This window comes from Micromonospora sp. HNM0581, from assembly GCF_012726175.1.
Taxonomy (GTDB): Bacteria; Actinomycetota; Actinomycetes; order Mycobacteriales; family Micromonosporaceae; genus Micromonospora.
Window position 1 is genome coordinate 1 of record NZ_JAASAD010000003.1, and the last position, 55,732, is coordinate 55,732.

Consider the following 55,732-nt stretch of genomic DNA (forward strand, 5'->3'; position numbering starts at 1 on the left):
AAGGCGACACCGGAGCCCAAGGCGCCCAAGGCGCCCAAGGCGCCCAAGGCGACACCGGAGCCCAAGGCGCCCAAGGCGCCCAAGGCGCCCAAGGCGACACCGGAGCCCAAGGCGCCCAAGGAGCCCAAGGCGCCCAAGGCGACACCGGCGCCCAAGGCGACACCGGAGCCCAAGGCGCCCAAGGAGCCCAAGGCGACACCGGAGCCCAAGGCGCCCAAGGCGCCCAAGGAGCCACCGGCCCACAAGGCTTCCAAGGATTCCAAGGAGCCACCGGAGCCCAAGGAGCCCAAGGCGCGCAAGGCGACACCGGAGCCCAGGGAGCCCAAGGAGCCCAAGGCGCCCAAGGCGACACCGGAGCCCAAGGCGCCCAAGGAGCCCAAGGCGCCACCGGCCCACAAGGCTTCCAAGGATTCCAAGGAGCCACCGGAGCCCAAGGCACACAGGGCGACACCGGAGCCCAAGGCGCCCAAGGCGCGCAAGGCGACACCGGAGCCCAGGGAGCCCAAGGAGCCCAAGGAGCCCAAGGCGCCCAAGGAGCCCAAGGCGCCCAAGGCGACACCGGAGCCCAAGGCGCCCAAGGAGCCCAAGGCGCCACCGGCCCACAAGGCTTCCAAGGATTCCAAGGAGCCACCGGAGCCCAAGGCACCCAAGGAGCCCAAGGCGCGCAAGGCGACACCGGAGCCCAAGGCGCCCAAGGAGCCCAAGGCGCACAGGGCGACACCGGAGCCCAAGGCGCGCAAGGCGCCCAAGGAGCCACCGGCCCACAAGGCTTCCAAGGATTCCAAGGAGCCACCGGAGCCCAAGGCGCCCAAGGCGACACCGGAGCCCAAGGCGCACAGGGAGCACAGGGAGCGCAGGGCTTCCAAGGCGATGCGGGCCCACAAGGAGCGCAGGGTCCGCAGGGAGCGCAGGGAGCGGGTGTCTCGGACCTTTATGTGCGGTCGGCTGTTGCGGGCGGCTCCGGCCTGATCGAGGTGTCGTGCGACGCGGGCGACACCGCCACGGGAGGTGGCTTCGAATCGCAGGGAAGCCCCGATGTTAGTCGCCCCATCACCACGCTCGGAGTTCCGACCGGGTGGCAGGCCGAATTCGGGGGAACTGGCGGCACCGTCTATGTCGTCTGCGCCGATGTGGCTTGACCTGACCGAAACCAAGGAGAGGCGACCGGAGTTCCGGATTGCCGACCATCGAAACACAGGGAGTAGTGGCACGGTATGAAGATGCAACAGATTTTCGGTTCACTGGCTTGTGGTGCCGTGCTGCTCGTCGGGGTCTCGGCGTGCAGCTCTGACAACAACGGCGACGACAGGGAGCCACCCAGCAGTGTCGGCGCCGCCAGTAACGGGTCCACGAGCGACCCGGCGGCTTTGATCAAACAGGGGGTCGAGGAGGGCAAGGCAGGAAAACTCGATCAGGCGAGGACCACTTTCGAGCAGATTGTCGCGGTGGACGAGAACAACAAGCTGGCATGGTTCAACCTGGGCTACATCGCTCAGTCGCGCGGTCAGACCGAGGAAGCGATCAGGAGCTACGATCGAGCGCTCAGGTCGGACCCGGAATACAAGCCAGCGCTGTTCAACAAGGCTATCGCGCTTGAGAGCACCGATCGACAGGCTGCTATCGAGCTGTACCGGAAGGTGGTGGGGATCGACGACGAGGCTTCCACCGCGTACCTTCGGCTGGGCCTACTACTCGCGGCCGGCGACGACAACAACCGTGAAGCGCAGCAGGCATTCGATCGCGCTCTGGAGATCGACGAGGCGCTGGCGAAAGAAGTCCCGAATGCCTACCGGTCTACCGGCAACCGCTGAGCGGAAGCAGACAGATGACTTTCCACACCAGGTCGCCACGAGTGACCGTATTCACCGGCAGTAACCGAACGAAGTACCTTGATGAATGCCATCAGACCCTGAGGGCGCAGACCTTCACCGACTGGGAGTGGGTCATCGTCTTCAACCAGGGCAACCGCTGGCGGCCCGAAACCCCTGACTCGCGCATTCGTTTCGTGGTGCAGGATGAGATTTCCGGGGTGGGGGCGGTCAAGAAACGCGCCTGCGCGGAAGCCACAGGCGACATTCTGGTAGAGCTCGATCACGATGATCTGCTGGCTAGTGACTGCCTTGCGAAAGTCGTCGCGGCGTTCGACGACGACCCGGCGATCGGTTTCGTCTACAGCGACACAGCGCAGATCTCGCAGGATGGTGGTCGGGACGACAGCCGCTTCGCAGCGGACCACGGTTGGCGGTATCGGGACGCCCTTGTCGACGGGCGCGAGGTGCTCGCCTGTTCGGCCCTCCCGCCGACTCCGCATAATGTCAGCTACATCTGGTACGCACCGAACCACGTGCGTGCGTTCCGGCGGGACGTATACGAGAAAGCTGGTGGGTACGACGATTCGCTGGATGTCGCCGACGACGCCGACCTGATGTGCCGGATCTACCAGCTCACCGATTTCCACCACATTCCGGAGTGTCTTTATCTTCAGCGTATGCATCCGGGGAACACCCAGCGGGTGCCGGAGGTGAATGCCCGCATCCAGCAGCGTACGGTGGAGATCTACGACCGCAACATCCAGTTCAACTCCCTGGCATGGGCCAAGCGACAGGGCCTTCTTGCACTCGACCTGGGCGCGGCCCACAACAAGCCTGAAGGCTACCAGGGTGTGGACGTCCACCCTGGGCCGGAGGTTGACCTGGTCTGCGACATCAGTCAGGGACTCGACCTGCCTGACGACAGTGTCGGAGTGATCCGGGCGAGCGATTTTCTCGAACACGTACCGGACAAGGTCGCCATCTTCAATGAGTTGTACCGGGTGCTGGCCCCTGGCGGCATGCTGCTGTCGACCACACCGAGCAGCGACGGCCGTGGCGCATTCCAGGACCCCACTCATGTGGCTTTCTACAACGAAAACTCCTTCTGGTACTTCACTGACCGGCAGTACGCGCGTTTCGTGCCGGAGATCAAGTGTCGTTTTCAGGTTTCCCGCCTGGTCACCTATTTCCCCAGTGAGTGGCATCGGACGCACAACATTCCGTACGTCGCGGCGAATCTCATCGCCATCAAGAATGATGTCCGCAACGGCGGTCGGCTGGCAATTTGAGGACATGGTCACGCCCCGGGGCGCGCCGGGGCTGGCCAACCCCGGACTCGGGCAGGGTTCCGCCGCTGCGGGGCGCGTTCCACCAGGTCCTCAAACGGGGGTGCGGGATACCGCCGGGCCGGCTGCTTCGCGGGTCTTTTCCAGACCCGCGAAGAGCAGATCGAGGGTGAACTCGAACTCGGTCTGACTGTCGCACCAGCCCAAGGTGGGGTCGGTGGCGTCGTGCAGTTCGGAGGCGACCATCGCCGCCAGGTGGGGCATCTGTGCGGCCAGTTCGGCCTGCTCCGCCTCCGTGACCTCGGTATCGGCGCCCTCACGGGCGCTGAGCTGAAAGACCTCCTGGGCGAATCCGAGCGCCAAGCTGCCGAACGCGTGCAGCGCCCGGTGGGCGATCCGGTACGAGAAGCCGCCGGCGATCAGGACGGCGAGGATGCCCTCGTAGTAGCCGTACACCCCGGCGGGAATGGTTGGTCGGGAGCTGAGCAGGGCGGGTGCCCACGGATGTCGCAGTACGACCGTGCGCGCGGCGAGGAATCGCAGCCTCAGTCGGGTACGCCAGTCTCCGCCGGCCGCATTCGCGTCGGCCTGCCCGGCGGCGGCGGCGATCTCGGCGACGACGGCATCGACGAGGCCGTCGAGTAGCCCTTCCTTGCCGGGTAGGTGGTGGTACAGCGACATCGCCTCGACGTCGAGGTCGGCGGCGAGTCGGCGCATCGTCAGTGCGGCCATTCCCTCCGTGTCCACGAGCGCGATCGCGGCGGTGAGCGCCCGGTCACGGGTCAGCGGCTCTCGGCGTCTTTTTGCTCCCATGAGGCTCCCATCTTCCCTTGACCTTACAACGTATGGTTGCCTTACGACGTAAGGCTCGCTCCGACACCGGAGCCGCCCGCACCGAAGGAGCCAGCATGCACCCACTGATGCGTACCGCCCGGACGACCGGGCTGTTCTACCTCGGGCTCGGCATCACCGCCGCACTCGGGTTCCTCACCGTCCGACCCATGATCTTCGAAGCTGGTGACGCCGACGCGACCCTCGCCAACCTGATCACCAACGAATCGTTGGCGCGCCTCGGGGTGACGCTCGAACTGCTCGTCGTACTCACCCAGACCCTGGCCGCCGTCTGGTTCTACCGGCTTTTCCGGGCGGTCGACAGCACCGCAGCCGGCAGCATCGCCGCCTTCGGCATCGTCAACGCCGTCGCGATCCTCGGCAGCGCCGCCATGCTCGGCACCGCAGTCGCAGTGGCCACCGACGAGGCCGGTGGAACAGCCGAAACCGTTCAGGTGCTGTACCTCGTCAGCGAGAACCTGTGGGCGGTGGGGGGACTCTTCTTCGGCCTCTGGCTGATGCCGATGGGCTGGTGCGTACTGCGGTCGGGTTGGCTGCCCCGGACGCTCGGCTGGTTCCTCGTCGCCGGTGGTGTGGGCTACCTGCTCATGACATTCGTCGGGTACCTCGCCCCCGACGCCGGGATCGCCGGTGACCTGCTCGTGGTCCCCGCCACCGTGGGCGAACTCTGGACTCTCGGCTACCTGATCGTCTTCGGCGTGCGAGAGCGGGCACTCACCGAGACCGCACGAGCGACGACGGAAGCGCCGCTCACCGCCGCGTCGACCGTCTGACCATCCGGCCGGCATGCCGGCCGTCAGGCGGGGCCCGTCCTCTCCACCGCAGACGTCGACAAGGCACCTCAGCGGCGGGTGGGGCGCCGGCCAGGTGGGGAGGGCGGCTCAGGGCCGGAAGCGGGTAGCGCGGGCATGGGTCGGATCGTCGGCTCACCGGCGGCGACCCGCAGACGCTCACCGTGGTGCCACAACTCGACCATGGCGTCGGCATCGGCGTCAGGTAGCTCGTAGCTCGCCTGGCCGGCGGTCAGTGTCACGTGCAGGCGGTGACCGTGCCAGAGCAGGCTGAACGCGAGACGCTCGATCCGATCCGGCAACCGTGGGTCGAACGACAGCAGTTCCCGATCGTCGCGCAGGCCGCCGAAACCCTGCACCAGAGCCAGCCAGGCCCCGCCCAGCGAGGCCAGGTGCAGCCCGTCGCCGGTCTTGTCGCCGAGATCCTCCAGATCCTGGAGCACCGACTCGGCGAACAGGTCGTACGCCAGGTCGAGATGGCCCAGTTCAGCGGCGATCACGCCCTGCGGGGCGGCGGACAACGACGAGTCCCGCACCGTCCGCGCCTCGTAGTAGGCGAAGTTGGCCGCCTTCTGCTCGGCGGTGAACTCTCCCGGGCAGCGCAGCATCGCCAACACCAGGTCGGCCTGCTTGACCACCTGGTGCCGGTACAACTCCAGGTAGGGAAAGTGCAGCAGCAGCGGATAGTCGTCGTCACCGGTGTCGGCGAAGTCCCACTCCGGCCGGTCGGTGAACCCGGCGGACTGCTGATGCACCCCCCGCTCGCGGTCGTACGGCATGATCATCGCTTCGGCGGCGGCCCGCCACCCGGCCACCTCCGCCGGGTCGACGCCCAGCCGGCCGGCCGCTTCCGGGTGCCGCTCGACGGTGTCCGCCGCGCCACGCAGGTTCCGCCGCGCCATCAGATTGGTGAACAGGTTGTCGTCGACCAGTGCCGCGTATTCGTCCGGACCGGTGACACCGGCGATGTGGAAGCTGCCGTCGTCGGTGAAGTGCCCGAAGCCGTGCCACAGCCGGGCGGTGGCCACCAGCAGGTCCAACCCGGGGCCGGTGAGGAACTGCTGGTCGCCGGTGGCCGTGGCGTAACGCAGGACCGCGTCGGCGATGTCGGCGTTGACGTGCAGCCCGGCCGTACCGGCCGGCCAGTAACCGGAGCATTCCCGGCCGCTGATGGTCCGCCAGGGGAAAGTGGCACCGGTGAGCCGCAGCTCCGCCGCACGGTCGTACGCCTGCGGCAGGTGGGCATGTCGCCAACGCAACGCCGAACGTGCCACGTCCGGCGCGATGTAGGTGAGTACCGGCAGGACGTATCCCTCCGTGTCCCAGAGCACGTGCCCGTCGTAGCCGTTGCCGGTCAGCCCCTTCGCGGCAATGGTCCGGTCGCCGTCCGCACGCCCTGCCTGGATCAGGTGGAACATGGCGAAACGGATCGCCAGTTGCAACTCCTCGTCGCCGACGAGCAGCACATCGGCGGTGCGCCAGGCGCGGTCGAGGGCGGCCCGCTGCTCGGTACGCAGCTCACCGAAGCCGGCCGCACGCGCGCTGTCCGCCTCGGTCGCCACCTGTGCGGCCAGTTCCTCAGGGGACGAGTCGTCGGCAGGCGCCCACTCGAATGCCGCGAACTTGGTCAGTCGCACCTGTTCGCCGGGGCGTAGCGGCCCGGTCAGGGTCACCCGGACCCGGTCCGGGGTGGCGTCGGCGTCGGTGCTGACGTGTTGCGGTGCCGCCGATCGGTGTGCGACCGCGACGGCGACCCGTTGTCCGCTGCGCTCGGTACGGTGCACCAGTACCGCATCGGTGTCGTGGACGCGGTGCAGCTCGGCGATGAGCGGGGCCTGGATGAGCGAGGCGGCCCGGGGGTCGTCGGCCCGTTCCGGAACGTGCTCGTTGGCCAGCAGGTCCGCGCAGATCCGCACGTCGACCGGGCCGTCCAGCGGTTCCACGGTCCAGTCGACGGCGGCGACCGGGCGGCGGGTCAGCGACACCAGCCGGGTGCTGCGGACCCGCACCGCGGCACCGGCCGGCGAGATCCAGTCGGTGCGGCGTTCGATCACCCCGGCCCGCAGGTCGAGCACCTGCTCGTGGGCGAGCACCGTGCCGGTACGCAGGTCGAGCGGCTCGTCGCCGACCCAGAGCCGTATCAGCGTGGCGTTCGGCGGGCTGATGACCGTGTCACTGACCTGCGGGAAGGCGTACCCGTTCTCGGGGTAGGTCAGCGTCCGGCGTTCGTGCAGCCCGTTGAGGTAGCTGCCCGGCATGTCGACCGGGTCGCCTTCGTCGAGGGTGCCGCGGCAGCCCAACCATCCATTGCTCAACGCGAAGACCGATTCGGTTTCGCCGAGTCGATCCAGGTCGTCCCAGGTCCGTCGGATCCGCCACTGCTCGTCGGGGTCCGGCTCGTCGGGTTGCTGGTCAGGGGTGGGGTGCACGGGGCCTCCAGGACTGTGTGACGGTCCCTGTGCTGTCGACATTTCCCCGGTGGCCGGTTCACCACACCAGCAGCAACGCGCCGATCGTGCCGAGTACCAGGTACGGCCCGAACGGCAGGTGACTCGACAGGCGTACGCGGCGGCTGACCAGCAGGCCCAGGGCGACCAGCCCGGACAGGGTCAGTGCGAGCAGCAGGCCGAGCACCGGCGCACTCCAGCCGTACCAGCCCAGCAGGGCACCGGCGCTCAGCGCGAGCTTGGCGTCGCCGATACCGAAGCCCCGCGCACCGAGCACCAGTGTGGTGGCGGCGAAGCAGACCGCCAACCCGATCCCGGCGGCGACGGCGCGTAGCCAGGGTGCAGGGCCGGCACCGGTCGACGCGCCCAGCCCGAGCAGCAGCCAGGTGCCGGCGGCGGCCGGCCAGGTCAGCCGGTTCGGTAGCCGGTGCACCGCGCTGTCGATGAAGAGCAACGGAATCGCGAAGGCCAGCCACCACGCTGCGGTGACCAGTTCGACTGCGGGTGGGCGGGTCAGTACCAGCGCGGCCACCGCAGCCAGGACGGCCAGTTCGACGGCGGCGGGTGGGGCTCCGATCCGGGCGCCGCAGCCGCCGCAGCGGGCCGTCGGACCGAGCGCCGGCCAGGGGCGGTGCGGGCCGATCGCTGCGCCGCATGCGTCGCAACGGGCACGGAGGGGACTTCCTGCGGGTACGCAGTGCCGGGCGACGGCGTATCGGAGCAGGGGGGTGACCGCCAGCAGAGCCGTGGCTCGCGGCCATGGTCGGGCAGTCGGGTGGGACGGTGGGGCATCTTGCGCAACCGCCGGCTCCGGCGGAACCGGTGTGGTCCGTTGGCGGGTCACGCCACCCACCTCATGACGGAGGGTAGCGAATTAGTCGGGTGGGAATGGTGGTGGCCGAGCCTCGCGGGCGTTGCCATCTGGTTGCCCAGGTCTCGAACAACCTGCCCGGAACGGGCAGGCGAAAATCCCACCATCCGCGATTCTCGACCATATGGCACCACTGTTGGCGGGGACGGAACAGTCCGATTGCCATTTCTCACCCCATCCTGACCGGGCACTCGGATGCCCGAATTGCTGCGGGGTCGACAGCTCCATCGACCGGGCCGAGCCGGGCCGGAAGCCTGAGTGAACAACGCCGGAAACCTTCCGGTAACCACCGATCGCCACCACCATTCGTAACTCAGAGTATTCACACGAATTGCCTCTGTCGCATCGGCCGATGTCAGCCTATGCTCGCCCCTTGGATGCGATGCAACCCATGCAAGCAGCCAGGCCAGTGCATTTACAGAAGATCCACAAGAGCGAATGCGGCTGCGCTTGCTGCCGAGCCGGAAAATTCGGTCCGGTGCAGCCCGCCGCACCCCGGAGACGCCGACGACGACGGCGCCCACCGGTCGGCACCGAGGAGGCACGAGGTGCAAGCACGGCAGCTGAGCCGCCTGACGGCCGGCCTGGTCGCGGTGGCCACGGTCGGCACGGGCACCGCATGCGGCGGCACCCAGCAGACATCCACCACCGCAACACCTGAACGGAACAGACCAGCCGGAACCGAACGGGCCGCCGAGCAGGCGGCTGCCGAGGAAGCAGCGCTGGCGGCCTACTCCGGATATCTCGCGGCCTCCCGGACGGCGAGCCGGCGCAGTGACCCGCAGGAACCGCAGTTGACCCGCTTCCTCGCCGACCCCCTGCTGACCAGGGTGCGGTTCAGCCTGCGTCAGGCCCGCCAGAACGGCGCGGTGAGCGCCGGCACGTTGCGCTCCGAAGGCCCGACCGTCACCTCGATGGACCTGGACGCCACCCCACCCACCGCCGAGATCCAGGACTGCGTCGACGCAAGCGACTACCGGCTCGTCTACCTCGCCGACGACAAGGTCGTACCGGGTTCCCGCGGCTCCCGTCACCTGGCTACCGCCACCGCCAACCAATACCCGGACGGTCGCTGGCGGATCAGCACCGGCGCAGCCCACCAGGACCAGCCGTGCTAACCAGGCGGAGCGTCCGGCGGGCGCTGCTCGGCGGTGCGCTGGCGGTACTGCTGGCCAATGCCGGAGCGACTCCGGCGACCGCCGCGGACCCCGGTGCCGAATGCCCGCCGGCCCAATCGAACTGCAACGTGTGGGACGACGACCCCGGCACCCCCGGTGGCGGCGGAAACGGCGGTGACAACGGCAGCGGGGGAAACAACGGGGGCGGTGCGGGCGTCTGCCAGTGGGAGGGACGCACCATCCCCTGCTACGACGAACTGCTCGGCTGGTTCGACAGCAGTAACGGCTGCTACTACAAACTGGCCGAGTCGCCGCCCACAGAACCGGCCGACGGCAAGCTGTGGTACACCAGAAGCTGCAACGGCGGGGCTCTGGGCCAGGGAGAGCTCGTGCAGTTGGACGCGCCCCCGCCGGGTTTCGGCGCTCCGCCGGATCCGGAGGAACTGGCCCGCCGGGCATTCGCCTCGATCACCCTGCTCGCGCCGCGGGCATCCGTCGCGCCGCGCAAGGACGTCGGCCCCGGGCTTGTCGGTCTGCCGGTGTGGATGTGGGCCGAACAGGGCCCCAACCAGTTCGGTCCGTTGCGCGCCTCCGCCTCCGACCGGGGCCTGACCGTCACCATCCAGGCCGAGGTCGACCGGGTGCTCTGGGACATGGGCAACGGCGACGTCGTCCCCTGCCTCGGCCCCGGCACCCGGTACCGCCTCGACGGTCCGCACGCCGGTGGGCGATCCCCCGACTGCGGTTACCACAACGGTTATCCCGAAGCCGGCACCTACACGGTCCGGGCGACCACGCACTGGTCGGTGAGCTGGACCAGCAGCGGCGGCGACAGCAGCAGCATCAACGGGGTCACCCGCACCACCGGGCCGGTCGTCATTCAGATCAACGAGCTGCAGGTGGTGGCCCGGTGAGCACGAAAAGTCAACCGGTCCTGGGAGCCCCGCAGGCGCCGACGAAAGGTGTGACCCGATGAGCGTGGCTACCCGCAACGGCGCCTCCCCGGTGGATGCGCCGGTCACCCCTCCCCGGGTGGTCCGCCAACGCCGGGTCCGGCCCGGCCTGCTCGGTCTCGCTGTCCTGCTGATCGCCCTCGGCGGGCTGGGCTCGGCGTTCGCGGTGACCTCCGTCCGGGCGACCGGAAGCTACCTGGCGGTCGCCCGGGCCGTGGAAGTGGGCAGTGTGGTGAGCGCCGACGACCTGGTGTCGGTACAGGTGGCCGGCGGTCAGGGACTCGACCCGGTACCCGCCGCCAAACTGACCGACGTGGTCGGCATGCGCGCCGCCGTCTCACTGGCCCCCGGGTCCCTGCTGACGATGGCCCAACTCACCGACGATCCGTTACTCGGCCCCGGGCAGCAGCAGCTCGCGTTGGGGTTACGCGCGGCCCAGGTGCCGGCACCGAAGCTACGCCCCGGCGATGAGGTGCTGCTGGTCAGCACCCCGAGCAACGACAACGGGAACGTTTCGTCGTCGGGTGTCACCCGGTTCGCCGCCACCGTCACCGACGCTGTATCGACCGACGGCCGGGACGAGGTCGTCGTCTACCTGGCGCTCGGCGTCCGGGACGTACCGGCCGTGGTGGCGCTCGCCGCCCAGGACCGGATCGCGGTCGTGCTGACCAGGGCGGCCTGAGTATGGCGATCATCGCGATGGTGTCGGCGAAGGGTTCGCCGGGGGTCACCACCACCGCGCTGGCCTGCGCGTTGAGCTGGCACCGGCGGCTCATCCTCGCCGAGTGCGACCCGGCCGGAGGCTCCGTCCTCGCCGGCTACCTCGGCGGTGCGCTCGACGGCCCGCGCGGCATCGGTGAGCTGGCCGTCGGTGAACTGCGGGACGGCAGCTTGGAAACCGCGTTCTGGTCGCAGCTGGTCGACCTGGACGCCCCCCGCCGGGAACGCCTCCTGCTGCCGGGAGTGGTCGACCCGGTCCAGGCCGGTAGTGTCACCCCGCTCTGGCAACGCTTCGCCGACTTCTTCACCGGCCTGGAACGCGGTGACCCACCGTACGACGTGCTCGTCGACTGTGGACGACTACACGTCCTCGGTCCGCCCTGGCCGTTGCTGCGCGCCGCCTCGGTGGTGCTCGTGGTGTCCCGGGCTCAGCTGCCCGACCTGTCCGGCACCCGAGCCATGCTCCAGACCATCGAACGGGACTTCACCGAACACCGGGTGCCATCGGGCACACTCCGGCTACTACTGGTCGGCGGCGGACACGGCAGGAGCCAAGTCAGTAAGGCCCTTCAGGTGCCGGTGATCACCCGACTGCCACACGACGCGCGTACCGCCGAGGTGTTGAGCCTGGGTGGGACGGTGCGGGCCAACCGGCCGCTGCTGCGGGCGGCCCGTGAGCTGGAGGTGCCGATCGGCGCGCTGCTGGAACGGCGGCGGGCGCGGCTGGCGTGGCCGGTCGCCCAGGGGGTGCCGGATGCGGTTTGAACCGGTCTCGTCCGACCCGCGCCGGCAGCCACCGGGTGCCACCTCCACCGCCCCGCCCCTGCCGCCGGTCAACGGTCGGCACCACCAGCCGGTGCAGGCGCCGGTCCCGGTCTCCGCACCGCCGTCCCCACCACCCCGGCCGAAGGTCGACTTCCAGGTGGTACGCGAGCTGCGCCGGCAGCTCAGCGAACGGCTCACCAGATGGCAGCGCGGCCGGGAGTTCAGCGTCGCCGAAGAGGACACCGAGCGGGCCCGGCTCGCGGTGGAGCTGGTCGCCGAATACGCCGACGCGGTGCGCCGCGCCGGCACCCCGATGGCCGCCGGTGCGGAGCGGCTGCTACTCGACCAGGTCACCGCAGAACTCGCCGGCCTCGGTCGACTTCAGACACTGCTCGTCGACGACACGATCGAGGAGGTGCACATCCTCGGTTGCGACCAGGTACGCATCACCCGGCACGGCGGCGGAGTCGACTGGGTCGATCCCATCGCCGACAGCGACGACGAACTGGTGGAGATCCTTCAGGCGGCGGCCCGGCGGGCCGGCGCGACGGAACGCTCCCTGTCCACCTCGAAGCCCACCCTGGACCTGCAACTGCCCGACGGCTCCCGACTGGCTGCGGTGTTCCTGGTCAGCCACCGCCCGTACGCGGTGATCCGCAAGCACAACACCCTCGACGTGACCCTCGACGACCTGGCCGGTGGCCGGGGCGACCTGGACGAAATGATCGACCCGCTGCTGCGTGACTTCCTGCGGGCGTCGATGCGGGCGGGACTCAACGTCATGGTGGCCGGGTTGGCCGGTGCCGGTAAGACCACCGTGATCCGGGCCATGATGAACGAGATCCCGCCCGACGAGCCGTACGTGCTGCTGGAGGAGAGTCGGGAGCTGCTCCCGGCCCGTCGCGGCGATCGGCACCGGGCGGTGATGAGCTTCGAAGCCCGGGAGGGGCACGGTGAACGCGGGCCGGACGGCCGCCCGGCGGGCGAGGTGAGCATCGCCGACCTGATCCCGGTCTCGCTGCGGATGGGTGTACTGCGGATCATCGTCGGTGAGGTGCGGTCCCGGGAGATCGTGCCGATGCTCCAGGCGATGACCACCAGCCGGGGGTCGATGTGCACCATCCACGCGCGTACCCCGGCCGGCGTCGGCGAACGGATCGTCGAGTTGGCGCTCTCCCATGGCCGGGAGATGACCGTCGACCAGGCCCGCCGGATGGCCGGCAACGCACTCGACCTGATCGTCTACGTCACCGTGGACGACGAGACCGGCATCGGCGGGCGGAAGCACCGCTTCGTCTCGCACGTCGAGGAGGTACTGGGCGTCGGCGAAAGTAGCCGGATCACCACCACCCAGGTGTTCGGGCCCGGCCGCGACGGCCGGGCGGTCCCCCGGCACCTGCCGGAGCGTGTCCGGGATCAGCTGCTGCGGGTCGGCTACGACGCCCGGTTGCTGAGCCGCTGGATCGAGGCCGGTCAGGGTGCCTGGCGCCGGCCCCGGCAGACCCGACTCGGGCGGCGGTAAGTCGATGCGGACGAACATCGAACTGATCGCCCTGGTCTCCGGTGCGGCCTGCGTCGCCGGTCTGGTCCTGGCGGTCGTCGCACTCGTCGGCACCCGCCGCCCGCCCGGTCGGGCCCCCGGAGCGGGTCCCGGGCTGACCCGGTTCTGGCGCGGCTCCGGCACCACAGCCCGCGAACAACGCACGCATCAGGCCCTGCTCGTCGGCGCGGTGGTCGCCGGAGCGCTGGCCTTCCTGCTGACCGGCCTGCCCGTCGTGGGACTGCTGGTCGCGGTGGCGGTGCCGGGCACGCCTTGGCTGTTCTCGGTCGGCCGCGCCGAGCAGCGGGCCATCGCCCGGATCGAGGCGGTAGGTGAGTGGACCCGCCGGCTCAAGGACGTCTCCGCCACCGGTCAGGGTCTCCAACAGGCGATCATCGGTACGGTCACCACCGCCCCGGAGGAGATCCAGGAGGAGGTACGCCTGCTCGCCGCCCGGCTCCAGGCCGGTTGGCTGGCCCGCTCGGCTCTGCTGGCCTTCGCCGACGAGATCGGTGACCCGGTCTGCGACCAGGTGGTGGCTGCGCTGATCCTGCACCTGAGCGACCGGGGTGAGCGCCTCGGTGACGTACTCGGGTCGATCGCCTCGGCCGCCGCCGCCGAGGTGACGACCCGCCGGGAGATCGAGGCCAAGCGCACCCAGCCCCGCTTCGCGGTCCGCTTCCTCACCGGGATGACCCTGGCCACCATCGCGTACGGGCTGCTCAACCGGGAGTACGTCCAGCCGTACGACACGCCCTTCGGGCAGGTGGTGATGGCGACACTCGGTACCGCCTTCGTGGCGCTGCTCGCCTGGGTGCGTTCGATGAGCCAGCCACCCCGGCCGGCACGCTTCCTGCCGGCACCCGACCCGGGCGAGGTGGTGGCGTGAACCTGCACCTCACCCTCGCGGTCGTCGCCGGCGCCACGGTCGGGTTCGGGACGTTCCTGGTGATCCGCGAGTTGGTGCCGGCGACCCCCGCACTCGGCCCGGCGCTGCGCCGGCTGCACCAGCCGCCGGGAAGCTCCCGTACGGGGCCCGCCGATCGGCGGTTGGACTGGCTCACCGAGTTGTCCCGTTGGCTGCGCCCCCCGCACCGGCAACTGGCCCTGCTGGACCGCACCCCCGAGCAGTACGCGCTGTCGTTGTTGCTGTCCGCCCTGGTCGGGCTCTCCGCTCCGGTGCTACTCAGCGTCACCCTTTTCACCGTCGGCGTCTCGTTGCCGCTGGTCGTGCCGGTGCTGGGCAGCCTCGGTCTGGCCCTGCTCTGCGCGTTCGTGGCACACCGGTCGGTGCTGACCAGGGCGGACGCTGCGCGCGACGAGTTCCGGCAGGCGGTCTGCACCTACCTGGACCTGGTCGCGTTGCAGTTGTCGGCGGCCCACGGCCCGGTGCAGTCGCTGGAGCGGGCTGCGGCGATCTGCGAGGGCTGGGTCTTCGACCGGATTTCCGAGGCGCTGCGGATGGCGCAGATGCAGATGCACTCGCCCTGGGACGAGCTACGTGACCTCGCCGACCGGATCGGCATCCCGGAGCTGGGCGACGTCGGCGCCATCATGCGCTCGTCGGGCAGTGAGGGCGCGCAGGTGCACGAGACGCTGCGCAGCCGGGCCGACTCGTTACGCGACCAGATCCGCACCGACAACCTGGCCCGCGCCGAGGGGGTGACCAGCCGCCTCGACATCCCCGGAGCGTTGCTCGTCTTCGTTCTGCTCGGTTTCGCCATCTACCCGTTTCTGGCCCGCCTCTAGGCCGCCGCCAATTTAAGGAGCCCCGATGTCCGTACTCACCCACCTGCACGTCGCGCTACGGGCGCGGCTGGCCGAGCTGCGTGGCGACCGTGGCGACAGTCCGGTGCCGACCGCCGTCATCATTTTCGGCCTGGTGGCCGTGGCGATGGCGGTGACCGCGGCCGCCCTCGGCGCGGCCAACGACTGGATGGACAACATCCCGACCCACCAGGACCCGGTGGCTGACTGACCGTGGTCCGTCGCTTCTTCGCCGGTAGGTGCCGGGTGGTCGCCGCCACCCGGCACCGCCCGCTGCCCGGCGACGGTGAGCGGGGCGGCAATCCGGTCGAGTTGGCGGTGGCGTTGCCGGCGGTCCTGGTCATGGTGTTCGCCTCGATCCAGGTCGCGGTGGTGTTCGTCGCCCGGTCGACGGCGCTCAACGCGGCGCAGAGCGGGGTCAACGCGGAACGGCTGTACGAGGCCCCGGCGGGAGCCGGAGCGGACCGGGCGGCCGAGTTCCTCGCAGCCGCCGGGGACTGGTTGGTCGACTGGGACACCCCGGGGCCGAGCTGTGCCACCACCGCCACCGATGTGACCTGCACGGTGAGCGGCAAGGCCCTGTCGGTGGTGCCGGGTGTCAGCTTCTCCGTCGAGCAGACGGCGCACGGGACGGTGGAACGGTGGACCGAGCGATGAGCCGAGGTTCCGTCTCGATCGAGGTCGCGGTGTTGGCTCCGGCCTTCGTGGCGATGATGGTGCTCGGTGGGGTCGCCGGGCGTACGGCGGTGGCCAGCGCCGCGTTGGAGGTCGCCGCGCACGACGCGGCGCGGGCGGCGTCGATCTCCCGGGACACCGCCACCGCCCGGCAGGAGGCCGAGGAGGCGGCTCGCCGTCAGCTCGACTGGCGGGGGGTGTCCTGCTCCGGTACCCCGCAGGTGACCTTCCGCGGCTCGGTCGACGGCCGCGCCGCCACGTTCGACCGCGTCTTCGCGAGCGCTGTCGGGCAGAACGCCGCGGTGACCGTCGAGGTCGCCTGCACCGTCTCCTACTCCGACATCAGGCTGCCGGCCCTGACGATGCCGGACGGCCAACGGGTCACCGCGTCGTTCACGTCACCACTCGACCGCTACCGGAGCAGAGCTCTCGGGTTCGGGATTACTGAAGCAGGTTCTGCGGCGAACCCGAGTGCAGGTGGTGTGTGATGAGTGTAGCGATTGCGTTGGGTTCTCGAACCTTGTACTGGTCGCGTTGCTGGTCGACGGTGACACCAGCTGGGGCGGCGCAGTTTGGACGTCGGCTAGTCGCGCGGGATGGTCAGGAGAAGCCGGAGGAAGTGGGTATTGGCGGGGCCGGGCCGACGGTGGCCGTCTGGCTGCCATCCGTGGCTGGCGTAGAAGGTTCGGGCTCGGTGGTTGCCGTCCCAGACTTCGAGGCGGGCGGTGTGAATGTCGTTTGCTTGCCAGAGCTGGACGCTTTGGGTGAGCAACTGGGTGCCGATGCCTTGCCGCCAGTGATGGGGCCTGACGTAGAGACCGATGAGTTGGGCCACGGTGGCTGGGTCGGCGTCGATGACGGGTTCGAATGGTGGGCCGAGGGAGGCGAAGGCGACTACCTCCTCGTTGTGTTCGGCGCAGAGCAGGGTGCGTTCGGGAGAGCTGATGGTCTTGGTGTAGGCGTGGCGGGCCTCGGCGGGCCAGTTCGGGTCATCGAGGGTCTCGTCGGGTATCGCGCCACGGTAGTAGGTGTCGCGTGCCTGTCGGTGAATGTCGACGAGGACGTCGATATCACGGTCGGTGGCGAGGCGGATGCCCGACTGGGTGATCATTCGACTAATCGTGGCAGACCAGTTCAACTTGCGTCTATGAGCCTCGGCGCTGTTGCTTGGCCATCGAGCGGACCGTTCGTGCTTTGGCCGCCGGTGCCGTTACTTCTGATCTGCATGCTTGACGAGATCACGATGGTCAACGGTGGCGGTGTAGCGGGTGCTGGCTTGCACCGAGAGGCCGAACAGGTCGACGAGGCGGCGGACGTCGCCGTCGGTGGCGTGGGCTTCGTTGAGGATGCGGTCTTCGCGTATCGCGGTGCCGGACAGGCCTTCGCCGGTGACGAGCCAGATCCAGCGTTGGCCGACTGCCGCGTCTGGCCGGCAGGCGGTGCGGTAGTGCAGGAAGAAGTGGTCGTTGAGGGTGTTGGGCCAGCGGGTGTCGCGGTAGTCGAGCCAGCGCTTGAGGCGGATCAGTACCGGTTCGGCGAGGACGATGATGCGGCCGTCGATGTGCAGGCGCCCGTCGCGCAGGTCGGTGGTCCTCATTCGGCGGATGTGTCCGGGGCGCAGGCCGTGGAAGGCGATCAGGGCGACGACGGCGGCGCGGGCGACGTTGCTGGAGTTGAGGGCCTGGCGGATGGCGTTGAGGTCGACCGGGACGGGTTGACGGGCTTCGTGTTCGCCGGTCTTGACCCGGCGGGTCGGGTCGGCGAAGAGGACCTTGTGCTCCTTGAGCACTCGGAAGATCGACTTGAGCCCTTGGCCGGCGGTCGATCGGGCGTTCCCGGATGCGGGCAGGGCGTCGAGCACGTCGTCCTTGGTGATCTCTCGGAGGGTTGTGCGTCCGTTGGCTGTCCAGGCGCAAAGGGCGGGCAGGGCCCATCGAGTGTGCAGGCGGATGGTGGTCTCCGAGCGTGGCCGCCGGCGCGGGCTGGTGGAGCGGCCGTGCCGCATAACCTCGAACCAGGTGAGCAGCTCGGTGGTCATCTGCTGGGGCAGGCCCGTGATCTGGCTGTGGAACCATGTGTCGATCGCCGACGGCCGGTCGTCGATGAGCAGGCCGACGTCGGCGAGGACTTCCAGGACCGTCCAGGTGCGCAGGCCGGCGGCGCGCAGTTGGAGGACATCGGTGGCGTTGATGGGAGCGCCGGGGGTGTCCTGCAGACCGAGCAGGATGCGCACGCCCCAGCGGGCCTCATCGGTGTGCTTCTTGCCCCAACGTCGGGCGGCGGCGTAGGCGCGGGTATGCCGGTCGAGACTGTCCGCGAGAGCCTGGTCGGGAGGGGCCGGCATCGCCGCGCGACCGCAGGCGGCCAGGTTGCGCTGCGTGGGGAACAGCAGCAGTTGCTGGTGCTGGACAGGGGGCCGCAGCGGCTGGTGGGGCTCGACCGATGGTGGCCTGGGCTGGAAGCGGCTTCCGTCGGAGAACATGTTGGCCAGGAACAGCTGCTGCCCGTTGCGGTTGGCGGCGATGACGTCGAGCTTGTCCCGGCCGGTGCGGACCAGGGTGGCCTGCTTGCGGCAGAGCCGGCAGACGCCTTCGGCGCCGAGAGCGACCTCCCGGCCGCAGGTGAGGCAGTCGCCCACCGTCTCATACTTGGCACGCCAGGTGTTGCAGCCGTGGCAGCGCCAGCTGTGCAGGCGAGTCACACCCCACGCGTAGCAGTCGCGGCAGGACTCGACCGGCGGGGTGGCGTAGGGGTGGCAGCGGGCGCACAGCCCGGCGGCGAAGTAGCCGTGGCGGGAGCCGCAGCGCAGGCATGGCGGTGGAATGACCGGACCACCCGGCCAACAGGCGAAGCAGAAGTCGACCTGCGGCATGGCCACCGGGGCGATGCGGCAGGCGGTGCACCGCCGCAGCCGCGACCTCCTCATACCGGCGGCGCCGACCGGGTCCGGCCCAGCCGCGGCGCGATCGGCGTGGCGGCCTCGCCGCTGGCGACGGCTGCCTTCACGGGACGGCGTGCGGCGACCTTGTCCGCCTCGCAGATAAGCAGGTCGGTGGGCGTGCAGTCCAGCACCGCGCAGATCAGCTCGAGGTCGTCGAGGCGGATCGTGGTCGGCGTACCGGTCCACAACGCCGACATCTTCCCGGCGCTGACATCAAGTCCGGCGTCGGCCAGCATGCGCCGCAGCTCGGTGGACTTCCAGATACCGCGCTCGGCTGCCTTCATCCGCAGGTTCCACCGCATCGGATCAACCCCCCGTCGTCTCACTCAGACGTGCCGCCACCCGTTCGTTGGCCTTGACCCAGGCATGTTCGATGTGCTGGTCGTGCACGTGGATGTAGCCGGTGGTCGTCTGCAGCCACGAATGCCCGAGCAGTTCCTGGATCGCTTTCAAGTCGACGCCTCGCGCATACATGGACGACGCGCAGTAGTGGCGCAGGACGTGCGGGGTCAGTCGGCTCTGCCATCTAGGCAGCCACCTTCCCACCGCTGCGGCCAGGCCGTTGCGCAGGGCATTGGCGCCGATGCGTTCGCATCGGCCGTTGACCGGGTCGCGACGTTCGCTGGGCAGCAGCGGCGCGTGCGGATCCTCCCAGTCGTGGCCGTACTGGTGACGCACGTCAACCAACCACCACTGCAGCAGCTCGCTGACCGCGTTGATCCCGGGCACCATGCGCGCCTTCGGCCCGCGGCGGTGGCTGCCCTTGCCGAACCGCACGTGCAGCTTGCCCAGCTCGCCCAGGTCCGGCCGCCAGTCGCGGATGTCCAGCATCGCGGTCTCGGTGATCCGCAATCCGGCGCGACGCCACAGCGACGCCGCCACGTAGTCCCGGGCGGCCGGAAGGTACTTCCTGGCATGCGGCAGAGCCTCACGCCACGCGCCGAACAACGTATCCACGTCGCCGTCGGACGGTGGCACCCGGGCGTTCGCGGTGTAGGGCTTGGGCGGCCGGTTGTACTCGTCGATCGGCTGCACCAGCACCTGACCGGTCAGGGCATGGATGTCGCCCTGGTAGCGCGTCAGCAGGAAGTCGAAGAACTGCGCGAGAACCAGTGCCTTGTCCGCCACCGTCGACGCAGCCAGCCCTCGGTCCTTGCGCAGGTGCACCAGGTACCGGTCGGCGTCACCGGGCTGGCACATCCACACCGGCTCACCGAGGAAGCGAACGAACTCGAACAGCACGTACCGCTCCTTGCGGATCTGCCCGTCGGTGATTCCCGAGGCCGCCGACGCCAGGGCGTACTGATCGACCAACTCCTGCTCGAAGTCCTCCAGCTCCGCCGCCGTACGCAGCCGACGCGGCGAGTCGATGGACCTCACTACCGCCAGGGCCATGTCCGCCTCACTTCAGGAATTACTCGCCGACGCTTACAAGACCGACAACGAGTCAGCAATCCCGAAGTTCCGTCGAAGCTTCGATCGATGCTCGGGCGACCCTTATGACCAGGGCTTTCGATAGCTCAAGACAATCCGGCAAGGAAGAAACTCGTGACAGTTCCGACACGGGGATGACGGCCGGGCGCGGCGACGAAGGGCGGGTGAGCATCTTCCTCGCCGTGGCCCTGATCGGGGTACTCGCCATCATCGGCATGGCGTTCGACGGCGCGGGTCAGCTCAGGACGCTGCAACGCGCCGAGAACCTGGCCGCCGAGGCGGCCCGCGCCGGTGGCCAGGCGATCGACCTGGCCACCGCCATCGAGGGCCTCCCCAAACGGATCGACCAGGGCGAGGCCCGCCGTGCCGTCCGGAACTACCTCGCCAGCGCCGGGGCCAGCGGCTACACCGTGACGTTCCCGGTGGTCGACGGTGAAACCCTGATCCGGGTACGCGTCCAGGTCACCTACGACCGGGCGGCGCTCGGCCTGTTCGGCTTCTCCAACACCGTCACCGTTTCCGGTGAGGCGACCGCACGGGCGCTGACCGGGGTCCCCTAGGGAAGGAAGGTAGCCATGGCCGCATCGAGTGGTACCGCGGTGAGACGGGCCGGTCGGGTGCTTACCGGCTTCGGTGCGCTGGTCGTGCTCGTCGGTCTGCTTGTCGGCGGTCCGATCGCACTGCTGGCTTTCGCCGGCAATCCGCTCCCCGACCACGTACCCACACTCACGGAGATCGGCACCACGCTCACCAGCCGCGACGACGGGCAGCTCTTCCTGCGGGCGCTGGCGATGGCCGGCTGGTTCGGCTGGGCCAGTTTCGCCCTCTCGGTGCTCGTGGAGTTGGGCGCGCAGGCGTTCGACCGGCCCGCTCCCCGGCTGCCGGGGATGGGCCGGCAACAGCGGGCCGCCGCCGCGCTGGTCGGGTCGGTCGCGCTGATCCTCGCCGCCAGTCCCGCCGCCACGGCCGCCACCACCGCGTACGCCACGGGGTACCCGGGTCCGGCAGCGCCCGCCGCGGTCACGTCGTCGCCCGGGGTGGTGGCCAGTTCGGGGACGGTGGTCGGCTCGACGGCCGGCGCGCGGGCGGACCTGGCTGGTGCCTCGGTCACGGCCCCCGTGTACCGGGTCGCGAAGGGCGACTACCTGGGCCGGGTCGCCGAGCGATACCTCGACGACTTCGACGACTATCACCGGTTGGCGGCACTCAACAAGCTACGGGACGCGGACCGTATCCGCCCCGGCCAGCTCATCAAGCTTCCCGAGAAGGCACACGACCAGGGTTCCCGACCGCACGCCACCGGCCGGCTGGTCGCACCGAAGACCCGGCCCGTTCCCGGGCCGGAGCACGATGGGCCGACCCGCCCGGCACCGGCCAGCCCCAGCATCCCGGTGGAGCAGCCCGACGCGCCGGTGGAGCAGCCCGGCGACCTGGCGGAGCGCCCGGGATCCGCCACGATGCCACCCGAAGGACCGCACCCGGGGCCGCCGCCGGGCGAGACGACCGAGGGTCACGCACCGGTGGTGACGGTGGGCGCGGCCAGGGCCGGCGAGCCCGACCGGGTGAACCGTCCCCTCGCCGTGTCCGCGGTGCTGGCCGCGGCCAGCATCGTCGGCGCACAGATCGGTGCGGTCCTCGGCCTACGTCGCCGGACGGCCACCTCCGGTCACCCCACGTCCGTCGCTGCTGCTCCTCGCGAACTGCCCGTGGGCCGGCACCGCAGAGACTGATGAACCCGGGTCGGCGTGTGGGGTTCGGTTGGTGTGGCGGTGGCGGCTGGGGTGCCGCTACCGCCACAGCAGATCGGGTCTCCGCCGCTCAGGGCAGTCGGGCTTCGAGGCGTCCGTCGACGATCCGGGTGGGCAGGACCTGCTGATCGTTCGGGGACGGGCCGCGCACCGCCTCGCCGCCGTTGAGTCGGAAGGTGCTGCCGTGCCACGGGCAGACGACGCACGCGTGCCCGTCCACCTCGCGTACCTCGCCCTCACCGAGTGGTCCGCTCTGGTGGGGGCAACGCTCGAGCATGACGGTCACGTCGTCACCGTGCCGGTAGAGGATCACCGACACGTCGTCGACCTTGCGGGTGAGGAGTTGCCGCTGCGGCAGGTTGGTCATCTCCGCCACCGGGTGCCAGCCGTCGCTGATCAGGTGCAGGTCGGAGACGCTCACGTTCACCTGGGCGCCCTGCTTGTAGGCGAGATGTCCACCGAGGTACGCCCCGGCGCCGACGGCGCTGAGACCGAGCCAGCCGAGGGTACGCCCGAGGCGGTGCCGGTCCGACAGGCGAGCCGCCAGCGAGGCACCGTACAGCGCCAGCCCGACGGAGTTCGATGCGGCGTGCACCAGGCCGACCCGACGCTGGTCGCGGGCGAGCCCCGCCCAGTCGTTGAGCCCGGCGACCGCAGCCGGGAGCGCGCTGAGCGTGCCGACTGCGGTCAGGGTGGTGGCCGCCTTCCGCTGACCGGGCATCAGGTCCAGCACGGCCGCGCTGATCCACGCGCCCACTGGCAGCTGCACCATCGCCGGGTGCAACGGATGGCCCAGCCACACCCCGTGGAGCAGGTCACGGACCCGCTGTGGACGCAGCACGTTCTGCACCGTCTGCTGTAACCGGTCACCGAACCGGTCCAGGCCGGAGGCTCGTTCGATTTTCGTCAGCAACGCTCGCACGGGGAAGGACTTCCCGTCGTACGCCGTCGTAAACGGGTCGTCGGGGACGAACAGCCCGGGTGGTCAACTCAGGTTGCGCAGCGCGTCGGAGATCGCCCGGTGGAAAGTCGGGTACGCGTAGATCATGTGTCGGAGCTGACTCAGCGGTACGGCCGCGTGCACCGCCACGACCAGGCCGGAGAGCACCTCCCCGCCGGCCGGGCCGGCGGAGGTGGCCCCGATCAGCACTCCCTGGTCGGCGTCGGCGACGAGCTTGATGAAGCCGTCCTCGTCGGTCTTGTGTATCCAGCCACGGGCCGAGGACGCCAGCCGGGTGAAGCCGACCTGCACGTTGATGCCACGTTCGCGGGCCTGCTGCTCGGTGAGGCCGACCGCGCCGATTTCCGGATCGGTGAAGGTGACCCGGGGCAACGCCCGGTAGTCGGCGCGGGGCACCGATCCCGCCGAGCCGCTCGATCCGGTGGCGGCCAGCGAGCTGGCCGCGCCGACCGCGCCACCGACGACGCTTGCGGTACCGCTCGGGTCGGCGCCGCCCTGTGACCTCCGCACGTGGTCGAGCATGTCGGCGACCACGATGGACGCCTGGTACACGGCGATGTGCGTGAAGGCGCCCTCGCCGGTCACGTCGCCGACCGCCCAGATCCCCTCGGTGACGTGCAGCCGGTCGTCCACCGGCAGGTACCGCCCGTCCGCGTCGACGCCCACCGTGTCCAGCCCCAGTTCGTCAAGGTGTGCCCGGCGGCCGGTCACCACGAGCAGCCGCTCGGCGGTGAACTCCGCACCGTCGGTGCCGCGCAGGGTGAAGCCCTCGCTGCCGTGCTCGACCCGGGCTGCCTTGACCCCGGTGTGGATCGCCACCCCGTCGGCTCGCAGCGCGGCCGCCGCCGCCTCGGACGCCTCGGGCTCCTCGACGGCGAGTACCCGGTCGAGTGCCTCGACCAGGGTGACCCGTACGCCGAAGCGGGCGAACACCTGGGCCAGTTCCAGCCCGATCGCGCCACCGCCCAGCACGAGCAGGGTCCCGGGCAGCTCCTCGACCTCGATGGCCTCGTGGTTGGTCCAGTACGGGGTTTGGGTCAGCCCTTCGACCGGCGGCACCGACGGGCGGGTGCCGGTGCCCAGCACGATGCCGTGGCGGGCTTGGAAGACCTGTTCACCGACCCGTACCCGGCCCGGACCGTCGATCCGGCCACTACCGCGGACGAATCGTCCGCCCTTGTCGGTGAACCGCTGCACCGCCACCCGGTCGTCCCACTCGTCGGTGGCCTCTTCGCGGATCCGCTTCGCCACCGGTGCCCAGTCCGGGGTGACAGTGACGGTGCCGCCGAGGCCATCGAGCCGGCGGGCCTCGGCGACCGCGTTCGCCGCCCGGATCATCATTTTGCTCGGCACGCATCCCCAGTACGGGCATTCGCCGCCGACCAGGTCACGTTCCACGCCGACCACGGTCAGCCCGGCCTCCGCGAGCCGGCCGGCGACCTCTTCCCCGCCGACTCCGAGTCCGAGCACCACCACGTCAACAGTTTCCGGCTCCGCCATGCCGTCAGCATCGCGCACCAGTCCGCCGCCGACCACCCGGCCACGCCGGACTGGGGCACCCGGACCGGGTGTGGCTGCCGGACGTCAGGGGGTCGGTCAGCGTAGCCAGACCGGGGTGTCGCCGGGTGGTTCCAGCGGCGGCGGGTAGTCGAGGGTGCGGCGCGGCCCTGCCGACAGCCGCCACGGCTGGTGCACCGCCTTGCCGGCCACCGACGCCAGCTCGGGCACCCACCGCCGCACGTACGCGCCGTCGGGGTCGTACCGTTCGGCCTGCCGGACCGGGTTGAATCCCCGGTACGGTTTGGTGTCGTTGCCGGTGCCGGCGACCCACTGCCAGTTGCCCGAGTTGTCGGCGATGTCGCCGTCGAGCAGCCACCGGAAGTAGACCGCCTGCCCGTCCCGCCAGTCCAGTCCGAGCGTCTTGGTGAGGTAACCGGCGGTGATCAGTCGGGCCCGGTTGTGCAGCCACCCCTGAGCCCGTAGTTGACGCATGCCGGCGTCCACCACGGGCAGGCCGGTGCGCCCCTGTGTCCAGGCGTCGAGGGCCTGCTCGTCGTAGCGCCACTGCTCGGTCGCCCCGCGGCGGTACGCCTCGCGGGGCAGGTCGGGAAAGGCCGCCGTCACCTGGTGGTAGAAGTCCCGCCAGCACAGTTGACGGACGAACGGCGACTGCGGATCGTCGATCGCGTTGGCCACGGTCAGCGGTGACACGCATCCGAACCGCAGGTAGGGACTGAGCCGGGAGGTGGCGTCGCCGGCCATGTCGTCGTGCCGGTCGCCGTAGCCCGGGACGTCGGGCAGCCAACGCGTCAGCCGTCCGCGTGCCTCGTCCTCTCCACCGGTGACCGCGTCCGGTGAGTCTCCCGGCGGCAGTGCCGGGAGCCGCCCGACCGGCACACCGGCCGGCAACGTCACGGTTGCCGGTGCCGACAGTTCCTCCCGCCACTGCCGCGTGCTCCACACCCGGTGGTACGGGCTGAAAACCCGGTAGTGGTCGCCACCGGCCGGGGTCAGTTCCCCGGGCTCGACCACGGTCAGGCCGGGGAAGAACTTCAAGTTCAGCCGGTGGGTGTCGCATTCGGCACGCAGGCGTCGCGCCCGGCGGGCCGCGTACCGGGAGACGTCGGCGGAGAGCGCGACGGCTTCGGCGCCCACCTCACCGGCCAACCGGATCGTTTCGTGCACCGGATCGCCGTGCCGCAGCACCAGGTCGCCGCCGAGACTCCGCAGCGCCTCGCGGAGTGCGGCGAGACTCTGGTGCAGGAATCGGGTGCGGTTCGGTGACAGTTCCGCGAGTGTGGGGTCCAGCACGTACAGCGGCACCACGCGGTCGAAGGCCACGCAGCTGGTGGCCAGTGCCGGATGGTCGTGCACCCGCAGGTCGCGGGTGAACAGCACGACGGCGGTACGTCCGCTCACCGGGCTGGTCCGGGTATGGCTACCGGGCTGCCGGCGGGGGTGAGCAGGGCCCGGCTGGCCACCCCCAGCCGGCGCCGCTGCGGCACCGTGGCCCGGCGGACGAAGACGTCGTAGTCCTGGGCGGCGACCTCGTCGAGGATCCCGCCGTAGAGCAGGTATGCGGTGCGGATGCAGGCCTGCGAGGCGCCGTCGAGCAGGGTCACCCCGGGCGCGGCGGCCTGGTAGTGCCCCTGGGCGCGGGCGACCTCGTACCGGATCAACTCGCGCACCGGCTCGCTGGCCCGCCCGGCGGCGGCACAGGCCGACAGGTCCTCCCGCGTCACACCGAAGGCGGCCAGGTCCTCGTCGGGCAGGTAGGTCCGTCCCCGGGCCAGGTCCTCGCCGACGTCGCGGATGAAGTTGGTCAGTTGGAACGCGAATCCGAGCTGCCGGGCGGGCTCGCGGGCCTGCGCCGGATCTGTGCTGCCCAGGATGGGCAGCATCATCGTGCCGATGACCGCGGCCGAGCCCTCCATGTAGTCCAGCAGGTGCTCGTAGGTGCGGTACGAGGTGACGGTGAGGTCCATCGCCATGCTCTTGAGGAACGAGGCGAAGTCCTCCCGGTCGAGGTCGAAAACGGCGATGGTGTGCAGCACCGCCGGTAGCAGCGGGTCGGTCACCGGCGCGCCGTGCAGGCCGGCGACGAATCGTCCGCTCCAGTCGTCCAGCCGGGCCGCCCGCTCGGCCGGCGGTAGCGCGTCGGTCTGGTCGACGATCTCGTCGGCGTAGCGGGTGAAACCGTATAAAGCGTGCACATGCCGCCGTTTCCATGCGGGCAGTAGCCGGGTGGCGAGATAGTAGGTGCGGCCATGACGTCTGTGCAGCTCACGGCAGCTGTCGTAGGCAGCGGCGAGATCCAGGTCCACCGGCCCTCCTCTGATTCGACGCACCAATCGACGCAACTTGCGACCTTAGGGTACGCTCAGCGACATGGCCAGCGACGGTCCAACCGGTAACCTCCTTCGCGTGGTGCCTGAGCAACCGGTCGGTGGAGATGACCCGATCGCTGCCGTCCTGGCTGCCTACACGCGCGACATCGTCACGGCCGTCGACGAGACCCTGGCCGACTTCCTCACCAGCGAGATCGACGCGCTGAACAGCATCGACCCGGCGATGGGCGACTTCGCCGCCACCGCCCGAGACTGTGTCCTGGCCGGCGGGAAACGAGTCCGCCCCACGTTCGCCCACTGGGGCTGGCGTGGCGCGGTCGGTGGCGACACACCGGTCGCCCCGGTGCTGCCCGCACTGGCCACCCTGGAGTTGCTGCACGCCTTCGCGCTGGTCCACGACGACGTGATGGACGCCTCCGCCACCCGACGCGGCCGGCCTACCGCGCACGTGGCGGTGGCCACCCAGCACGCCGCAGCCGGCCACACCGGCGACTCCGGTCGCTTCGGCGAGGCCGTCGCCGTGCTCATCGGTGACCTCTGCATGGTCTGGGCCGACCAGTTGCTGGCCCGCACCGACCTGCCGGCGGACCGACTTCTTCAGGTGCGCCGCGGCTACGACCGGATGCGGGTGGAAACCGTCGCCGGGCAGTATCTCGACGTTCTCGGTGAGACGGACCCGCAGAGCTGGTCGGTCGACAGGGCACTGCGTGTGGCCCGCTACAAGACCGCCAGCTACACGGTGCAACGTCCACTGCTCTTCGGTGCCAGCCTGGCCGGCGTCAGCGGGGACGACCCGCTCACCGCCGCGTACACCCGCTACGGCCTCGCCGTCGGCGAGGCATTTCAGCTCTGCGACGACCTGCTCGGTGTCTTCGGTGACCCGACGACCACAGGCAAGCCGGCCGGTGACGACCTGCGTACCGGGAAACCAACGGCGCTGCTCGTCCTCGCCCGGGAACTGGCCACGCCGACACAGCTGCGGGCGCTGGACGGCGCCGACCGCCGCACCGACGGGCCGGAGCTCGCCCGGCTCGCCGAGGTCGTGCTCGACACCGGCGCGGTCCGGCGGATCGAGCGGATGATCGACGAACGGGTCGAGGACGCGCTGGCCGCGCTCGACGCGATCGCCGTCGACGAGACCGCCCGGACCGCACTTGTCGGCCTCGCGACCGCCGCTACCCACCGGCGGGCATGATGGTCTCCCTGCACAGAGAGGTGGTCACCGGTGCGGACCGTTGACGGACGTACTGATCAGGTGGTCGTTGTCGGGGCCGGCCTCGGCGGGCTCGCCTGCGCGCTGCACCTGGCGGGCAGTGGACGCCAGGTGACCGTGCTGGAACGTGAGGCGGTGCCGGGCGGCCGGGCCGGTCGACTCAGCGTCGACGGCTACGAGTTCGACACCGGCCCCACGGTGCTCACCATGCCCGATCTCATCGCCGAGGCACTCGCCGCAGTCGGTGAGGAGCTGACCGACTGGCTCGACCTGGTGCCGCTCGACCCGGCCTACCGCGCCTACTACCCCGACGGTTCCACGCTGGACGTGCTCACCGACACCACCGCGATGGCGGCCGAGATATCCCGGGTCTGCGGCCCCCGGGAGGCCGACGGCTACCTGCGGTTCGTCGACTTCGCCCGGAACCTGTGGCGACTGGAACGGGCCGACTTCATCGAACGCAATCTCGACGCCCCGACCGATCTACTCACCGGCAACCTGCTCAAACTCGTCGCCACCGGCGCCTTCAGGCGGCTGCAAACCAAGATCGACCAGTTCTTCCGTGACCCGCGTACCCGACGGATCTTCTCCTTCCAGGCGATGTACGCCGGACTCGCTCCGCACGACGCACTCGCCATCTACGCGGTCATCGCGTATCTCGACTCGGTGGCCGGGGTCTTCTTCCCACGCGGCGGCATCCACGCGGTCTCCCGAGGGCTGGCCGGCGCCGCCGAGAAGCACGGCGTACGTGTCCGTTACGGCACCACAGTGTCCCGCGTCGAGACGGTGCACGGCCGGGCAACCGGGGTGGTGACCACCGACGGGGAGTTCGTGCCCGCCGACGCGGTGGTGCTCAACCCCGACCTTCCGGTGGCCTACCGAGACCTGCTGCCCCCGACCCGTCAGCGCCGGCTCACCTACTCGCCCTCGTGTGTGGTGCTGCACGTCGGATCGAGCCAGGGCTACAGCCGGATCGCTCACCACAACATCCACTTCGGACGGGCCTGGCAGAGTACCTTCGACGAGGTCATCCGACGCGGACACCTGATGTCCGACCCGTCCCTGCTCGTCACCAATCCGAGCCGGACGGATCCGGCGGTTGCACCCACCGGACGGCACACCTACTACGTGCTGGCCCCGGTACCGAACCTCGACCGGGCACCTTTCGACTGGCGCGGCGACCTCACCGCCCGTTACACCGACCAGCTCGTCAGCACGCTCGAGGAACGCGGCTACGTCGGCTTCGGGGCGGGCGTCGAGGTGCTTCGGGCCATCACCCCGGCGGAATGGGCCGAGCAGGGCATGGCGGCCGGTACGCCGTTCGCCTCCGCGCACACCCTGTTCCAGACTGGCCCGTTCCGGCCGTCGAACCTGCACCGCTCACTGTCTAATGTGGTGTTCGTCGGCTCGGGTACCCAACCTGGTGTCGGCGTGCCGATGGTGCTCATCTCCGGCAAACTCGCCGCCGCCCGGATCACCGGGAAGCTCGGGTGAGCACCCGGAGCGAGGCAGTGCCGAGCTCTGCGCTCACGAACGGAGAATGGCATTGATCCCGCAGTCCCGGGAGAGCCACCTCGTCGAGTTGGTCGACGACACCGGGCGGCCCGTCGGTGAGGCCACGGTGGCCGCCGCCCACCAGCCGCCAGGGCAGCTGCACCGGGCGTTCTCCGTGCTGCTCGTGGCACCGGACGGCCGACTGTTGCTCCAGCGGCGCGCCGCAGCGAAGACCCGCTTTCCGATGCGCTGGGCGAACTCCTGCTGCGGGCATCCCAGACCGGGTGAGACGCTGACCGAGGCCGCCAACCGGCGGCTGTCGGAGGAGCTGGGAGCCGGGCCGGTGTCGCTGCGCGAGATCGGTGTCTACGTGTACCGGGCGGAGGATCCGGCCACCGGTCGGGTCGAGGTCGAATACGACCACGTCCTGTGTGGAGAATTCCACACCGACGGACCACTACGCCCGGAGCCGACCGAGGTGGCGGAGTTGCGCTGGGTCGAGCCGGCCCAGCTCGCCGCCGCGCTGCACCGCGATCCCGACGCCTACGCACCGTGGCTCGGTGGCGTACTGGATCGACTGCTGCAACCGTCGGAGGCGCCCCGGCCGCCGGCCGCCGACGCGCCGGAGCGGTCGGGTGACCGATGAGGCGCTGAGCGCGGGCGTGGTCGCCAAGCGTCTCGGAGTCGCGGTGACCACTCTGCGTACCTGGCATCAGCGGTACGGCCTCGGGCCAAGCGAGCACGTCCCGGGTCACCATCGGCGCTACACGTCGGCCGACCTGGCCCGGCTGGAGGTGATGCGGCGGCTCACCACCGAAGGTGTCAGCCCCGCGGAGGCGGCCCGGTGGGCTCGTCAGTCACCCGGCACCCTCGTGGCACGCGGTGGGCGGCGCAGACGGGACGGCGGCGGTACGACCATCCCGCTCGGTCGGGCCGGACCGGCGGCACGAGGTCTGGCCCGTGCCGCGCTGCGGCTGGACGGGGCGGCCCTCAGCGAGACGATCTCCTGTGCCATCGCCGCCGACGGGGTGATCGCGACCTGGGACCGGCTGCTGTGCCCGCTTCTCGTCGGTATCGGCCAGCGGTACGCCGCCACCGGCGAACTGATCGAGGTCGAGCATCTCGTGTCCCGCTGCGTCTCGGCGGCGTTGGGTGCGGCGGCTTCGAGTGCGGTGGCGTCCACCGGAACCGCTCACGGGCCGTCACGTGTCCTGCTGTCCTGCGCCGACGAGGAACAGCACAGCCTGCCACTGGAAGCGCTTGCCGCAGCGTTGGCCGAGGCCGGCGTAGGCCACCGGATGCTCGGTGCCCGGGTGCCGCCGGCGGCGTTGCTCGCCGCCGTCGACCGGACCGGTCCGGTCGCCGTGGTGCTCTGGTCGCAGACTCGGGCCACCGCCGACCCGGCCCAGCTCACCGCCCTGTTGACCGCTCCGAGCCGACCGGTGCTGGTTATCGCGGCCGGGCCGGGCTGGCCGGCACGGGCCCTGCCGGTCGGGGTGGTCCGGCCAGCCGACCTGACCGAGGCGGTGTCCCTCACCGTCGCCGTGAGCGGCCCACTCGGCCGTCAGGCCGCATCCTGACGGCCGCCGCCCGCCGCCCGTCCCGGCGCCCAGGGTTCCCCTCCCGCACGGAGGGCGTTCACCCGATGACCCGGCATCGGCCAGCTCCGGCCCGGTGAATTAGCGTCGGGGCGTCCGCAGACCCCGATCCCCTCTCGGGAGCGAACGAATGCGTCACCGATCCCTGCTCACATGCCTCACCGGGCTGGCGGTCCTGCTCGCCGCCGGCTGCGGCGGGAGCGGCACCCCGGAGGCCGCCGCCCCGTCCAGCCCGCCTCCCTCAGCCGCCCTGCCGCCGGAGCCGGCCCCGTCGCCCACCCGCGCGGAGCCCCCGAAGCCGAAGCTGAGGCCACTACCGAAGAAGCTGCCGACTGGTCTGGTCCGCACCACCGGCACCGCGAAGGTTGCCCTCACGTTCGACGACGGCCCGGACCCGGCTTGGACGCCGAAGGTGCTCGACCGGTTGAAGGCGGCAAAGGTGCACGCCACTTTCTGCGTGGTGGGTTCGCAGGTACGCAAGCATCCGGCCCTGTTGCAGCGGATCGTGCGGGAGGGGCACCAACTCTGCAACCACAGTTGGAACCACGACATGGATCTGGGTCGGCGTCCGGTTCCCGAGATCCGTGCCGACCTGGTACGCACGAGCCGGGAGATCCGACGGGCCGTACCGGACGCGAAGGTGCCGTTCTACCGCCAGCCCGGGGGTCGGTGGACCACCGAGGTGGTGCAGGTCGCCAAGCAGCTCGACATGCGCTCGCTGCACTGGACCGTCGACCCGCAGGACTGGGCCAAGCCGCCTGCCGCCACCATCGAGAAACGGGTGAAGCGGTCAGCCCGCCCCGGGTCCGTGGTGCTGCTGCACGACGGGGGCGGTGACCGTGCGGCCACCCTCGCGGCGTGCGCGAATCTGATCGCCGACCTCAAGCGCGACCACGGCGTCGCCAGGCTCACCTAGACCCGCCTCGGGCTGGTGTTCCGGTGCCGCTTGTCGCTGCTGCCATACCGGTTTGGTCGACCGGTACGCCATCACGTATGCTTTCGAAGCCTCCGGCGGGGCCGGATGGGAGCAAGTCCGCTCAAGTTGCGAGTGTGCAATGATAGCGGGGCCGCCCTCATCGTCTAGCGGCCCAGGACGCCGCCCTTTCAAGGCGGTAGCACGGGTTCGAATCCCGTTGGGGGCACGGTCCGGCGCAAGCCGGATGCAACACCAGCAAGGTCCTGTGGAGCAGTTGGAGTGCTCGCCGCCCTGTCAAGGCGGAGGTCGCGGGTTCAAGTCCCGTCAGGACCGCAGCGCTGACGCCGCGCACCTTGCGCGGCGTTCTGCGTATCGGGGCATGCGACCCGTCCCAGCGGCGATCCCGCAGGTTGGGTAGCATGAGCCGAGTACCACGGCCAGGTAGCTCAGTTGGTACGAGCGTCCGACTGAAAATCGGAAGGTCGGCGGTTCGACCCCGCCCCTGGCCACATAGCCTTTCGCCGGGCTATTACAACGCCGACCAGCGGAAACGCCGGTCGGCGTTTTGCTGCGCAGGTCCCGGGATTCTCACGCTCCGCCGCCCACCGGTCTTCCACTGCTCAGGTGGCACGGGTTGCGGCATGTCGCTGTCTGTAGGGCGGCCGAGGGCACACCCCGTCGACCCGATCCGCAGTCAAGGAAAGCTGCGCACCGGGGCATGAGCCGGTATGGTCCGGGCCTATGGGACAGGGGATGGCTGATCCTACCGACATCCAGCAGGACCTAGAGCGGTTCGCAGTCCGCAGCACCCTGTCCGTCGCCGCCTCCGCCGAACGGGCGTACGAGGTCTTCACCGGTCGACTCGCCGACTGGTGGGTGATCGAGTACACCTGGTCGGGTCCCGCTCTCCTGGTCGACCTGGGCATGGAGCCCCGCCCCGGTGGGATGCTCTTCGAAGTCGGGCCCTACGGGTTCCGCAACGACTGGGGGCGGGTGCTGACCTGGGACCCGCCCCGCCGTCTGGTGTTCAGCTGGCAGATCGGTGCCGATCGGGTACCGGTACCGGACCCGGCTCAGGCCAGCGAGGTCGAGGTGCTGTTCACCCCCAGCGAATCCGGCACCCTGATCGAGGTGGCGCACCGGCACTTCGACCGGCACGGCACAGCCGCCGAGGGTTACCGGCAGGCCCTGACGGCCGGCTGGCACGAGTTGCTCTCCCGCTACGCCGCGACACTGAGAACTTCACCGCAATGAACGCCGGGCCGGCACGACGGTCGGCACGGAAGGTCAGGCGGCCCGATGCCGCAGCGTCGCCACTGTCGAGCCGGCCAGGGTGAGCAGACAGTCCGGCAGCAACCCGTCGGCGACCGCCGCGCCGAACAGCGCCCGAGCGGTGTCGAGATCGGCGTTCGCGTAAGCGCTGACGAAGCGGGCCACCCACCTGGCGTCGTACCCGGCCTGGTCGATGCCGGGGAAGTCGAGCGCACAGGCCCCCGGCGGCACCGGATCGCCGACCATCGTCGCGGCCAGACACCACGCCACGTCGTACGCGCCGGCCAGACCGGCCCGGTCGACCACCGCGTCGAAGGTCCCTACCACCGCGTCAGGGTTCCCGTCGAGGGCCGAGCTGAGAATGACGGCAGCGTCATCGAACATCTGCTGTGGCGAGTCGGTCACGGACCGCACAGTACGGGTCCCGGTCAAGGAACTGTTGACTACTCTCCGCACATAGCGGAGGCGACCTGCGGATAGACCTGCCTCCACGCTCCCACCGCCTGTCACGGCACGCTAGTCTGCGCAGGACCTTCGCCCGAGGAAGGACGATCATGCACATGTCACGCGGCTCGCGGACGGCCATTCTCGCTGTCTGCGCCACGGTCCTGCTCGCCACCAGCGCCTGTGGGGGAGACCAGCCCGAGGAGTCGACCACCCAACAGGTGCGTCTCTACGGCACGGACGGCAACATGCTCAACTCCTACCCGGAGGCGTTGGAGGATCGTGCCGGCCTGGTCGACGGGATGAAGGGCACCACCCCGCTCACCCCGCTGCCAGACAACTTCAAGAACCGACTACGGTCCGTGGACGCGAGGTTGACGGACTACCTCTACGCCGCCGAGGCGTACGACGCGGTGCTGATCAGCGCACTCGCGGCGCAGCTCGCCGGTTCGACCAACCCCGCGGACATCGCCAAGCAGATCGTGGGCGTCACGAACGGCGGAACCACCTGCACCACGGCGAGTCAGTGCCTCCGGCTGGCCCGGCAGGGCACCGACATCGAGTACCGCAGCGTCTCTATCACCCGGGCCGGTTTCACGGACGCCGGCGAGCCGGCCACCGCCAGTTACGCCACCCTGCACTTCGACGGTCAACAGCTCAACGACGCCAAGACGGAGTTCGTCGGCGCCGGTGACGAGTCGACGGCCAGCCAGAAGTCACCGCCGAGGGCGAAGCGCCAGAACGGCAACTTCGCCGACCCGGCCAGTGGTGCGCCGTTGGTCCTTGGCGGTCTGCTCCCCAAGACCGGCGACCTGGCGCTGGCGAACCCACCGTTGGCGGCGGGTTCGGCCCTGGCACTCAAGGAGATCAACGCAGCCGGCGGGGTACTCGGTGAGGACGTCGTCTGGATCGACGGCGACGACGGCACCAGCCCGACCGTTGCCAAGGCGACCGTGGCCAGCCACATCGACGAAGGCGTACACGTGATCATCGGTGCGGGCGGCTCGGGCATCTCCGCAGCCGTACTGCCCGACGTGGTGGACGCCGGCCTGATCCTCTTCTCTCCCTCGAACACGGCGGCCAGCCTGACCGAGGCCGAGGACGACGGCCTCTACTTCCGCACCGCCCCGCCGGACAGTCTCCAGGGACGGGCGCTTGCCGACGTGATCCTCCGGGACGGCCCGCAGAAGATCGCCATCGTGGCGCGCGAGGACTCCTACGGCAAGGGGCTCCAGGAAGTCGTCCGGGCTGAGCTGGAACGGGCCGGATTCGGCGGCGACAAGGTGAAGCTGCTCGGCTACGAGCCTGGCGAGGACGCCGAGGCCGCCCCGATCGACTTCGGTGCGGGTGCCGAGGAGATCAAGCAGTTCGGTGCCGACGCAGTGCTGATCATCGGCTTCAGCGAGTCTGCCGCGGTGATCCGGGCGCTCGCCGACGCCGACGTACCGCTTGCCGCGTTGCCTTCCTGACCAGCCGACGCCGACGGCCGCACCGCGCCCGGTGCGGCCGTCGCTGTTTTCTGGCGTCAGCGCCCGTGTCGCCGTTCCAGGAACTCCGTCATCCGACGGTGCTTCTCCTCGTCGGTGAAGAGCACCGCCTGACTTACCAGGTCAAGCTGTGGATGCGCGGCGGTCGGGGCGTCGACGGCGATTTTCGTCAGTCGCAGCGCCAACGTCGAACCCTTCGCCATCTCGTCGATCAGACCGTGTGCCGTCGGCAGCAGCTCGGCTGGCGGGTCCACCACCCGGTTCACCAGACCGATCCGTAGCGCCTCCGCCGCGTCCACCCGCCGGCCGGTGAACAACAGCTCCTTGGCCAACGCCTCACCCACCAGCGCCGGCAGCCGGTGGGTGGCTCCGGCACCGGCCAGGATGCCGAGCCGTACCTCCGGCTGGCCGAAGACCGCCCGCGCAGAGCAGACCCGAAGATCGCAGGCGTACGCCAGTTCGGCGCCGCCGCCAAGGGCCGGGCCGTCGATCGCCGCCACGGTCGGCATCGGCAACGCCCGGATCCGGGCGAACGCAGCCGAGTTGATGGCGGCCAGGGCGTCCAGCCGACCCCGCTCCCGCAGCTGGGCGATGTCCGCCCCGCTGGCGAAGATCCCGTCGGTGCCACCGGTCAGCAGCAGCATCCGGGGGTGTGTCTCCAACTCGGCGCAGACCTGGTGCAGGGCCGCTGTCAGGTCGGCGTCGATGGCGTTGCGCTTCTCCGGCCGATCCAGCGTGACCACCAGCCGATCCGGCCGCTCCTCGACCCGCAGTCCACTCATCGTGCCGCCTCCGCCGAGCCCACGCCGTCCGGAACCGATCCGGTGGGAGAGCGCTGGGCGGGGTCGACCGCTTCGCCGTCGTCGGAGCGGACCCCGTCGGTCCACCGGTAGAAGCCGTGCCCGGACTTCTTGCCCAACCGGCCGGCGGCAACCAGCTCCACAAGCAGCGGTGGCGGCGTGAAACGGTCCCCGTACGCGGCCTGCAACGTACGCGCGATGTCCAGGCGAACGTCCAGGCCGACCAGGTCGGTCAGCTCCAGCGGGCCGACCGGGTGCCGGTACCCGAGCACCATCGCCTTGTCGATGTCGGCAGGGCTGGCCACCCCGTCGGCGACCATCCGGATCGCCTCCAGGCCAAGGGTCACGCCGAGCCGTGACGTGGCGAATCCCGGCATGTCGCGTACCACGACGGGGTCCTTGCCCAGCCGGTCGGCGAGGGCCACGGCCGCGTCGGTGGTCTCCGCCGCGGTCGCCGGTCCCACCACGATCTCCAGCAGGGCCATCGCCCAGACCGGGTTGAAGAAGTGCAGCCCGCAGAACCGCTCCGGCCGGGTCAGCCCCGCCGCGAGATCGGCGATCGGGATGCTCGAGGTGTTACTGCCCAGCAGGGCAGGGCGCAACGCCTCCGCCTCGGCGAGCACAGCCCGCTTGAGGTCGGCCCGTTCCGGTACCGCCTCCACGATCACGTCCGGTGCCGGGGCGACCTCGGCGAGCCCAGTCCGGAGGGTGACCCGCCCCCGGTTGTCCTCGGCCTGGCCGGCGCTGAGCCTGCCCCGGCGCACGGCCCGCTGCCAGATTTCGGCGAGTCGCTGTCCGGCGGCCTCGGCGCGCTCCCGGTCCACCTCGACCAGTTCCACGGCAAGGCCACTGCCGGCTGCCACGTACGCGATGCCGAGACCCATCGTGCCGGCACCCACCACCACGAACCGATCAGTCATCGCGACACCACCGCACCGTGAGGATGGGTCACCCGCTGACACTTCCGGCGCGCGGGGTCACCGCCACGCCGGGTGTCGAGCCGTACGCTCCGCTCAGTCATGTTGCGACCCTATGCAGCGCCGGCAGTGACGCCATGCGTGGGGGCGGGCGGGATCGGGTACAGACCGCCGACAACCGAGGGAAGGACGAGCAGATGAGCCAGGCACCGGAGACCGTGGACGCCGCGGGCGCCGAGGGGACCGTCGAGACGCGCGGCGACGAGCGCGTCGAACTGCTACGTGCCGACACCAACAACGACGGTCGTACCGACGTGTGGGTGGTGGACACCGACGGCGACGGCAAGGCCGACCTGTTCCAGTTCGACACCGACGGGGACGGCAAGGTGGACATCACGATGGTCGACATCGACGAGGACGGCCAGCCCGACGAGATCGTCGACGGCGACGGTGGTCTTCCCCCAGAGCAGCTTCCGCCGACCATCCACGTCTGAGGTGCGAGGAAGGGCACCCTGTCGGGAACAGGGGCCCTTCCTGACGCCTCCGTTGCACGCCCTTGCCGCCTCAGCGGTTCAGTTGCAGGGTCGCCAGGTAGTACGGGGCGTCGCGGTTGTCGACGTCGACCAACCGCCAGGGGGAGCCGTGCACCAGCTCGGCGAGTTCCTCAGGTGTACAGACGAGGTAGTCGAACCAGGGCGTACCCAGCTCGCGGTAGCGCAGTCGCAGTCGCAGCTGCCCGCCCAGGCGGCCCCGCCGTCGGTTGTGCTCGTGGTACGTGGTGTGGACCGGGTCCCGGGTGCCGTACGGGTCGGTGCCGTGGGCGATCACCTGCGCGCCGGGGCGGGCCAGGGCTGCCAGCGCGGCGAGGAAGACCGGAGCGCGTTCCCGCCCTTCCATCAGGCCCAGGTTGTTACCGAGGAGCAGGAAGGTGTCGTAGCGCCGCCCACTGACGGCGTGCTCGTCGACGGTGGCGTGCACCAGGTCGTGTACGCCCCGGCGACGGCACACCTGCAACGCACCGGCCGAGGTGTCCAACCCGGTGACCGGTGCGCCCCGCTCCTGCAACAGCAGTGCGATGCGCCCGCCGCCGACTCCCACGTCCAGCGTCGTGCCGCGTACCCGGTCGACAGCACGATGGTCGTGCGGCTGCCATTCCTGCGGTCCGTCGAGGTAGTGGGCGGCCGGTGCGCCGTTGACCAGTCCGTCGTCCCGCTCGATGATCTCGATGACCGGTCGGGGCAGGCGCCCGCCGGCCAGCGGTCGGGGGCCGGTGCCCCTCGCCACGGCAAACGCGTCGCGCAGCAGTTCCCCGAAGACGTCACCGATCCGTGGCTCCCCCGTCACGTACTTCACGCTATCCGACCGGCCGGTCGGTCACCGGGCCCGTATCCTGGCGGCGTGACAACGTTGGACCGCCTCTCAGCCGAGAAGTACATCCTCCTGACGACGTTCCGCAAGGACGGTCGTGCGGTGCCTACCCCGGTCTGGGCGGTCCGCGACGGCGATGCCCTGGCGGTGTGGTCGGCGGCCGACGCCGGCAAGGTGAAACGAATCCGTCGTGGTGGACACGTCACGGTGGCTCCCTGCGACGTGCGTGGCCGCCCGCACGGCGAGGCAGTGCCTGCTCGGGCGAGCCTGTACGACCCCGGGGCGACCAACCGGATCCGTGGCCTGATCAAACAGAAGTACCGGGTGATCGGCCGGCTGACTCTGCTCGGCAGCCGGCTACGCCGGGGCGAGGGTGGCACCGTGGGCATCAGGGTCGAGCTGACCGACTGAACGACTTCTTCGCCGCCGCCCCGAGTTGGCGGAGCGACCGTGAACATGCCGAAGGGCGGCGGAACGGATCCGCCGCCCTTCGGGTAGCTCTGTCTATCGAATGTGTGGTCAGTCCCCTTGGCGCTGCTGCGGAATCTGCCCCTGCAGAAGCGCCCTGACCTCAGACTCGCGGTATCGGCGGTGACCGCCGAGGGTCCGGATGGCGCTCAGCTTGCCAGCCTTCGCCCAACGGGTCACCGTTTTCGGGTCGACACGGAACATCGACGCTACCTCGGCCGGTGTGAGTAGCGGCTCTGGTTCGTGCGTTCGCGATGCCATCGGTCACTCCTCCACATGTATAGACATCGGCCGGGGTCCCGCCGGCCGACGCGTCTCCCATGGTCCGGCTAGTCCCCGATGTCCGACATGGGCCGAACGGCCGAACGTCCCTAGACGGACGGATGAACCATGCCCGATTTATCAGACTTTCATACCCTAGAAAGTACCTTATTCGGACTCATGATCACGGTTCGTGATGCGTCAACTACGAGATGGTCTCGTTTCTGGCACCGAAACTGGTACATTGCCGACCTAATTGCAGCGCTCCAAAAGTTGCACTGCACGCCACCGCGCGACCAACTTGTCGTAAGCCGCCGATGCTTCGTCCGCCTCACCGCGCGACAACCCGGCGAGCCCGGCGGCCACCAGTTCCGGCGAGTCGTCCCCGGCCAACGTCTCGTCCGAGAGCAACTCGACCAATCCGCCGTAGTCGAGTTCCACGATCGAGCGCGGATGGAACTCCTCGAGCCAGCGAGCTGCCTCCTCGACCGCATCCGTGATCGGCGCGTCGCCGACCGACTTTCGCAGCACCGCGAGCGCCCGGGACGAGCGGCGGCGAGCCTTGGAGATCTCCGTCCGGTAGCGCAGCGAGCGCCGGTCGGGGACGGTCACGTGGTTGCGCTCCTGCGCCTCGAAGAGTACGAACCAACGCAGCGGCACCCCCCAGGTCGCGGTCTGCTCGTGCACCCGGGGAACGCCGTGCTCCAGCACCCGGGCCCCGCTGCGCCAGTCCTCCACCACGGCCTTGGCCTGCCCGGCCAGCACCGGCGGCACGAAGGCGTCGGCCAACACCGGCGGTACGCCCTCCCGCGCGCTCAACGCCGCCTCAGCCACCCGGATCCGCAGGTTCCACGGACACACCAGCAGCGCCTCGTCGGTTTCCAACACGTACGCCTCGTCCGGCAGATCCGGTAGCCGAGTCCAGCCGGCACCAAGCGCCTCGATGACCGCGGTCCGCTGTCGGCCGGGCCCCTCGACCGGCGCAACAGCCCGCCCCTGCTCGACATACCGACGCCAGAAGGACTGGCGATCCCGGTCGAAGGCAGTCAGCGGCTCGTACACGCGCAGGTATGAAGCGAAGAGCGACGGCACGGCGCGATCCTCCCACGAACGGCAAGCCGAGCGTTGCTCGGCGTCACCGGAGGGCACTGCGCGGGGGCGGGAAACGCCCGGGTCGGGGTCGCGCAGGCCGGTAACACCGCGCTGGTCAGGACAGCGACGACGGCCCCACCACCCGCGATGAGGGCGGACCGGCCCCGCTGGCGGCGGACCGGGCCGGACCGCCCGCAGGGCGGGACGGCGACGACTGGGTGGAGCGGCGCCGCGCACGCCGAGACTAGGCTCGCAACACCGGCAGCATCCCCGCCGGGTTGACCAGGTCCGCGCCTCACAAGGGCGCCCGCCGACACAGGAGCCAGTCATGGGCGTATTCGCCACCACGGACGACCCGGCGTCCACGGGTCACGAGCAGGTCGTGTTCTGCCAGGACAAGCAGACCGGCCTGAAGGCGATCATCGGTATCTACTCCACCGCCCTGGGCCCCGCCCTCGGCGGCACCCGGTTCTACCCGTACGACAGCGAGGAGGCCGCCCTCGCCGACGTGCTCGACCTGTCCCGCGGCATGGCGTACAAGAACGCCCTCGCCGGTCTGGATCTGGGCGGCGGCAAGGCGGTCATCTGGGGTGCCCCTGAGCAGATCAAGTCCGAGGCACTGCTGCGCGCCTACGGTCGTTTCGTGGAGTCGTTGGGCGGTCGCTACTACACCGCGTGTGACGTCGGCACCTACGTGTCGGACATGGACGTGATCGCCCGGGAGACCAGGTACGTCACCGGCCGCAGCGTCGAGCACGGCGGGGCGGGCGACTCCTCGATCCTCACCGCCTGGGGTGTGTTCCAGGGCATGCGGGCCGCGGCCGAGCACGTCTGGGGCGGACCGACGCTGCACGGTCGACGGGTCGGCGTCGCCGGGCTGGGCAAGGTCGGAAAGTATCTCGTCGGTCACCTGCTGGAGGACGGGGCCGAGGTGATCGCCACCGACGTCAACCCCCGGGCCCTGGACTGGGCGCGTACCACCCACCCCGAGATCCACCTTGTCGACGACGTCTCCGCACTGGTCGCCGCCGAGATCGACGTGTACGCCCCATGCGCCCTCGGTGGCGCCCTGGACGACGACACGGTGGCGGTTCTACGGGCGAGAGTGGTCGCCGGTGCGGCGAACAACCAACTCGCGCACTCCGGCGTGGAGAAGCTGCTCGCCGATCGGGGCATCCTCTACGCGCCCGATTACGTGGTGAACGCCGGCGGTGTGATTCAGGTCGCGGACGAAATCGAAGGCTTCGACTTCGGCCGGGCCAAGATGCGCGCGACCCGGATCTTCGACACCACGCGGGAGATCCTCCACCTCGCCGAAACCGACGGTGTGCCACCGGCCGTGGCGGCGGACCGGCTGGCCGAGCGACGAATGGCCGAGATCGGTCGCTTGCGCGCCATCCACCTGCGGTGACGGCGTACCGTCGGGGCGGGCCTCGGGTGGACCCGCCCCGCCTGGTCCGCCTTGCGAACCTGGGATTCGACGCTTTCGCGCTCAATTCACCCCAGGTCAGGACCGCTACCCGCACCACTCCTTACCCGGTACACTGGGTGACGTCCTGACAACCGCAACGCGCGGTCGTGGTCGAAGGTAACCCGAGGTGCCGAACAGCGGCATCCCCATGTACCGTAAGAGCCACGAGAGATGCCTGACGTCATCGGGGCCCGCCTTCGGGCTGCCCCGCATTCTGTGCGAGGGGGTCGAGCCATGGGGCGCGGCCGTGCTAAGGCCAAGCAGACAAAGGTGGCCCGGGAGCTGAAGTACCACTCCCCGAACACCGACCTCGCCGCCTTGCAGCGAGAACTCGGCGGCAGCGGCAAGTCGGACCGCAACTTCGACGACGACTACAAAGAGTACGTCGACGATGACGAGGACGACTCCGACGACGACCCGGACAACTGGGTCCGTCCGACCCGCTGACCCCCGGTCGCATCTGAGCACGCGGCGACGCCCGCGTGCTCACGCATGTGTCCGTTACGCAGCGGCGTGCAGCACCCGACGAGCCGGGGGCCCATCACGACCGGATGACGCTCCGGCAGCGTGACGGGCCCCTCGGCACCGACAGGATCAGCGGGGGCGGTTGTTCCAGTTGTAGAACGTCGGGATGTTCTCGAAGTGATTCCAGGCACACACCGCATCGGCTCCGTCGCCACCCGCCACCTCCGCCCGTAGTCGACGGGCAGCCTCGGCCTCGTGGAGCAAAGCGTTGAGCCCGGTGGCGACCGCCCGAACCCGGTCGGCGACCCGGTCAGGTTCCTCGCCCGTCGCGGTCTCAGGCTCACGGTGACTGGTGGTCTCGGGCATGCTCCAACACTCCCTCCAGTAGGCGGATCTTGCTGTTGCGGCAGTGCTCTGTCTCCGTACCGTCGAAACGCCCCGTCTCGAAGTAGCGGTTGGCCGCATGGCCTCCGCCGCAGAAACCGAAGTACGGGCAGGATGAACGGCACGCCTCCACGCCCTCGACGAACTCACCGACCCAGGAGGTGCGCTCCGCGTCGGCCAGAATGGTGTGCAACGGGGTGGTCAACACACTGCCGCTGGAGAAGTCGCCGTAGCGGGGATCGGTGAAGCCCGCCAACTCGGGCGAAAGCACCACGACCGAACCGTCGTACGCCACGGTCGGTATCGGGTCGAGCCGGCGGGGCAGCAGGTCGCCCGCCGTGCCGTCCAGCACCGCTGCGGCGTACCGCAACGACCACTCCACCTCCCGCAGATGAATCCGGGGGTTCCGACGCCAGGCCGAGACTAACTCGGCCCAGAATCCGGTCACGGCCAGGGCGTCGTGGACGTTGTCCCGGGTGTTGACCCCCTCAGTCTCCTCGATGTTGACACCGAGCACCTCGCAACCGAGTTCGAGGAAATAGTCGTACAGTTCGGTGGCACGGCCGGGAGACGGGTCGTTGACCACCGCGAGCGCCGAGAACGGCAGCCCGTGCCGACGCAACGCGGCTACCCCGCGGACAATCCGGTCGTACGCGGGGCGACCGGCCCGGCTGACCCGCTCGCCGTTACGTTCCCGGGGCCCGTCCACGCTCACGCTCACGCGCACCCGGTAGGCGACGAAGAACTCGCACCAGGCATCGTCGATCATGGTGGCGTTCGTCTGGACGTGGTGTTCCACCTCAGATCCGAAAGGCGCCATCAGCGCCGCCAACCGCTCACGGCCAGCGGCCAGCGGCTCCCCACCGTGCCACACCACCGAGAACCGGCCCGCCGATGCCCACCGGTTCACCGAGGCGGCCACCGCCTCAGCCACCGCCACCGACATCCGCCGGTCCGTCGCCCGGAACGGCAGATAGCAGTACGCGCAGTCGAGATTGCAGAGGGTCGTCGGCTGCATCACGACGTACGACGGGACAGTGGCCAGGCCGCGCATCCCACCCCATGACCGTCCCCGCGCAGCCATCGCCCTCCTCCGTAACGGTCTTGGGCTGCCGGACGCGACCCGGCCTGGGCGCACGCCCCTCGCAGCAGTTGAGGGTGCCCTTCAGGCTAGGCCGCGACGGCCACTCGGGTGAAGCCCCGATCAGGTGGTCGGACGATCAGCGCTCAGTGATCATCCTCGGGTGTGTTGACCGACCATCCGCACCTCACCGGTGCCCTCGATGATCTCGCCGGCCTGCCAGGCGTCGACCCCACGGCCGGTGAGCGTGGCCAGTGCACGGTCGGCGTCCTCCGCCGACACGATGGCGAACATGCCGACGCCCATGTTGAAGGTCGCCTCCATCTCCGGGTCCTCGATCCGGCCCTTCGACTGGATCAGGTCGAAGATCGGCTGTGGCTTCCACGTCGACCGGTTGACCACGGCGTCCACGTGCTCCGGCAGGATCCGCACCAGATTGCCGGGGATGCCGCCGCCGGTGACGTGGGCGAAGGACCGCACCTCGGCCTCAGCGATCAGCTTGAGGCAGTCCTGCGCGTAGATCTTGGTGGGGGTGAGCAGTTCCTCGCCGAGGGTGCGCTGGCGGCCGAAGTCGTCGATCACCACGTCCAGTCGCATCCGACCCGCGCCCAGCAGCACGTGCCGGACCAGGGAGTAGCCGTTCGAGTGCAGGCCCGACGAACGCATCGCGATCACCACATCGCCCACCTCGACCCGCTCGGAGCTGAGGATCTCGCTTTCCTCCACCACACCTACGCCGGTGGCCGAAATGTCATATTCGTCGGGACGCAGTACCCCTGGGTGCTCGGCGGTTTCCCCGCCCAGCAGCGCGCAGCCCGCGTACCGGCAGCCGTCGGCGATGCCGGCGCCGATCTCAGCGACCTTGTCCGGCACGACCTCGCCGGTGGCGATGTAGTCCAGCAGGAACAGCGGCTCCGCTCCGCAGGCGACCAGGTCGTCGACGACCATCGCGACCAGGTCGATGCCGACCGTGTCGTGGATGTCCATCTGCTGAGCGATCACCAGCTTGGTGCCGACGCCGTCGGTGGAGGAGGCGAGGATCGGATGCTTGTACTTCGTGGTGTCCAGCCGGAAGAGGCCGGCGAAACCACCGAGATCGCCCATGACCTCCGGCCTGCGGGTCTGCTTCACCTTCGACTTGAGCAGCTCCACGGCACGATCGCCCGCTTCGATGGACACGCCGGCGTCCGCGTACGAGACCGCGCGTTTGCGCGCCGGGCGGCCCGCACCGGCCGTCCAGGGCTGACGGTCCCCGCCAGCGCCACTCGGGCTGCTTCCTGCGCCGCTGCGCTCGGACACGTGCGTCACGGTTCTCCCCTTTGTTTCTCGGCTGTCGCGTCGACGGTGACCGACGCCGCAGCCGGGTGATGCTACGGGCGGTGTGTGGTCGCCGACGTTTCGAGGTGGCCGAAACTACTGTCGAGTGGCGAAACAAGATGCTCGACTGGTACGTCGTCGTCCGTGCGGTTGGCGACCCGACGGCCGATCCCTTCGAGCATGTGTTTGCCGATCAGGTTGCCGACGGGCAACTCGATCGGGTAGTCCCCGTCGAAGCAGGCCCGGCAGAGCCGGGTCCTGGGCTGTTCCGTCGCGGCGACAAGGCCGGACAACGAAACGTAGCCCAGTGTGTCCGCGCCGATCGAGCGCCGGATGCCGTCGTTGTCGAGGCCGTTGGCGAGAAGTTCGGCACGGGTGGCGAAGTCGATGCCGTAGAAGCACGGCCAGGACACCGGCGGCGAGGAGATGCGTACGTGCACCTCCACCGCGCCGGCCTCGCGCAGCATCCGCACGATCGCGCGTTGGGTGTTGCCGCGGACGATCGAGTCGTCGACCACGACCAGGCGCTTGCCCCGCACGTTCTCACGCAACGGATTGAGCTTGAGCCGGATGCCGAGCTGACGCAGCGTCTGCGACGGCTGGATGAAGGTACGCCCCACGTACGGGTTCTTCACCAGGCCGGAGCCGTAGGTGATGCCGGACTCCTCGGCGTAGCCGATCGCCGCCGGGGTGCCCGACTCGGGCACCGGGATCACCAGGTCGGCGGAGACCGGGTGTTCCTTGGCCAGTTGCCGCCCGATCTGCACCCGGGCGGCGTGCACGTTCCGGCCGGCGATGGTGGCGTCCGGTCGGGCGATGTAGACGTACTCGAAGAGGCATCCCTTGGGCTCGGGTGCGGCGAACCTGGTGGACCGCATGCCTTCCGCGTCGATCGCGATCAGCTCGCCCGGCTCGACCTCGCGAACCACACTGGCACCGACGATGTCGAGCGCGGCTGTCTCACTGGCCACCACCCAGCCCCGCTCCAGGCGGCCCAGCACCAGCGGACGCACGCCGTGCGGGTCGCGCGCGGCGTAGAGGGTCGACTCGTCCATGAAGACGAAGCTGAAGGCGCCCCGTAGCTGCGGAAGCACCTCCAGCGCAGCGGCCTCGACGGACAGATCCGGCCGGCCGGCGAGCAGCATCGTGACCAACGAGGTGTCGTTGGTCGAACCGTCGGTACCCAGGCCCCGCTCGGCCACCTCACGTTGCAACTCGGTCGTGTTCACCAGGTTGCCGTTGTGCGCCAACGCGATCGTCGTGCCCGAACTGGTCGCCCGGATGGTCGGTTGGGCGTTCTCCCAGGTCGAAGCCCCGGTGGTGGAGTAACGCGCGTGCCCGATCGCGACATGCCCGCGCAGGCTGGCCAACGTCGGCTCGTCGAAGACCTGGGCCACCAGGCCGAGATCCTTGTAGACCACGACGCCGGAACCGTCGCTCACCGCTATGCCGGCTGCCTCCTGACCCCGGTGCTGCAATGCGTACAGCCCGAAGTAGGTCAGGTTGGCAACCTCTTCTCCGGGCGCCCAGACGCCGAAGACACCGCACGCGTCCTGGGGGCCGGGTCGCTGGGGATCAAGGTCGTGGCTCAGCCGGCCGTCGCCTCGGGGCACCTGCCGCTCCCTCTTGCTGGTCTGGACTGGCCTGGCGGAACCACGGGGGTCGCTCCGCATCTCTCGGCCGGGACCACATTGTCGTCGACCGACAGTGTACGCGAATCCGAGTCGCCACACACAGTCACAGTGCCGCCGCTCAGTGTCATGGACACCAGCCGTCACGGCACTTCGAGCGGAAGGTAGGCGGAAAGGTCCGCACGGGCTCCACTCGCCGTGATGCGACCCTCCGTAACTGCCCGCGCCCAGTCGAGTCGCCCCACCGCCAAACGGAGCCAGGTCTCCGCATCCATCTCCACCGTGTTGGGAGGAGTACCGCGGGTGTGTCGCGGCCCGGGGACACACTGAACTGCACCGTAAGGTGGGACACGCACCTCCACCGATCGGCCGGGGGTGCGGTCCGCGAGGAGGGCCAACAAGGCCCTGACCGCCTCACGGAGCACCGACCGTTCGGGTGCGCGCCCCGCATCGAGCGCCGACAGCGCCGCCGCGACCGAGGCAGACTTAATGTACGGAGAGGACACAACGGGACGATACGGTGCGACGATGCCAGCCGTCACGCTGGCCCTGGGTCGCGCCGATCCGGCCAGACAAGGCATAGTTGCCGACGGCGTATTCGTACCGCGATGTTCCCCCGCCCGGCACCCGCCGGACAGGGGAGGTCAGTCCGGAAGGCGGTGGACGTGTCAACACACCGACGAGCCTGGCACAAGCGGGCCGGTGTGATCGTGGCGCTGATGTTCGGTGCCCTGCTCGCCGTCCCAGCCACACCAGCCTTTGCCGACAGTCCGGACGTCCAGATCACAAATCTGCCGAACGGCACCCTTCAGTCCGGGCAACAAACGTCGATGACGTTCACCGTCAAGAACAACAACGATGTACCAACACCCTTCAAGATCACCGTTAGCACCTTCGACGGTCTGAGCTGCCAGGGCAACTGCAACATCCCCGCACAGCTGATACCAGCTGGTGAGGTGTCTGAACCTATTACGGTGACCCTGGTTGCGGGCGACGTATCGGCTGGTCAGGAACGGTCCGGCAAGGTGCGGGTTTCTGCCCAGGCCGGCGGGGACCAAGGTGGCGACGAGCGTGACATGACGGTGCGTGGCCCGAATCCGCCGCCGACGACGCAGGCGCCGCAGACGGTGAAGTCGATTTCCGGCAAGGTCGTCGACCAGGGCGGCGATGCGGTACCGAACGCGTACGTGTTACTCAAGGACAGCGCCAACAGGCAACGGGACACCACGACGGACGGTAACGGCAACTTCCGGTTCACCGGGAGCACCGACAACCCGATCGCGCCCGGACGGATCGACATCGGGGCGAGCGCTGAGAACAAGAACGCCCTGACGAGCTTCACCGCCAACGCCGGGCAGAGCATCACCGGACGTCGACTCACCCTGCCGATCGCAGCCTCCGAGAGCCCGAGCGCCAGCCCGTCGGCGAGCGAGTCGGTGGTGCCGACCGAGGACCCATTCGAGGACGAAGTCGGCGAGGAGGAGACCCCCGCCGAGAGCGCGGCCGCACAGGCCCCGGCCTCCAACGAGGACTCTGGTGGTTTCGGTAGCTTCATGCTCATCCTGCTGGGCGGCCTTTTCGTGGCCGTCGGTGTCGGCACGATCGTGCTGCTGTGGATGAAGCGGAAGGAGAACGAGGACGGCGCGCCCGACGGTGACGGTCCGGCCGGAGCGCCGGCCGGAGCGGTCCCGGCGGCCCGTGGCTCGTTCGCCGGTGCGGACGACCAGACCCGGGTGGTGAACCGGGTCGGTGCGGCACCGGACCCGACCATGGTCGGCGGGGCCGGATTGGCCAACGCGCCGACGATGATGCACCAACCGGTGGTGGATGACGTTCCGCCCGATCCCTACGGCGCACCCCCGCAGCCCTACGGTGCCGCGAGCGGACCGGGTGGCTGGTCCGGTGGAGGCGGATACGGGGACGAGCCGGGCGGGTACGGCGCTGCCGGCTACGGCAACGCTCCCTCGTCCGGTAGCGGCTACGGCAACGCCCCGTCCTCCGGTGGCGGCGGCAACAGCCCGTCCTCGGGCAGCGGCTACGGCAGTCGCGACTACGGAGCCGGTAACGCCGGCCCGGGATACCCACCGGCAGGTGGCGGATACAGCGAGCGGTTCGACGAGCCGACCGGCCGCTACCAGGGCGAGGAGACGACCTACCCGGCCCCCGCCGATCCGTACGCCACCGGTATGTATCAGCCGGAGGCCGGCCAGGGCTACGGCCAGTCCGAGCCTGGTGGGTACGGCGACTACGGTCAGAGCGCTCCCACTCGGGGCTACGAGCAGCCAGGTGAGCCGGGCGGCTACGGCACCGGCGACGCGACGCGTGGCTACGGGGGCGGTGAGCCGGGCGGCGGATACAGCCAGGGCGACCCGAACCGCGGCTACGCGGCAGGGCAGCCGGGCAGCGGCTACGACGCGTCGCCCGACGGCGGATACGACCAGCCGGCCGGCGGATACCGCCAGGAGGCCGGACACCAACGCGGCGGCTACGACCACACCAGCTACGACAGCGGCTACGACCACGGTGGGTACGGGCAGGAAGGACCGCCACGCGGCGGCTACGACCAGGGCGGCGGCTACGGTGGCGGCTACGGCCAGGAGCCACCACACCAGCGCGGCGGCTACGACCAAGGTGGATACGGCCAGGGCGGCGGCTACGGAGACCCGGCACAGGCCGGTCACAACCGGCCCGACAGCGCTCCCCAGGATCGTGGCGGTCGCCGACTCGACTGGCTCGACGACTAGAGCCTGTCCCCAGCATCAGGCGGCGGTGAAGACGCCCTTGCGGAGCAGCGGTACCACGTCCGAGCTGTTGAGGCGTACCGCGATCTCGACGTCCTCGGCGAAACCACCCTCGGTCAGCTCACGGCCGGACACACAACCACGCACTGCCGCCGGCAGGTCCGGGGTGCTGGCCAGCGCGGCCAGGGCCACGGCCGCTTCCACGGAGAGCCCGCCGGGCGCGCCGGAGAGGGCGTCGAGCACGCTGGCTGCACCGAGCTGGTCCTCCACGCAGGGGCGCAGCGAGCCGTCCGGCCACCGTTCCCCGGCGGCCACCACCCCGATCGGCGCGTTGGAGGAGCCGTACCCCTGCCGGGTCAGCCAGCGTCCCACGGAGGGTGCGTTACGAAGATTGGCCGCGACCACCGGTAGCCCGGTGGCACTGGCAGCAGCACTGATCGCCGATCCGTTCGGCGATGGCAGCACCAGATCGGTCACCACCGGTGCCCTACTCAGCGCGGCCGGCGACAGCGACCACGGATGGTCGGTGGTGACCTGCCCGCGCGAGGTCGCGGCGACCGCGCCGACCCGGCGCGCGTAGACGGCGGCCTGATCACCCCAGGGGAACGGATGTACGCGCATCCCCCGCCCCGCCGCCACCTCGACCGTGGTGGTGAACGACAGCACGTCCACCACCACGAGTACCGCGCAGACCCGGCCGAGTTCGGCCGCACCCGCCAAACCCCAGTCGAACCGGACTCCCGATCCGGGTTGGGCGGATACGGCCGCGGCCAACGCCTCAGCGCTCGTCGGGCGCTGCGGGCTGCTCGGTGTCACCGGGTTGCGGGGCGCCCGCCTCGGACACCTCAGGGCTGCCCGCCGGAGCAGGTTCGTCGGTCCCGCCGGACGGGGTCGCCGCGACGTGGCCGCCCCGGACCGGTGGGGCGGCCCGCTCCACCGGCCGATCGGCGGCCTCTTCCTCGGTCAGATCCACGAACGGCGCGGCCTCCGTCGACGTCGGTGCGGCCTGGGCCGTACCGGTCTGCTCACCGTCGAGCGAACCGCCCTGCTGGCCGTCGGTGACCGGCTCCGCAGTCGGCGGCTCGGCGGTCGCGGCGCCGGGCACGTCGGCGAGTGTCGCACCCTGGCCGACGGTACCGTCCACCGGGTCGGTCGACGCGTCGATGGCGACCCCGGTAGCTGCGGGGGCGGCCACCTCGAACGGCTGCCCGCCACCGAACAGCGCCGGCAGCGTGCCGGTGTGCGCCTCGCGCAGCTCGTCCAGGCTGATCCGGAACTGGCCGTGCACCTCAAGCGCCTCGGCCGTCGGGTCGGTGACGCCGATCTGCTCCCACGCCACGCCGTGCTCACCGCAGAGAGCGGTGAACGCCTTGTCGTGACCGCGCGGCACCGAGACGAGAACCCGACCGGCGGACTCGCTGAACAGGAAGACGAACGGCATGGAGTTGCCCTCGAACCGCTCCGGCACCACGATCCGGGCCCCGACACCATGACGCAGGCAGGACTCCACCAGACTCTGCGCGAGACCACCGTCGGAGAGGTCGTGCGCGGAGCTGAGGTGCCCCACCCGGGCCGCGTCGGCGAGCAGACCGGCGAGCTGCTTCTCGCGCGCCAGGTCAACGTGCGGCGGTACGCCACCGAGATGTTGGTGGGTGACCCAGGCCCACTCCGAACCGGAGAGTTCCACGTGCGTCTCGCCGAGCAGGAAGAGCTGGTCGTGATCGGCGCCGGAGCGCGGGACGAAACCGGACGCCACCCGGTCGGCGACGTTGTCCAACACCCCGAGCACGCCGACGACCGGCGTCGGGTGGATCGCTGCCGCCCCGGTCTGGTTGTAGAAGCTGACATTGCCGCCGGTCACCGGGATACCCAGTTCGGCACAGCCGTCGGCCAGGCCGCGTACGGCCTCGGCGAACTGCCACATCACACCCGGATCCTCCGGCGAGCCGAAGTTCAGGCAGTCGGTGACCGCGATCGGGGTCGCACCGGTCACCGCCACGTTCCGGTACGCCTCAGCCAACGCCAGCTTGGCCCCCTGGTACGGGTCGAGCCGCGCGTACCGGCCGTTGCCGTCCACCGACAGCGCCACACCCAACCCGGTGCGCTCATCGATGCGGATCACACCTGAGTCCTCCGGCTGAGCGAGCACGGTGTTGCCCAGCACGTAGCGGTCGTACTGCTCGGTGACCCAGGTTTTGTCGCAGAGGTTGGGTGAGGCGACCATGCGCAGCACGGTTGCGCGCAGCGTGTCCGGGTCGCCCGGCCGGGGCAACGTCTCCGCTCGGTCGGCCTGAAGCAGGATCAGGTCCGCCGGTTCACGCATCGGCCGGGCGTAGACCGGCCCGTCGTCCACGAGCGACCCCGGCGGTACGTCCACCACCGGATGATCCCGCCAGGTGATGTGCAGCCGGCCCGGCGAACCGTCCGACTCGGGCGCGGTGACCTCGCCGATCGCGGTGGCCCAGACACCCCACTTCTCGGCGGTCTTGAGCACCGCCTCCAGCTTCTCCGGCGCGACGACCAGCAGCATCCGCTCCTGCGACTCGCTTGCCAGGATCTCGTGCGGTTCCATCGAGGGCTCGCGCAGCGGCACCCGTTCCAGCCACACCCGCATGCCGGTGCCGGCAGAGGCCGCCGTCTCCGTCAAGGCGCAGGTCAGGCCGGCACCGCCGAGGTCCTGGATACCGACGACCAGCTCGGCGTCGTACAGCTCCAGGCACGCCTCGATGAGCAGCTTCTCCATGAAAGGGTCGCCCACCTGCACCGATGGGCGACGCTGCTCGCTGCCTTCGGTGAAGGTGGCGCTGGCCAGCACCGAGACGCCGCCGATGCCGTCCCGGCCGGTCTTGGCGCCCATCAGCACCACCACGTTTCCGGGGCCGGTGGCGTCCTTCTTCTGCAGCCGGTCGACCGGCAACACGCCCAGGCAGAGCGCGTTCACCAGCGGGTTTCCCTGGTAGCAGGGGTCGAAGACCACCTCGCCACCGATGTTGGGCAGGCCGAGGCAGTTGCCGTAGCCGCCGACTCCGGCGACCACGCCCGGCAGCACCCGGGCGGTGTCCGGGTGGTCCGCGGCACCGAAACGCAGCGGGTCCATCACCGCCACCGGCCGGGCGCCCATCGCCAGGATGTCGCGGACGATGCCGCCGACTCCGGTCGCCGCGCCCTGGTACGGTTCGACGAAGCTCGGGTGGTTGTGCGATTCGACCTTGAAGGTCACGGCAAGTTCATCGGAGATCCGTACGACGCCGGCGTTCTCGCCGATGCCGGCGAGCATCCGGTCACTCGGCGGGGCTTTCTCGCCGAACTGCCGCAGATGCACCTTGCTGGACTTGTAGGAGCAGTGCTCGCTCCACATGATCGAGTACATCGCCAACTCGGACTGGGTCGGCCGGCGGCCCAGGATGTGCCGGATGCGCTCGTACTCGTCGTCAGCGAGGCCCAGTTCGGCGTAGGGCTGGAGTTCCTCCGGGGTGCCCGCGGCGCGCGGCACGGTGTCCACCCCGTCAGCCCAGTCCCTGGCCTCCGCGACGACGGCGTGCCGTGCCGGAGCGGCCGGCGCAGCGGTGGCCGGCTGCGGCGGGGGCTGGCCCGCCTCCGGGTTGTCCCGCACCGGGTCCGGATGCGTGGTCATGACGTCTCCTTGTTACGCTCGCCGCCCGACGGGCGGGTGAGCCGACCGATGATCCCGCCGCTGACGGTCACGCCGGCGCCCCGACCAGGTGCTTCAGCACGGAGGTGAAGAAGCCGAGACCGTCGAGGGAGGGGCCGGTCAGCGCCTCCACCGCGTGCTCCGGATGCGGCATGATGCCGACCACGTTGCCGGCCTGGTTGGTGATCGCGGCGATGTCCCGCTGCGACCCGTTGGGGTTGCCGCCTACGTAGCGGGCGACGACCCGGCCCTCGGCCTCCAGCTCGTCGAGCGTCGCCGGGGCGGCGACGTAGCAGCCCTCACCGTTCTTGACCGGGATCAGCACCTCCTGGCCTGGTTGGAAGGTGTTCGTCCAGGCGGTACCGGTCGCCTCGATACGCAGGGACTGGTCACGGTTGCGGAAGTGCAGGTGCTGGTTGCGGGTGAGCGCACCGGGCAACAGGTGCGCCTCGCAGAGGATCTGGAAGCCGTTGCAGATGCCCAGCACCGGCAGGCCCCCACCGGCAGCATCGATGATCTTTTCCATGACTGGCGCGAATCGGGCGATGGCTCCGCAGCGCAGGTAGTCGCCGTAGGCGAAACCACCGGGCAGGACCACCGCGTCCACCCCGTGCAGCTGCGCCTCACCGTGCCAGAGCCGGACCGGTTCCGCGCCGGCGATCCGCACGGCCCGGGCCGCGTCCCCGTCGTCGAGCGAACCGGGGAACGTCACCACACCGACACGGGCGGTCATGGTCGGGTTTCCGCAGGCTCGTCGTTCTCGGCCAGCCGGACTGTGAAGTCCTCGATGACCGGGTTGGCGAGCAGCTTGTCGGCTATCTCGCGGGCCCGGTCCAGGTCCGGTTCACCGGTGAAGTCGATCTCGATTCGCCTGCCGATCCGTACCGTGGCGACGTCGTTGACGCCGAGCCGGGGCAGCGCGTTTGCGACGGCCTGACCCTGAGGATCGAGGATCTCGGGCTTGAGCATGACGTCGACGACGACGCGAGGCACTGGGCACTCCTGACTGTGTACGCAGTTGGGTGCCGACCCACAACGGGCGAGCGCAGCCAGCCTACCTGGCAGATACCGCGCGAGCCGCACCGGCCGGACGCCGCGGGACGCCGCTCGGTGCCGCCGCGACGGACCGGTCGGGACCGGTACGGGTTCGTTGCAATCCCGATATGGCTTCGTTGCCCTCCCCTGTCATCGACCCGGACGGGCACGCCCTGTCGGGGCAGGGCGGCGGAGGGCTGCCACCGGTCGAAGCGCTGGCCGGCGACGGGAGATCCACCTGTTACATCGTCTTGTTTCTATGAGCCTCTTGTGAAACACCCTACCGAGCCCTACCGTACATCGTCAGATGTCGATATCGAGACGTCGTGGTGGCGGATCACCCCTCGTCTGCCACCACCAGGCCGACCCGGCGGACCCGGGTCCGCGAACCCCGAAGGAGCCCCTCCGATGCGCATCCGATCCCTCATCGCGGTCCTCGCCACCGCCATGGCCGGCGTGATGGGCGCCAGCTCCGGCGCCGTCGCCTCACCCGTCACCCCGTACATCATCGGCGGGGGCACCGTCTCCTCCGCCCCATGGGCCGCCGCGGTCTTCAGCAACGGCTCGTTCACCTGCTCCGGCACGATCATCGCCCCGGAGTGGGTCCTCACCGCGCGGCACTGCCTCGGCGGCTCGATGTCGGTCCGGGTGGGCAGCGTCTACCGCTCCTCCGGCGGCGTCACCCGTACGGTCAGCGCCACCTACGGCCAATACGACGTGGCCCTGATGCGCCTGTCCAGCGCCGTGAGCACCAGCTACGTCACGCTGGCCGCCAGCAACCCGCCGGTCAACTCGACCAACTCGATCTACGGCTGGGGCATGACCTGCTACAGCGGCTGCTCGGCGTCGACCCAGCTCAAGACCGCTAGCGTCCGGGTCACCAGCACGAACGTCAGCGACGCGTACGGCGGGCAGGCGATCCGGAGCAGCCGGATCAACGGCAACGCGTGGCGTGGCGACTCGGGCGGCCCGCAGTTCTACAACGGCCAACAGGTGGGCGTGGCCTCCACCGCCGACGGCCGGAGCATCCAGAACTACGGCAGCGTCGCGTACAACCGTGCCTGGATCCGGTCCGTTTCCGGCGTCTGACGCATTGGCACCCCCGGCGGCGCGGATGGTGGGACCTGTGCCCGCCGTCCGCGCCGCACGGTTTTTCAGCATCCGAGCAGGTGAACAGGGCTCACAATGTGCCGTACCTGCGCCTGCAAGCATCGGAAACGTGCTGGTCGTGACGACGGATCAACTTCCCGGCTACGAGATCCGCCAGATCCTCGGCGAAGTGGTCTCCTCCATGGCCAGGACCCGCAACCCGTACCGCGAGGGAGTGAAGAACTTACGCGGTGGCGCGTACGACCCGATGGCACCGGACAACCTCACCCGCTGGCGTACCGACTCGGTGGCCCGCCTCGGGGAAGAGGCCCGGCGGCTCGGCGCGAACGCCGTGGTGGGGATGCGGTTCGACAGTCGCGACTGCGGCGAGATGTGGATGGAGATCTGCGCCTACGGCACCGCCGTGATCGTGGTGCCCAAGGTTCCCGACGTGATGCCTCCCGACCAGCCCCTGGTAGCGGCGGAGACCGCCCAGGACCCGGCCTTCGTGGAGGCACCCGGTGCCATCGCCGAACCGGCGAGCGCCCCAACCCTCCGCACCGCCGCCGAAACTCCCACCCGCGACTGATCGCCCCTCGGCCATCCGGAGGCCGTGCACCGGTACCCGCCGGCAGCGCCCCGCGCCCGCTACCCCCTCGGCCACGGAAGACGAAGCTGTCACCCAGCGGCGTCCTGTCAACGAGATCCCGACCGGGCAGAGGCGGGTGTCAGAGGATGGGGGGTGGGGAGTAGCCGGCGGCCTCGGGGTGGGCCTCCACGACCTTGGTGATTCTGGCGGTCACCGACTGGATCTGGGCCGGAGCGGCACCGACGAAGGCAGCGCGGTCGGCGACCAGGGCGTCGATCTCGGTACGGGTCAGGGCTAGCCGACCGTCGGCGGCCAGGCGGTCGAAAAGGTCGTTGTCGGGAGTGCCCTTCTCGCGCATCGCCAGGGCGACCGCGACGGCATGCTCCTTGATCGCCTCGTGGGCCGTCTCCCGCCCGACG

General features: G+C 70.0%; 56 protein-coding genes, 3 tRNA genes and 1 pseudogene (1 of these 60 cut by a window edge). 33 read left to right on the forward strand and 27 right to left on the reverse strand.

Features of this window, described 5'->3' with window-relative positions; genetic code table 11:
• From HCA58_RS05305 to HCA58_RS05315, 3 genes and pseudogenes are all read left to right on the forward strand, one after another.
• Nucleotides 1-969 (forward strand): annotated as a pseudogene (locus HCA58_RS05305) (hypothetical protein); the annotation flags it as partial.
• A 251-nt stretch (nt 970-1,220) separates the two neighbouring features.
• On the forward strand, nt 1,221-1,811 hold the full coding sequence (locus tag HCA58_RS05310) for a tetratricopeptide repeat protein (RefSeq protein ID WP_169596647.1): 591 nt from the start codon (nt 1,221-1,223) through the stop codon (nt 1,809-1,811).
• A gap of 41 nt (nt 1,812-1,852) precedes the next feature.
• Entirely contained in the window at nt 1,853-3,100 is a 1,248-nt protein-coding gene (locus HCA58_RS05315; RefSeq protein ID WP_346775877.1) for a glycosyltransferase, read from the forward strand.
• Nucleotides 3,101-3,190: 90 nt separating this feature from the next.
• Here the strand turns inward: HCA58_RS05315 and HCA58_RS05320 are convergent, their stop codons facing one another.
• On the reverse strand, nt 3,191-3,910 hold the full coding sequence (locus HCA58_RS05320; RefSeq protein WP_169596649.1) for a TetR/AcrR family transcriptional regulator: 720 nt from the start codon (nt 3,908-3,910) through the stop codon (nt 3,191-3,193).
• Nucleotides 3,911-4,005: 95 nt separating this feature from the next.
• On the opposite strand from HCA58_RS05320, the gene HCA58_RS05325 reads away from it, so the two are divergent.
• Nucleotides 4,006-4,722, forward strand: a complete 717-nt coding sequence (locus HCA58_RS05325) for a DUF4386 domain-containing protein (protein WP_169596650.1) — start codon at nt 4,006-4,008, stop codon at nt 4,720-4,722.
• Between the two features lie 68 nt (nt 4,723-4,790).
• Here HCA58_RS05325 and HCA58_RS05330 read toward each other — a convergent pair whose 3' ends face one another.
• Both HCA58_RS05330 and HCA58_RS05335 read right to left on the reverse strand, forming a co-directional pair.
• The gene (locus HCA58_RS05330; RefSeq protein WP_346775878.1) at nt 4,791-7,169 is read right to left on the reverse strand and encodes a glycosyl hydrolase family 65 protein; all 2,379 of its coding nucleotides are present in this window, start codon (nt 7,167-7,169) and stop codon (nt 4,791-4,793) included.
• Nucleotides 7,170-7,227: 58 nt separating this feature from the next.
• Nucleotides 7,228-7,929 (reverse strand): A24 family peptidase, encoded by a 702-nt coding sequence (locus tag HCA58_RS05335; protein WP_205807776.1) that lies wholly within the window; start codon nt 7,927-7,929, stop codon nt 7,228-7,230.
• 677 nt (nt 7,930-8,606) lie between these two features.
• Between HCA58_RS05335 and HCA58_RS05340 the strand changes: the two genes are divergently transcribed.
• The 10 genes from HCA58_RS05340 to HCA58_RS05385 are packed head-to-tail and all read left to right on the forward strand — an operon-like array spanning nt 8,607 to nt 16,084.
• Entirely contained in the window at nt 8,607-9,176 is a 570-nt protein-coding gene (locus HCA58_RS05340; RefSeq protein ID WP_169596653.1) for a hypothetical protein, read from the forward strand.
• Nucleotides 9,170-10,090: a hypothetical protein gene (locus HCA58_RS05345; protein ID WP_169596654.1), complete on the forward strand. Its 921-nt coding sequence runs from the start codon at nt 9,170-9,172 to the stop codon at nt 10,088-10,090. Before HCA58_RS05340 ends, HCA58_RS05345 begins: the two co-directional genes overlap by 7 nt.
• Nucleotides 10,091-10,148: 58 nt before the next feature.
• Complete coding sequence (locus tag HCA58_RS05350) at nt 10,149-10,811, forward strand: SAF domain-containing protein (RefSeq protein WP_169596655.1); 663 nt, start codon at nt 10,149-10,151, stop codon at nt 10,809-10,811.
• Between the two features lie 2 nt (nt 10,812-10,813).
• On the forward strand, nt 10,814-11,614 hold the full coding sequence (locus HCA58_RS05355) for a ParA family protein (protein ID WP_169596656.1): 801 nt from the start codon (nt 10,814-10,816) through the stop codon (nt 11,612-11,614).
• Complete coding sequence (locus tag HCA58_RS05360) at nt 11,604-13,136, forward strand: ATPase, T2SS/T4P/T4SS family (RefSeq protein ID WP_169596657.1); 1,533 nt, start codon at nt 11,604-11,606, stop codon at nt 13,134-13,136. The genes HCA58_RS05355 and HCA58_RS05360 overlap by 11 nt, the downstream gene beginning before the upstream one ends.
• 4 nt (nt 13,137-13,140) lie before the next feature.
• Nucleotides 13,141-14,043, forward strand: a complete 903-nt coding sequence (locus HCA58_RS05365; RefSeq protein ID WP_169596658.1) for a type II secretion system F family protein — start codon at nt 13,141-13,143, stop codon at nt 14,041-14,043.
• Nucleotides 14,040-14,903, forward strand: coding sequence for a type II secretion system F family protein (locus HCA58_RS05370; RefSeq protein WP_169596659.1), 864 nt, complete (start codon nt 14,040-14,042; stop codon nt 14,901-14,903). The genes HCA58_RS05365 and HCA58_RS05370 overlap by 4 nt, the downstream gene beginning before the upstream one ends.
• A gap of 25 nt (nt 14,904-14,928) precedes the next feature.
• Nucleotides 14,929-15,132: a hypothetical protein gene (locus HCA58_RS05375; RefSeq protein WP_169596660.1), complete on the forward strand. Its 204-nt coding sequence runs from the start codon at nt 14,929-14,931 to the stop codon at nt 15,130-15,132.
• Nucleotides 15,133-15,167: 35 nt separating this feature from the next.
• The gene (locus HCA58_RS05380) at nt 15,168-15,578 is read left to right on the forward strand and encodes a TadE family protein (RefSeq protein WP_346775879.1); all 411 of its coding nucleotides are present in this window, start codon (nt 15,168-15,170) and stop codon (nt 15,576-15,578) included.
• On the forward strand, nt 15,575-16,084 hold the full coding sequence (locus HCA58_RS05385; protein ID WP_169596661.1) for a pilus assembly protein: 510 nt from the start codon (nt 15,575-15,577) through the stop codon (nt 16,082-16,084). Before HCA58_RS05380 ends, HCA58_RS05385 begins: the two co-directional genes overlap by 4 nt.
• Nucleotides 16,085-16,179: 95 nt before the next feature.
• Here the strand turns inward: HCA58_RS05385 and HCA58_RS05390 are convergent, their stop codons facing one another.
• The 4 genes from HCA58_RS05390 to HCA58_RS05405 all read right to left on the reverse strand — a co-directional run bounded on the left by HCA58_RS05390 (nt 16,180) and on the right by HCA58_RS05405 (nt 19,932).
• Entirely contained in the window at nt 16,180-16,707 is a 528-nt protein-coding gene (locus tag HCA58_RS05390; RefSeq protein ID WP_169596662.1) for a GNAT family N-acetyltransferase, read from the reverse strand.
• 99 nt (nt 16,708-16,806) lie between these two features.
• The gene (locus HCA58_RS05395; RefSeq protein ID WP_169596974.1) at nt 16,807-18,468 is read right to left on the reverse strand and encodes a hypothetical protein; all 1,662 of its coding nucleotides are present in this window, start codon (nt 18,466-18,468) and stop codon (nt 16,807-16,809) included.
• Nucleotides 18,469-18,518: 50 nt separating this feature from the next.
• Complete coding sequence (locus HCA58_RS05400; RefSeq protein WP_169596663.1) at nt 18,519-18,839, reverse strand: helix-turn-helix transcriptional regulator; 321 nt, start codon at nt 18,837-18,839, stop codon at nt 18,519-18,521.
• Nucleotides 18,840-18,843: 4 nt separating this feature from the next.
• The gene (locus HCA58_RS05405; protein ID WP_169596664.1) at nt 18,844-19,932 is read right to left on the reverse strand and encodes a tyrosine-type recombinase/integrase; all 1,089 of its coding nucleotides are present in this window, start codon (nt 19,930-19,932) and stop codon (nt 18,844-18,846) included.
• 173 nt (nt 19,933-20,105) lie between these two features.
• Between HCA58_RS05405 and HCA58_RS05410 the strand changes: the two genes are divergently transcribed.
• Together HCA58_RS05410 and HCA58_RS05415 are read left to right on the forward strand one after the other, a co-directional pair.
• Nucleotides 20,106-20,531: a pilus assembly protein TadG-related protein gene (locus HCA58_RS05410; protein WP_169596665.1), complete on the forward strand. Its 426-nt coding sequence runs from the start codon at nt 20,106-20,108 to the stop codon at nt 20,529-20,531.
• 15 nt (nt 20,532-20,546) lie between these two features.
• Nucleotides 20,547-21,701: a LysM domain-containing protein gene (locus tag HCA58_RS05415; protein WP_169596666.1), complete on the forward strand. Its 1,155-nt coding sequence runs from the start codon at nt 20,547-20,549 to the stop codon at nt 21,699-21,701.
• An 88-nt stretch (nt 21,702-21,789) separates the two neighbouring features.
• Here the strand turns inward: HCA58_RS05415 and HCA58_RS05420 are convergent, their stop codons facing one another.
• The 4 genes from HCA58_RS05420 to HCA58_RS05435 all read right to left on the reverse strand — a co-directional run bounded on the left by HCA58_RS05420 (nt 21,790) and on the right by HCA58_RS05435 (nt 26,504).
• Complete coding sequence (locus HCA58_RS05420; RefSeq protein WP_169596667.1) at nt 21,790-22,641, reverse strand: Rieske 2Fe-2S domain-containing protein; 852 nt, start codon at nt 22,639-22,641, stop codon at nt 21,790-21,792.
• Nucleotides 22,642-22,704: 63 nt separating this feature from the next.
• Complete coding sequence (locus HCA58_RS05425; RefSeq protein ID WP_169596668.1) at nt 22,705-24,180, reverse strand: FAD-dependent oxidoreductase; 1,476 nt, start codon at nt 24,178-24,180, stop codon at nt 22,705-22,707.
• A 96-nt stretch (nt 24,181-24,276) separates the two neighbouring features.
• Nucleotides 24,277-25,599 carry a deoxyribodipyrimidine photo-lyase gene (locus tag HCA58_RS05430; protein ID WP_169596669.1) on the reverse strand — a complete coding sequence of 441 codons (1,323 nt, stop codon included), beginning with the start codon at nt 25,597-25,599 and terminating at the stop codon, nt 24,277-24,279.
• Nucleotides 25,596-26,504: a phytoene/squalene synthase family protein gene (locus HCA58_RS05435; protein ID WP_169596670.1), complete on the reverse strand. Its 909-nt coding sequence runs from the start codon at nt 26,502-26,504 to the stop codon at nt 25,596-25,598. The genes HCA58_RS05430 and HCA58_RS05435 overlap by 4 nt, the downstream gene beginning before the upstream one ends.
• 64 nt (nt 26,505-26,568) lie before the next feature.
• Between HCA58_RS05435 and HCA58_RS05440 the strand changes: the two genes are divergently transcribed.
• The 9 genes from HCA58_RS05440 to HCA58_RS05480 all read left to right on the forward strand — a co-directional run bounded on the left by HCA58_RS05440 (nt 26,569) and on the right by HCA58_RS05480 (nt 33,003).
• Nucleotides 26,569-27,723: a polyprenyl synthetase family protein gene (locus tag HCA58_RS05440; RefSeq protein ID WP_169596671.1), complete on the forward strand. Its 1,155-nt coding sequence runs from the start codon at nt 26,569-26,571 to the stop codon at nt 27,721-27,723.
• Nucleotides 27,724-27,753: 30 nt separating this feature from the next.
• Nucleotides 27,754-29,235, forward strand: coding sequence for a phytoene desaturase family protein (crtI, locus tag HCA58_RS05445; protein WP_169596672.1), 1,482 nt, complete (start codon nt 27,754-27,756; stop codon nt 29,233-29,235).
• 46 nt (nt 29,236-29,281) lie between these two features.
• Nucleotides 29,282-29,881 (forward strand): isopentenyl-diphosphate Delta-isomerase, encoded by a 600-nt coding sequence (idi, locus tag HCA58_RS05450; RefSeq protein ID WP_169596673.1) that lies wholly within the window; start codon nt 29,282-29,284, stop codon nt 29,879-29,881.
• Nucleotides 29,871-30,815, forward strand: coding sequence for a MerR family transcriptional regulator (locus HCA58_RS05455; protein WP_169596674.1), 945 nt, complete (start codon nt 29,871-29,873; stop codon nt 30,813-30,815). The genes idi and HCA58_RS05455 overlap by 11 nt, the downstream gene beginning before the upstream one ends.
• Nucleotides 30,816-30,963: 148 nt before the next feature.
• Nucleotides 30,964-31,749, forward strand: coding sequence for a polysaccharide deacetylase family protein (locus HCA58_RS05460; RefSeq protein WP_169596675.1), 786 nt, complete (start codon nt 30,964-30,966; stop codon nt 31,747-31,749).
• Between the two features lie 153 nt (nt 31,750-31,902).
• A tRNA-Glu gene (locus HCA58_RS05465) sits at nt 31,903-31,975 on the forward strand.
• A 33-nt stretch (nt 31,976-32,008) separates the two neighbouring features.
• Nucleotides 32,009-32,082: transfer RNA gene (locus HCA58_RS05470), tRNA-Asp, on the forward strand.
• Nucleotides 32,083-32,184: 102 nt separating this feature from the next.
• Nucleotides 32,185-32,258 (forward strand) — tRNA-Phe (locus tag HCA58_RS05475).
• 232 nt (nt 32,259-32,490) lie between these two features.
• Nucleotides 32,491-33,003, forward strand: coding sequence for an SRPBCC family protein (locus HCA58_RS05480; protein ID WP_169596676.1), 513 nt, complete (start codon nt 32,491-32,493; stop codon nt 33,001-33,003).
• Nucleotides 33,004-33,036: 33 nt separating this feature from the next.
• Here the strand turns inward: HCA58_RS05480 and HCA58_RS05485 are convergent, their stop codons facing one another.
• Complete coding sequence (locus HCA58_RS05485; protein ID WP_169596677.1) at nt 33,037-33,426, reverse strand: hypothetical protein; 390 nt, start codon at nt 33,424-33,426, stop codon at nt 33,037-33,039.
• Nucleotides 33,427-33,575: 149 nt separating this feature from the next.
• On the opposite strand from HCA58_RS05485, the gene HCA58_RS05490 reads away from it, so the two are divergent.
• Complete coding sequence (locus HCA58_RS05490; protein ID WP_169596678.1) at nt 33,576-34,934, forward strand: ABC transporter substrate-binding protein; 1,359 nt, start codon at nt 33,576-33,578, stop codon at nt 34,932-34,934.
• A 56-nt stretch (nt 34,935-34,990) separates the two neighbouring features.
• Here the strand turns inward: HCA58_RS05490 and HCA58_RS05495 are convergent, their stop codons facing one another.
• The gene (locus HCA58_RS05495) at nt 34,991-35,734 is read right to left on the reverse strand and encodes an enoyl-CoA hydratase/isomerase family protein (protein ID WP_169596679.1); all 744 of its coding nucleotides are present in this window, start codon (nt 35,732-35,734) and stop codon (nt 34,991-34,993) included.
• Nucleotides 35,731-36,672 carry a 3-hydroxyacyl-CoA dehydrogenase family protein gene (locus tag HCA58_RS05500; RefSeq protein WP_169596680.1) on the reverse strand — a complete coding sequence of 314 codons (942 nt, stop codon included), beginning with the start codon at nt 36,670-36,672 and terminating at the stop codon, nt 35,731-35,733. The genes HCA58_RS05495 and HCA58_RS05500 overlap by 4 nt, the downstream gene beginning before the upstream one ends.
• A gap of 194 nt (nt 36,673-36,866) precedes the next feature.
• Between HCA58_RS05500 and HCA58_RS05505 the strand changes: the two genes are divergently transcribed.
• A complete protein-coding gene (locus tag HCA58_RS05505) occupies nt 36,867-37,163 on the forward strand; it encodes a hypothetical protein (protein ID WP_169596681.1) in 297 nt (98 codons plus the stop codon).
• Nucleotides 37,164-37,233: 70 nt separating this feature from the next.
• Here the strand turns inward: HCA58_RS05505 and HCA58_RS05510 are convergent, their stop codons facing one another.
• On the reverse strand, nt 37,234-38,013 hold the full coding sequence (locus tag HCA58_RS05510; protein WP_169596682.1) for a methyltransferase domain-containing protein: 780 nt from the start codon (nt 38,011-38,013) through the stop codon (nt 37,234-37,236).
• A gap of 54 nt (nt 38,014-38,067) precedes the next feature.
• On the opposite strand from HCA58_RS05510, the gene HCA58_RS05515 reads away from it, so the two are divergent.
• A complete protein-coding gene (locus HCA58_RS05515; protein WP_169596683.1) occupies nt 38,068-38,448 on the forward strand; it encodes a PPOX class F420-dependent oxidoreductase in 381 nt (126 codons plus the stop codon).
• 108 nt (nt 38,449-38,556) lie between these two features.
• On the opposite strand, the gene HCA58_RS05520 is transcribed toward HCA58_RS05515, so the two are convergent.
• Both HCA58_RS05520 and HCA58_RS05525 read right to left on the reverse strand, forming a co-directional pair.
• Complete coding sequence (locus tag HCA58_RS05520; RefSeq protein ID WP_007073996.1) at nt 38,557-38,766, reverse strand: BldC family transcriptional regulator; 210 nt, start codon at nt 38,764-38,766, stop codon at nt 38,557-38,559.
• Nucleotides 38,767-39,018: 252 nt separating this feature from the next.
• Nucleotides 39,019-39,858: a hypothetical protein gene (locus tag HCA58_RS05525; RefSeq protein WP_169596684.1), complete on the reverse strand. Its 840-nt coding sequence runs from the start codon at nt 39,856-39,858 to the stop codon at nt 39,019-39,021.
• Nucleotides 39,859-40,186: 328 nt separating this feature from the next.
• Between HCA58_RS05525 and HCA58_RS05530 the strand changes: the two genes are divergently transcribed.
• Nucleotides 40,187-41,269 (forward strand): Glu/Leu/Phe/Val dehydrogenase, encoded by a 1,083-nt coding sequence (locus HCA58_RS05530; RefSeq protein WP_169596685.1) that lies wholly within the window; start codon nt 40,187-40,189, stop codon nt 41,267-41,269.
• Between the two features lie 294 nt (nt 41,270-41,563).
• On the forward strand, nt 41,564-41,776 hold the full coding sequence (locus tag HCA58_RS05535) for a DUF3073 domain-containing protein (RefSeq protein WP_169596686.1): 213 nt from the start codon (nt 41,564-41,566) through the stop codon (nt 41,774-41,776).
• Between the two features lie 147 nt (nt 41,777-41,923).
• Here the strand turns inward: HCA58_RS05535 and amcA are convergent, their stop codons facing one another.
• From amcA to HCA58_RS05560, 5 genes are all read right to left on the reverse strand, one after another.
• A complete protein-coding gene (amcA, locus tag HCA58_RS05540; RefSeq protein WP_169596687.1) occupies nt 41,924-42,160 on the reverse strand; it encodes a multiple cyclophane-containing RiPP AmcA in 237 nt (78 codons plus the stop codon).
• A complete protein-coding gene (amcB, locus tag HCA58_RS05545) occupies nt 42,135-43,232 on the reverse strand; it encodes a cyclophane-forming radical SAM peptide maturase AmcB (protein WP_346775892.1) in 1,098 nt (365 codons plus the stop codon). The genes amcA and amcB overlap by 26 nt, the downstream gene beginning before the upstream one ends.
• Before the next feature lie 180 nt (nt 43,233-43,412).
• Nucleotides 43,413-44,567: a phosphoribosylformylglycinamidine cyclo-ligase gene (gene purM / locus HCA58_RS05550; protein ID WP_169596689.1), complete on the reverse strand. Its 1,155-nt coding sequence runs from the start codon at nt 44,565-44,567 to the stop codon at nt 43,413-43,415.
• A gap of 62 nt (nt 44,568-44,629) precedes the next feature.
• A complete protein-coding gene (gene purF, locus HCA58_RS05555) occupies nt 44,630-46,189 on the reverse strand; it encodes an amidophosphoribosyltransferase (RefSeq protein ID WP_346775880.1) in 1,560 nt (519 codons plus the stop codon).
• Nucleotides 46,190-46,350: 161 nt separating this feature from the next.
• Nucleotides 46,351-46,713, reverse strand: coding sequence for a sterol carrier family protein (locus tag HCA58_RS05560; protein ID WP_346775881.1), 363 nt, complete (start codon nt 46,711-46,713; stop codon nt 46,351-46,353).
• A gap of 102 nt (nt 46,714-46,815) precedes the next feature.
• Here HCA58_RS05560 and HCA58_RS05565 point away from each other — a divergent pair, with 102 nt between their 5' ends.
• On the forward strand, nt 46,816-48,951 hold the full coding sequence (locus tag HCA58_RS05565) for a carboxypeptidase-like regulatory domain-containing protein (RefSeq protein ID WP_169596691.1): 2,136 nt from the start codon (nt 46,816-46,818) through the stop codon (nt 48,949-48,951).
• Between the two features lie 15 nt (nt 48,952-48,966).
• On the opposite strand, the gene HCA58_RS05570 is transcribed toward HCA58_RS05565, so the two are convergent.
• The 4 genes from HCA58_RS05570 to purS all read right to left on the reverse strand — a co-directional run bounded on the left by HCA58_RS05570 (nt 48,967) and on the right by purS (nt 53,593).
• The gene (locus HCA58_RS05570; protein WP_169596692.1) at nt 48,967-49,722 is read right to left on the reverse strand and encodes a 2-phosphosulfolactate phosphatase; all 756 of its coding nucleotides are present in this window, start codon (nt 49,720-49,722) and stop codon (nt 48,967-48,969) included.
• A 4-nt stretch (nt 49,723-49,726) separates the two neighbouring features.
• Nucleotides 49,727-52,582, reverse strand: coding sequence for a phosphoribosylformylglycinamidine synthase subunit PurL (gene purL, locus HCA58_RS05575; protein WP_240955557.1), 2,856 nt, complete (start codon nt 52,580-52,582; stop codon nt 49,727-49,729).
• A gap of 67 nt (nt 52,583-52,649) precedes the next feature.
• A complete protein-coding gene (gene purQ, locus HCA58_RS05580) occupies nt 52,650-53,333 on the reverse strand; it encodes a phosphoribosylformylglycinamidine synthase subunit PurQ (RefSeq protein WP_169596693.1) in 684 nt (227 codons plus the stop codon).
• The gene (gene purS / locus HCA58_RS05585; protein ID WP_169596694.1) at nt 53,330-53,593 is read right to left on the reverse strand and encodes a phosphoribosylformylglycinamidine synthase subunit PurS; all 264 of its coding nucleotides are present in this window, start codon (nt 53,591-53,593) and stop codon (nt 53,330-53,332) included. Before purS ends, purQ begins: the two co-directional genes overlap by 4 nt.
• A gap of 450 nt (nt 53,594-54,043) precedes the next feature.
• Between purS and HCA58_RS05590 the strand changes: the two genes are divergently transcribed.
• Nucleotides 54,044-54,724, forward strand: coding sequence for a DUF1986 domain-containing protein (locus HCA58_RS05590; protein WP_169596695.1), 681 nt, complete (start codon nt 54,044-54,046; stop codon nt 54,722-54,724).
• Nucleotides 54,725-54,749: 25 nt separating this feature from the next.
• A complete protein-coding gene (locus HCA58_RS05595) occupies nt 54,750-55,313 on the forward strand; it encodes a YbjQ family protein (protein ID WP_169596696.1) in 564 nt (187 codons plus the stop codon).
• A gap of 139 nt (nt 55,314-55,452) precedes the next feature.
• Here HCA58_RS05595 and purB read toward each other — a convergent pair whose 3' ends face one another.
• On the reverse strand, nt 55,453-55,732 hold the end of the coding sequence (gene purB, locus HCA58_RS05600; RefSeq protein WP_169596697.1) for an adenylosuccinate lyase. 1,145 nt of this gene lie beyond the right edge of the window; the window shows 280 of its 1,425 coding nt (coding positions 1,146-1,425); its start codon lies beyond the right edge, outside the window; its stop codon occupies nt 55,453-55,455.

What these genes read in the sequence shown, in the direction of transcription:
- HCA58_RS05350 (WP_169596655.1), top strand. Translation starts at nt 10,149, where the DNA reads ATGAGCGTGGCTACCCGCAACGGCGCCTCCCCGGTGGATGCGCCGGTC.
- HCA58_RS05410 (WP_169596665.1), top strand. Translation starts at nt 20,106, where the DNA reads ATGACGGCCGGGCGCGGCGACGAAGGGCGGGTGAGCATCTTCCTCGCC.
- HCA58_RS05375 (WP_169596660.1), top strand. Translation starts at nt 14,929, where the DNA reads ATGTCCGTACTCACCCACCTGCACGTCGCGCTACGGGCGCGGCTGGCC.
- HCA58_RS05325 (WP_169596650.1), top strand. Translation starts at nt 4,006, where the DNA reads ATGCACCCACTGATGCGTACCGCCCGGACGACCGGGCTGTTCTACCTC.
- HCA58_RS05425 (WP_169596668.1), bottom strand. Translation starts at nt 24,180, where the DNA reads ATGGCGGAGCCGGAAACTGTTGACGTGGTGGTGCTCGGACTCGGAGTC.
- HCA58_RS05400 (WP_169596663.1), bottom strand. Translation starts at nt 18,839, where the DNA reads ATGCGGTGGAACCTGCGGATGAAGGCAGCCGAGCGCGGTATCTGGAAG.
- HCA58_RS05395 (WP_169596974.1), bottom strand. Translation starts at nt 18,468, where the DNA reads ATGCCGCAGGTCGACTTCTGCTTCGCCTGTTGGCCGGGTGGTCCGGTC.
- amcB (WP_346775892.1), bottom strand. Translation starts at nt 43,232, where the DNA reads ATGCGCGGCCTGGCCACTGTCCCGTCGTACGTCGTGATGCAGCCGACG.
- HCA58_RS05565 (WP_169596691.1), top strand. Translation starts at nt 46,816, where the DNA reads ATGTTCCCCCGCCCGGCACCCGCCGGACAGGGGAGGTCAGTCCGGAAG.
- HCA58_RS05405 (WP_169596664.1), bottom strand. Translation starts at nt 19,932, where the DNA reads ATGGCCCTGGCGGTAGTGAGGTCCATCGACTCGCCGCGTCGGCTGCGT.
- HCA58_RS05440 (WP_169596671.1), top strand. Translation starts at nt 26,569, where the DNA reads ATGGCCAGCGACGGTCCAACCGGTAACCTCCTTCGCGTGGTGCCTGAG.
- purQ (WP_169596693.1), bottom strand. Translation starts at nt 53,333, where the DNA reads ATGACCGCCCGTGTCGGTGTGGTGACGTTCCCCGGTTCGCTCGACGAC.
- HCA58_RS05520 (WP_007073996.1), bottom strand. Translation starts at nt 38,766, where the DNA reads ATGGCATCGCGAACGCACGAACCAGAGCCGCTACTCACACCGGCCGAG.
- HCA58_RS05310 (WP_169596647.1), top strand. Translation starts at nt 1,221, where the DNA reads ATGCAACAGATTTTCGGTTCACTGGCTTGTGGTGCCGTGCTGCTCGTC.
- idi (WP_169596673.1), top strand. Translation starts at nt 29,282, where the DNA reads ATGGCATTGATCCCGCAGTCCCGGGAGAGCCACCTCGTCGAGTTGGTC.
- HCA58_RS05360 (WP_169596657.1), top strand. Translation starts at nt 11,604, where the DNA reads ATGCGGTTTGAACCGGTCTCGTCCGACCCGCGCCGGCAGCCACCGGGT.
- HCA58_RS05385 (WP_169596661.1), top strand. Translation starts at nt 15,575, where the DNA reads ATGAGCCGAGGTTCCGTCTCGATCGAGGTCGCGGTGTTGGCTCCGGCC.
- HCA58_RS05460 (WP_169596675.1), top strand. Translation starts at nt 30,964, where the DNA reads ATGCGTCACCGATCCCTGCTCACATGCCTCACCGGGCTGGCGGTCCTG.
- HCA58_RS05355 (WP_169596656.1), top strand. Translation starts at nt 10,814, where the DNA reads ATGGCGATCATCGCGATGGTGTCGGCGAAGGGTTCGCCGGGGGTCACC.
- HCA58_RS05480 (WP_169596676.1), top strand. Translation starts at nt 32,491, where the DNA reads ATGGGACAGGGGATGGCTGATCCTACCGACATCCAGCAGGACCTAGAG.
- HCA58_RS05595 (WP_169596696.1), top strand. Translation starts at nt 54,750, where the DNA reads ATGGTGGGACCTGTGCCCGCCGTCCGCGCCGCACGGTTTTTCAGCATC.
- HCA58_RS05535 (WP_169596686.1), top strand. Translation starts at nt 41,564, where the DNA reads ATGGGGCGCGGCCGTGCTAAGGCCAAGCAGACAAAGGTGGCCCGGGAG.
- purL (WP_240955557.1), bottom strand. Translation starts at nt 52,582, where the DNA reads ATGACCACGCATCCGGACCCGGTGCGGGACAACCCGGAGGCGGGCCAG.
- HCA58_RS05390 (WP_169596662.1), bottom strand. Translation starts at nt 16,707, where the DNA reads ATGATCACCCAGTCGGGCATCCGCCTCGCCACCGACCGTGATATCGAC.
- HCA58_RS05505 (WP_169596681.1), top strand. Translation starts at nt 36,867, where the DNA reads ATGAGCCAGGCACCGGAGACCGTGGACGCCGCGGGCGCCGAGGGGACC.
- HCA58_RS05365 (WP_169596658.1), top strand. Translation starts at nt 13,141, where the DNA reads ATGCGGACGAACATCGAACTGATCGCCCTGGTCTCCGGTGCGGCCTGC.
- HCA58_RS05495 (WP_169596679.1), bottom strand. Translation starts at nt 35,734, where the DNA reads ATGAGTGGACTGCGGGTCGAGGAGCGGCCGGATCGGCTGGTGGTCACG.
- HCA58_RS05490 (WP_169596678.1), top strand. Translation starts at nt 33,576, where the DNA reads ATGCACATGTCACGCGGCTCGCGGACGGCCATTCTCGCTGTCTGCGCC.
- HCA58_RS05500 (WP_169596680.1), bottom strand. Translation starts at nt 36,672, where the DNA reads ATGACTGATCGGTTCGTGGTGGTGGGTGCCGGCACGATGGGTCTCGGC.
- HCA58_RS05320 (WP_169596649.1), bottom strand. Translation starts at nt 3,910, where the DNA reads ATGGGAGCAAAAAGACGCCGAGAGCCGCTGACCCGTGACCGGGCGCTC.
- HCA58_RS05530 (WP_169596685.1), top strand. Translation starts at nt 40,187, where the DNA reads ATGGGCGTATTCGCCACCACGGACGACCCGGCGTCCACGGGTCACGAG.
- amcA (WP_169596687.1), bottom strand. Translation starts at nt 42,160, where the DNA reads ATGCCCGAGACCACCAGTCACCGTGAGCCTGAGACCGCGACGGGCGAG.
- HCA58_RS05415 (WP_169596666.1), top strand. Translation starts at nt 20,547, where the DNA reads ATGGCCGCATCGAGTGGTACCGCGGTGAGACGGGCCGGTCGGGTGCTT.
- HCA58_RS05590 (WP_169596695.1), top strand. Translation starts at nt 54,044, where the DNA reads ATGCGCATCCGATCCCTCATCGCGGTCCTCGCCACCGCCATGGCCGGC.